Consider the following 57,671-nt stretch of genomic DNA (forward strand, 5'->3'; position numbering starts at 1 on the left):
CAGTTTTTTACCCGTCAATACGTGAATTCTTTGTCGCCAACAAATTACATTCTGACTAATCCTGAAGTTTGTGATGAGATTATGGCGACTAATGGCCAGTCTCTTGTAAAAGGCATGCAAGCTTATTTGGAAGATCTTGAACACAGTCCGTTGGAAGCATTAAAAATGCGCCAATCTGACGCATCGGCATTTACGATTGGTGGTAATTTGGCTAATACGCCAGGGAAAGTTGTATTCCGTAACGATATCATTGAACTGCTACATTACACGCCGACAACTAAAACAACTCATCAAACGCCTATATTAATTACCCCACCATTTATTAACAAATATTATGTAATGGATTTAGAACCCAAAAAATCATTGGTGAAAGGGCTATTAGATAGTGGTTATCAAGTATTTATGATTTCTTGGGTAAATCCTGAAAAAGACTCTGCCGATACCGACTTTTTTGATTACATGCGAGAAGGACCGATTACGGCCATAGAGGTAGTAAAAGAAATCACCAACAAAAAACAAGTGAATCTGACAGGTTTTTGCGTCGGCGGCACTCTGTCCGCCATCACAGCAGCTTATCTAAGGGGTAAAGGTGACAAGAGTATTAAATCATTGACCTTGTTAACTACCTTGTTAGATTTTCAGGAACCCGGTGAAGTAGGCAATTATTTCTCTGAAGAAATGCTGCCAATGATAGAGCAAAACGCCGAAATAAAGGGAGTTTTCGATGGTCGTATTATTGCAATGAGCTTTAGTTTATTGCGCGAAAATAATTTGTTTTGGTCGTTTTTCATTGAAAATTATTTAAAAGGTAAGGATCCCGCACCTTTTGATATTCTCTATTGGAACAGTGATTCTACCAATATTCCAGCGGCTTGTTTTAAACAGTATTTACGCATGACCTACTGGGAGAATGCACTTATTGAACCTGGCAAGGTAGAAGTCGATGGTATCAAGATTGATCTTTCCAATATCGACATGCCAACGTACTTTTTATCCTCAGTTGCTGATCATATTGTACTTTGGCAAGCCGCTTACGAAGGTACAAAATTAGTATCAGGTAAGCCCAGATTTGTACTTGCGGGTTCTGGACACATTGCAGGTGTCATTAATCCCATCGATGGCGGCAAATATCCCCATTGGATAAATGACGAGCTTCCTGAAACAGCGGAAGATTGGCAAAAAGGAGCTCAAGAACAAGTGGGTTCGTGGTGGAAAGACTGGCATGCATGGTTAAAACCGCATTCTGGCACTAGAGTTAAGCCTATTGTGCCAGGTGAACATGAGTTTTATCCGGCATTAGAAGATGCGCCCGGACAATATGTTAAGCGTATTTTAGATTAGAGATTATATTCGCCTGATATATCAAAACGCTTATGCTGATAGCTTTTTGCACAGAAAATACGTATTCTGTGCAAAAGCTTACAAATTTTGGATTGATTTTGGTCGTTATAAAAAAATACCCTAATAGAAGACTTTACGATACTTCAGCAAGCAAGTACGTTAACTTAGAGTATGTAAAAGCCCTGATCAACAATCATCAGGAATTCAAAATTGTTGATTCTAAAACTGAAAGCGATATTACCAAAAGCGTGTTACTGCAAATCATCAGTGAATCAGAAACCAATGATGCTGAATCTTTATTAACAGACGCTCTATTGAAACAACTGATTCGTTTCTACGACAGTGATATGCAAGTGTTTGTTCGTCAATATCTAGAACAGAGCATTCTTCAATTTATTGATCAACAAGATAAAGTACAGGGCATGATGAAAAATATGGTGGAAAAATCGCCATTCAATGTGTTCAACCAGATGATGGAACAAAGCTTTCAAGCTTGGCAAAAGAAACGTTAATCCAGTTTAATAAATTAAATATTGATTTATTTCAATAAGTTACCTTAAAACCACTGAAAAATGTTGCACTGCAACAAAATAATCCTTGATCTGATTCTCAAATTGGTTATTATTCACACAACAGCGATGTTGCAGCGCAGCAATTTGTAATTTCGCAATGAATCAATTTTTCGGAGGATACCATGTTTGGCAATTTTTCAGAACAATTCAAGAAATCTACAAAACCTGCTAGTTCATTGTTAGAAATGAACGCCAAGGCGATGACAGATATTGCTGGTCAACAAACACTCTTTTTCAAAGGGTTGATGGATGACAGTAAAAAATTAGTGGAAACCGTTACCACACAATCTGAATTGAAAGGTGTAATAGCAGCCCACTCTGTTTATGCAGAATCGATTCGCGAACGTATGTCCAGTGCATCCAAAAGCACTTACGGAACATTAAACGAAGTGCGTGAACAAATGACAGAGCTGGTAAAAGGAAGCATTGAAGAAGCTTCATCTGACGCTAAACAAGCAGTTGAAAAGGCGGTTGAGAAAGTAGCTACTGCGACTAAAAAAGCAGAGACAGTAACAAAAGAAGCAGCGAAAGCAGCGCCGGTTGCTAAACCAGCGGCGCCAAAGAAAGCGGCGCCAAAGAAGGCACCAGCAAAGTCGACAACTAAAAAAGCGACTACCAGCACTGCAGCTAAGGCTACGACAACGACTAAAGCGGCAGCAAAGCCAGCACCTAAGGCTACTGCTAGTAAAACAACTGTGAAAGCGGCACCTAAACCTGAAGCTACACCAGCGGTTAAACCAAAAGCCAAAGTTGCGGATTTAAAGGCTGACGAAGTAAAAGCCGCACCTAAAAAAGATTAATCAATTTAAAGTCCATTAGGAGAAACTATTATGTTTGAACAATTTAATGACCAACTTAAAGAATCAATGAAGCCTTATTCTGAATTAGCTACTTTGAACATGACTACCATGCAAGAAGTTGCAGAAAAGCAGAACGCTTTATTCACTAAAATGCTTAGCGAAGGTGTTGCTTTTGCTGAAAAAGCAGGCCAACAAAAAGACGTAATGAGTCTTGCTGAAGCTCAAAAAGCTTACTTCGAGTCATTACAAGAAACTATCACTGAGTCAGCTAAAGAAACTTACACTTTGGTTTCTGGTGCTCAGCAAAAAGCAGGTTCAATGCTTAAAGATTTAAGCGAAGAAATGACTGCGAAGTTTCAAGTAGCTAAATAATACTAATGGCTACCCTTTGGGTAGCCTAATTTGCTATGAAATAGTATAAACTTCAATCCTAAAGACGCTAACCGTCTTGATTGGAGTTTTTTTGTAACTGGAAGGTGTATTATGCAATATCAAGCTTATGACATTATGGCGAGAACGGGTCAGATGATGACCGAGGGATTGAGCATTGTGAACGATATGGTTTCTCATCCGCTTAACCCTATTGCACATACCTGGACGGGTAGAATGACAAAAGCGTCACTGGAAACAGTGATGAGGTTAACTCAGCGTTATGACAAGCTTGGGTTTGACATTGAAGAGGTAAAAACGGATAAAGGTGTGGTTAAGGTTCAAGAAGAAATTGCACTAGCCAAACCATTTTGTAACCTCATTCATTTTAAAAAATTAAGTAATCCCTCTAAAAACCGAGTCTTGCTTGTTGCTCCTTTATCTGGGCACCACGCAACACTGCTCAAAGGCACAGTAGATGCATTGCTGCCTGACCATGAAATTTATATCACAGATTGGGCAGACGCCAGAGAAGTGCCATTAGAAGCCGGACCTTTTAGTTTTGATTGCTATGTTTCTTATTTAATTGAATTTTTGAATCATTTGGGTGAAGGCACGCACATGATTGCGATCTGTCAACCAACTGTGCAGGCTTTAATTGCCACTGCAGTTATGGCAGAAGAAGGAAACAAAAATGTGCCAGCATCATTGACCCTAATGGCTGGTCCTTTGGACACTTCGCGCAACCCTACGCGAGTAAACGAGTTTGCTCATGATCATTCCATGGCTTGGTTTAGAAATGTAGCCATTATGCAAGTTCCGGTCGGCTATCCCGGAGAAGGTCGAAAAGTATATCCAGGCTTTATGCAACTTGGCGGTTTTATTTCCATGAACAGCCAAAATCACATGAAGAAGTATGCGCAGTTCTATCAAAACCTGTTGTTCGGTCAAGAAGAAGATGCTGATCGTTTCAGAGCTTTCTATGACGAATACATGGCAGTATTAGATATGCCAGCTGAGTTTTATTTGGAAACCATTGAGCGCATCTTTAAAAACAATGAAATTGCTAAACAAACCATTACCTATAACGGCAAAAAAGTGAACTTTGATGCCATTAAGGAAACTGCGTTATTAACTGTCGAAGGTGCAAATGATGATATTTGTGGTTTGGGGCAAACGGAAGCTGCACAAGACATCTGCAAGAATATTCCGAAAAACATGCGTAAGCACCACGTACAGGTAGGTGCAGGACACTATGGTATTTTTAGTGGCTCTATGTATCGTAAGAATATTCGACCAATAGTGACCGAATTTATTCACAAGTACGAGTAAAATTGCATTGAGACAATGAAACCTTTTGGGTAAAGTGCAAACTAACTTCTCATAAGGTTGTTTATTTCAAGGAAAGTCTTTGAAAAATATTGTTTCTTCTATCATTATGTTGGCTGGCGCGTTGAGCGCCAGCGCAGCTCAAGCCAATGAATTAGCCGCTGAGATTTCAGCTCAACAAGCGGCCTTCCCTGTTTGCCTGACCGAAAAAGCAAGTCAAGCTATCGACAACGGGGTAGATCCACAAAGGGTCAAACAAGAATTTGCCAATCTAAATTTTGTGCCTCGGGTTATAGAGCTAGATCGTAGTCAGCCAGAATTTATATCCACATTTCCCTCTTATTACTCCAAACGCGTTAATCAATGGCGTATTGATAAGGGAAAAGAAAAATATGCTGAGTACAAAGAGTTTTTAAATGAACTCACTCGCAAATATGGTATTCCCGGTCATTATTTAATTGCATTTTGGGGCCTTGAAACTAACTATGGCGGCTACAAAGGGAATATGTCTACGCTAGACTCCCTAGCGACACTTGCTTGTGACAAACGTCGAAGTGAGTTCTTCACGAAAGAACTTTTTCTAGCGTTAAAACTCATGGACCGTGAAAAACTAGTAAAAGAAGAAATGCAGGGTTCTTGGGCGGGTGCAATGGGACACACACAATTTATGCCATCATCTTATACTAGCTATGCTATTGACGGAGATGGTGATGGGGTAGCAAATCTATGGAACAGTGAAAAGGATGCCTTAGCATCGGCCGCTCACTTTTTGTGGAAACTTGGCTGGCAGCCTGGATTGCGCTGGGGCAGAGAAGTGTTACTACCTGAGGGATTTGACTATAAGTTAGCCAATTCCGATCGTAAAACAGTAAATGAATGGCGTAAATTAGGTATTACTCGAGCCAATGGGAATTCTATTGGAGACAGCGATATTATGGCTAAATTAGTCGTCCCAGCGGGCCATCAGGGTCCTGCGTTCTTAGCCTATGATAATTTTAAAACCATAATGCGTTGGAACAATTCAGAGTTTTATGCAATAGCGGTAGGAAGATTGGCCACCAGAATTAAAGGTGGTACCGCATTAGTAGCAGAATTACCCGACATTCCGGCCTTTAGCATCAGTGAAATGGCAGTCGTACAGCGTCGTTTAAACGCCTTAGGGTTCGATGTAGGCGTAGCTGATGGTGTAATGGGTCCAGCTACTCGAGAAGGAATTCGTCAATTTCAAGCCGCGAATGGCTTGGTTGCAGATGGATTTCCTTCACCTCAAACCCAAAGTTTGCTAGCAGAAAAATCCAACGGCTAATACAAAGGTGGCGGCAAAGAAATTGCTTTGCCGCACTTAATCCTTAATACATATGCTGGCCACCATTGATAGACAAGGTAGAGCCTGTAATAAAGCTAGACTCATCATCTACCAAGAAAGCAACACTATTGGCAATGTCCTCAGGTCGACCTAAACGTCCAACCGGGATAGTTTTGATAATCTTAACCAATACCTCTTCAGGCACAGCCCTTACCATATCCGTATCCACATAACCTGGAGCAATAGCATTTACCGTTATTCCTTTAGCTGCATTTTCTAGCGCTAAGGCTTTAGTAAAACCATGAATGCCCGATTTAGCGGCAGCATAATTGACTTGTCCGTACTGACCGGCCTGACCATTGACTGAGCCTACATTGATAATACGTCCAAAGCCGCGTTCACGCATACCGTCAATAACTGCTTTACATGTATTAAAACAAGACGCCAAATTAGTTTGAATAACCGCGTCCCACTGCTCGAAGGTCATCCTATGCATAGTACCGTCGCGGGTAATACCGGCATTATTTACCAGTACATCAATATGCCCATATTCATCTTCTAGCTTTTTCACCGCAGCTTGCACTTCATTAAAATTCGAAACATCAAACTTAACGGCGGGTATTCCGGTACGCTCTGTGAACTCTGCAGCAACAGAATCGTTGCCGCCGTAATTCGCAATTACGGTATAACCTTTATCTTTAAGTGTCGTACAAACAGCTTCCCCAATACCCCTGGTTCCTCCAGTCACTAAGGCTACTTTTGGCATCATGTCTTCCTTTTTTGGTTAAATATTTGTTAATAAATATTATCTTTACCTTTATATCTGTTTATTCTTTATACGTTAATGCTACTTTAGTTTAAATGTTTAATATGACACTTCTTATCTAGATATAGAACAAGTTATATCTAAGTCAATAAAAGACTTGAGCTTAGGGACATTTATTGTGTTAGATTACACCCAATTTACCCATGCTTAGACATTAGTCGAGTATCTGTTTTACAACAAAGTTTTTAGAAATTCTAAGAGGACAAGTTTTGACTTCTGCTATTCGCATCATTATTGATTGCCCTGACAAAATCGGTTTGGTTGCCGCTGTTTCCAATTTTCTATCGCAACACAGGTTAACTATTTTAGAAGCAAGTCATCATACGGATGCTAAAGTAAACCGTTTTTTTATGCGCCATGAAGTCTTGCCAGATAATGCTGATTTCGATTTCGAGCTTTTTACCCAAGAGTTTTCTCAACTTGCCCAAGCATATTCAATGAATTGGCGAATGCAGCCAGCCGATATCAAACCCAAAGTGGTGTTGTTAGCCAGTAAAGAAGCTCACTGTTTAAATGATGTTCTGCATAGATGGCACACGGGTGAATTACATTGTGATATTGCTTGTATCATCGCTAATCACGAAAAAATGCGTCAGTATGCTAACTGGTACGAATTGCCTTTCCATTTTATTGATTTTAAAGATAAACAAGCAGCATTTGCTGAAGTAGATTCTTTATTAGATAGTTATCAAACTGATTTGGCGGTACTTGCGCGCTTTATGCAAATTTTACCTGATACATTATGTGAAAAATGGGCGGGGAAAATTATTAATATTCATCATAGCTTTTTACCTTCATTTGCTGGGGCTAAACCCTATCAACAGGCTTATGATAGAGGGGTGAAACTTATTGGTGCCACCTGTCATTATGTTACCAAGGATCTGGATGAAGGCCCTATCATTGAGCAAGAAGTCATGCGCATAAATCACAGTGACACAGTCGATGACATGGTCAGAAAAGGAAAGCGTTGTGAAGTTGATGCTTTGGCTACAGGTTTAGCCTACCATTTAGAAGACAGAGTGATAATTTGTGACCACAAAACTATAGTATTCGACTAAGCTAGTCGAATACCGAATCTTGCTTGGCTACATAGTTATCTAGTTCTTGACCGTTTAAAGGTCTGGAGAAATAAAATCCTTGGGCGTATTGCACGCCCATTGATTTAATAATTTCAAATTGCACTTTGTTATCCACGCCTTCGGCAACTACTGGAATGTCCAGTTGCTGTGCAATTTCAACAATTTTTTGAACAAAGCTACTGCGAATACTTTGCATTTCAATCCCACGAATAAAACTCTTATCAATTTTAATGTAATCAAAGTTTAATTGTCGAAGTTGCAAGATATTTGCGTAACCAGTACCAAAATCGTCTATGGCAATTTCAATGCCCAAAGATTTGATCTTATTCATCACTTCTAAGGTGAGATTTGATTGAAATGGCTCATCTTCTGAAAGCTCAAAACAAATAGTAAAGCGTGATTTAAATAATTCCGCACTGTTGGCGAGTTTTTGATAAGCTTCTTCAGTGCCATCCGTTGAAAAAACGTTAAATGATAATCTAAAGCCTTCTGGTAAATTGGTCTGGTTTAACAATGCTTTATGCGCGGACTTAAGCATGGCTCTGGTGAGCTCTTTGGTTAACCTAGCTTTTTGGATCAAGGGTAAAAAGGTTTTAGGGCGCAAGGTTCCTTGACCATCTTGCATTCGAGCAAGCACCTCACAACCCACAACTCTGAAGGTATGAACATCCACTATTGGTGAAAATAATGGATAAAAACGCTTTCGTTTCAACCCAATTTTCACACGACGCTCAGTCGAGAAGAGATAATTAATCCAACGCAGCCAGAAAACAAAACTTAGCGACATTAACAAAATCAATATGAGTACGGCCGCTGTCAGTTCAAAACCAGACACTAAGCGCCAAAAGTTTTCGATAATTGCGAAACAGTAAGCAGTATGCGCTGTACACTCAATGTAAGTAACCATAGGAAAATTCACGGAAGAATTTTCGTTTGTTATGGCTCGATACAAGCCCCTCTCACCATATAAAAACACATGCTGATTGTCGTCTTGATATATCCATTCCCAGCGATAAAGCGCATTATCAAAGGCAAAGATTTCCTGAGGATCTAGTACTACGTGGTAACGTTTTTGTTTAATTGCATAGATATTCAGATTAGGTGCTATTTGTGGAAATTGTGGGTCCAGCCATACCTGATTATTGCGTATAGTGACAAAATCCGGCGTTCCCATATCAAACGGCGTTTCATATAGTCCTTTACTGGTATCACACACCAATTTCCCGGCATAGTAATGCCCTATTTCTTTTATATACCGAGAAACAAACACCTTTTTACGCATGTCTAATAGTTTATTCTCATTGCATTCAAAGCTTGCAGATGAAAGTGCGTTTTGTTCTGAGTTTGCAATGTTATTTTTATTCAGAGATGCAAGAGAATTTGTTGTCTCATAAAACATGACATCAATAATAGCCGTTAGTTGGTGAGCAAACTGCATTTGTTCATTTTTGATTTCTTGTGTTTTGACTAAAATTAGTAGCACAAATCCCAATAGTGTAATTACACTACTGCTCAAAAATGCTAAAATGATGCGTTTTCTTGATAACGCCATGTTACTCACAAACAGACTAGATAAGAGAGCAAAAAGTAACACTAACGTAAGTGATTTGGCAATAAATCGTTATCAATCGTCTTTTATTTGCGCAATTAGATGGTAAAAAATATAAAAAAGACCTGACAAGTTTCACTTCTTTTAACGATCAGTCAGATATAATCCGCTGCAGATAGTCTAGAGTTGTTTTTACAGCACCGGCGTTGGCATTGAGCATTTGCTCACCGGCCAGACCATCTTTGTAAGCCTTATCTGGATTCGCCAACCAAGTGTTAAACAGCTTATCTAACGCTTTATCATCTTGAGTTATAATTAGCGCGCCACATGTTTCTAGTTGACTGCAAATTTCCGGATTATTAAAGATACTTGGTCCCATCACCATAGGTTTGGCATACAAAGCACATTCTAACGCGTTGTGCCCTCCTTTAGGTGCAAAACTACCCCCGATAAAGGCGATATTGGCGATGCTATAACAAGCTTTTAGCCAGCCCATTGCATCTATCAAGAGTATATCCGGTGAAACCTCTGACGATTGTTCACTGAAACGGGCACAAGTAAAACCACTTGCCTTACAAAGACTATAAACATCATCGAATCTATGGGCATGACGAGGTACCACAATAAGCACAAGATCTTCAAAATCCTGTTTTAACTTTTTAAACGCATTTAACACTATAGTTTCTTCTGGTTGGTGAGTGCTCGCAGCCACCAAGATTCTCTTATCCTCTAGGCGCATTCTTTGTTTAAGAGATTCACCTTTGTCTTTATCCAGCGGGTTATCTTGAATATCAAACTTGGTATTCTTGCTTAATTTAACTTGGTGTTTGGTTAAGCCAAGAGATAAAAAGTTTTTATAAGAAATGTCGTTTTGGGCACAAATGACATCAAATTTAAGTAAGGTTGGCCGGTAAAGGCCACTAAATTTTCGATACATACCCACTGATTGTTCGCTTAATCTTGCGTTCAATAAGCACAGGGTAATTTTACGTTGCCAACAAAGATTCACTAAATTTGGCCATATTTCAACTTCTGTAATACAGACCATGGTTGGCGCAAGTTTTTTAATAAACCTCGACACTATAAATGGTAAATCAATAGGTAAAAATAAATGCTGCACCTTGTCTTTAAATAACCCTTTTGCATGCACAGCGCCTGCTATAGAGGTTGTTGTCACAGTAAAGGTTTTGGTTGGATATCGCTGCATCATTCCATCAATTATGCCCTTAGCAGCGTTTAGCTCGCCAACAGACACACAATGGAATAGAAAATCTGTGGGGAGAATACCTTGATGATAAAGCGCGAAACGTTCGGAAAAATGCCGATTCTCTAAACTGGCCTTTTGATCTCCCATACGCAGTTTTTTGCGCATTAAGAAAAGCATCAATGGAAGTAACAGAAATAGCAATACACTGTAGACATATCGCCAAATATGATGATACCAGGTAATGGGAAAAGTCGGGCCTTGACTGCTCATATGTAACTTAGAATCTTTTCTATTAATATCTCTCGATCAAAAGGTTTTTCAATTATGTCATTCATACCAGCGTCGAAACACTTGTTTCTTTCATCTTTAAACACATGAGCAGTTGCAGCGATTATAGGAACATTTCGATAATGTTGATCTTTTAATGCTCGAATAGCTTCGGAACATTCATAGCCATCCATTTCTGGCATTTGGCAATCCATAATAATACAGTCGAATTTTTTGTTTTCAGAGATTATCTCTAGGGCGTGCACGCCATTGTTTGCTACTGAAATATGGGCGCCTGTGGTCATTAAACATTCTTCAAACAATATTTGATTCACCTCGTTATCTTCTACCACTAAAATATGTTTATTTTTCAGTGGATTCACAGAATAAGCCGCTTTTTCTTTTAGTTCAGACGATTTCTCTTGAGTGCCGAGCATATTACCGCTGTTCTTTTCGACTGTTTTCAAAGGGAAATAACAATCAAAACGAGAGCCTTTGCCAAATTCACTGGTTACTTGGATCTTTCCGCCCATTTTTTCCACCAAATCCTTGGTAATAGTCAATCCTAATCCGGTTCCTTGGTAACGGCGAGAGAAACTCATATCCACTTGTCTAAACGCATCAAACAGAACATCAAAATCCTCTTCTTTTATGCCTGTTCCTGTGTCTATGACACTCATAACCAGTTGGTTTTCGCTGTTTATTTGCACTAGTAGCTTGGTTTCACCTTGCTCTGTGAATTTATTAGCGTTAGACAACAGGTTATTTAATACCTGTTCCAACTTACCTCGATCCATTATCACTATTTTAGGCACATCCTCAGCTACAGCAAAATTAAAAGCTAAGCCCTTTTTCTCGGCTGTTAATTTATGGCTAAAGGTCATTTTCTGCAAAAATGCGACTAAATTGATTTCTGATTCAATTATGCTGTCTGCTTTTGCTTCATATTTAGCAAAAAATAACACCTGATTGACTAGTGATAATAGGGTATCCGCGCTGTATTGCAGTGACTCTAACAAGTACTTTTGCTTTTCATTCAAAGGTGAATCATGTAGCAATTCTGCAATGCCTTTGATCCCAGTTAACGGGGTTCTTAACTCATGACTCATATTGGCTAAAAATTGACTTTTTGCCCTGATCCCCTCTTCAGCTTTGCGGGCAGATTCTCTAAGGTGAGTAATATCTTGAAAGCCGCCTTTTAGCATAACAGGAGTTCCTTCACTATTTACTTCAGCTACTCCTACCGCCCTGACCCAAATATCTCGTCCCTTAGCAGTTTTAAAAGGCAATTCATAATCCCAAGGCGTTCCGTCCTCCATACTACGTTCAATCGCCTTTTCAATGATTGGCCTAGACTCATCAGTGTAAAATGAAACCCCTAACTCCAAATTTATTTCGCTGCCAACGGGTAATTCATGGATGCGGTAGACTTCATCGCTCCAAAACATTTTCCCCGTTTTAATATCTACACTCCAATAACCAATTTTGGCTATTTTGGTCACACTTTCTAAAAATGATTTTTTCTCCGTAATTTCTTGTTGCATCAGAAAACGCTCAGTGACATCAGAAAAAGTAAGAAGAGTACCCTGAACATCCAAGTATGACATGATGGGAGAAATAGTAAGGGTAATATGTTTTATTTGGTCGTCTACTGTAACGGTCAACGGAAAACTGACTATTTCGTTATTCTTGATCACTTCAGAAAAAATGTCTGGCGCTACGCCTAAAGAACTCAAAATATGTTGAATTTTTAAGCCAATGAGTTGGGTTCCTTTACTGGACAACATATTTAAGTAACTCTTGTTGGCCCACACCACAGTCTTTTGTTTGTCGATGAGAAGAATACCATCCGGACTAGCTTCAACCAGTTGAATTAAACGTTTATTTTCGTAGATTCGTTGCTGATTAAGATTGGATTCATTATTGTCGACATAGGCATCTCCACCTAAGAATGCATGGCTTAGGGTAGCGACAATGAATTTCTTTCCTTCATTGTTGACTTGTTTTAGACCAATGTAAATTTCGATTTCCTTGCCACTTTTGTGAATCGCAGGAAATGTTTTACCTCCTCCCATCGCCCTTCCAGAAGCATTATCAGCAGCCAAAAAGCGTTGTAAAAACTTATCATGCTCTAACCCATATTCTGAGGGCATCAAACATGTTACTGGTTTATCGATAATTTCTGTTGGTGTATAGCCTAAGATTTCTTGGATAGTTTGATTCGCTGAGCACACTATTCCTTTATCATTCACCACTAATAACGCGGCCGTGCATCCGTTTACCAATTGATTGATAGAAATTGGCAGACGAGATTCTATATTTGGCTCATTTGAATGCATAAAGGCCCTTTTGGTTGCCTCTTAAAAGATGTCAGTAGTTTTTGTCGACTGTCGCTCTACTTTGATACTAGTAGAAGCATACAAAACTATCCATTTAGAATAAATAAATAATTGTTTTTGCCGATAAAACTGTTAAATCAAACAGAAGTTGCTTTGCACATATAGTTAATGACATTAGTATCGGCCGCTCAACATGCCTTGCTTTTAACGTTGCGATATTTAACGCAATGTGATTTTGTCCGACTGACGGTTGAAGGAAACAAGCTACAACGTATAGATTCTGGGGATTTAACCGACCAAATATATGACCTGCTATCTAGTACACAGCGAGATTTCCAACCGGCGACTTTTTATCAAATACCCCAACACCATATCGAACTAAGTATTATTAACCAACATCACGCCCACATAATTGTGAGTGACCCCGACCTTCCTGCGGAAACTGGACATGACAGTCGACGACAAAAAATTGTAGTAAAGCAAAACAACCGAGATATCAATGTCGATCTGGTAAGCATACAAAAACTACCACAGTGGCTGACCGATATGGCAACTCAGTCAAGTGAGGAAAACGCTTTGCAAAGTGCTTTCTTGCATCAACTAGGCGCTGTTGCTACTAGTTTGTCGTTGTTCAAAGCTTATGAAAAGTTCACCCAAGATAGTTTAACCAAATTACAAAGCAGAAATGCCTTACAAAGTGCCATTGATAGCAATATCGACAAAGCTGATATGATTTTATGCATGATTCACTGTCGAGACTTTCAAGTAGTGAACCGCAAGTTTGGCCAAGCCAAAGGCGATATTGTTTTGCATGAAATTGCCACCATCATCAATCAGCAAACGCGGACACAAGACATTGCTTGCCGTTTTGGCGGCGCTTTGTTCGGCATAGCGACCCATGCCAATAGCATTGATGAAGGCAAGGCCATGGCAAGTAAACTGCAGCAAGAATTACATGCCAGACCCTATTTGAAAAACGCGGTGCGTTTATCTTTTAATGTTGGCGTGGCGATCTGTAGTGCAGAAGAAATTGCCCCTGATGATTCTTCAGCTTCCAGTATTTTAATCTCTCGTGCAGAACAAGCATTAAGGGCCGCTCAAACCTCAGATAAACCTTCTGTAGTCATGTGGGAAGCGGGTAAATTTAATCATGATGAGCAAGATTTTAATTATCTTGGCGGCATATTCACCCCAGATAACGTAACTAACTATCGCAATATGCTATTGCTTTGGGATATTTCTTCCATCATTGCCGATGAACATGAATTTTCTAAGCTTCTTATTAGCGTTATTGAGCGCCTTGCTTATACATTTGAATTTAGTTTCGCCGGGATATTATCAGAGCGTCCGGACGCAGGCCTTGAATCTGTTGTGTCAGTGGAAGATATCGATAATATCCATTATTCAAATAATAACCAATTGCCCCTGCAGCAGGAATTACGAAGTCACTTGGCTACCGCAATTACTAACGGTCAGGTGGAAGAAAGCGAAGATAACGGCTTTAAGTATTTACTAATACCTCTTGGTACTGAAAATAAAGAATGCTTTTTTATCATAGGTCAGCATGACAAGTTAGACCTAACCCATGATTCGATTATGCTATTTGCCGGCTTCGCGCGACAAATTGGTAAGGCGTTAAAACGTAGCCAATTAGAAGAACAGTTAAATAAGAACCTTGAGCAACAAAATGCTCGACTTGCACAAGAGCTACAAGAATTAAAATCGGGATTACAGTCCAGTGCTTTGGTGTATCGTTCAGATGTTATGCAACATCTCATGATGCAAACTCAACGGGCGGCGCAAACAGACACAACGGTTCTGATAACAGGTGAAAGTGGCACCGGAAAAGAAAAGTTGATTCATGCGGTGCATAGTTTGAGTACTCGCGCCGACAAACCTTTGGTCATTGTGGATTGTGGATCTATTCCGGAAACTTTGATTGAATCTGAACTCTTTGGCCACATAAAAGGAGCATTTACCGGTGCTCAAAGCGAAAAAATCGGCAAAATAAAAGCCGCTGACAAAGGCATTTTAGTGTTGGATGAAATTGGCGAATTACCAATGTCTATGCAGCCAAAGCTATTACGATTTGTGCAGGAAAAACACTACACGCCCGTTGGCAGTACCAAACAAATTAGTGTAGATGTTAAAATTGTCGCAGTAACTAACCGCAACTTGTTAGCTGAGGTTGAAAAGGGCAACTTTCGCCAAGACCTTTACTATCGCCTAAACGTGGTCACTCTGCATAACCCGCCATTACGCCAACGCCTTGAAGATTTAGAAGTGTTATGCCAACACTTTTTAGCCAAGTTTGCGAAACAATACGATGTTGAACGTAAATATATTAGCGAAGCTACATTTAATAAAATGCGAGCATATGCTTGGCCAGGTAACGTGCGTGAACTTGAAAACTTACTTATGCAAGCTTTTCTACTTAGCCAAAACGATGAAATTTGTTTCGATGATTTACACATAAAAATGCCATCGGAACGACAGAGTATCACCTTAGAACATGAATCTATTGTCGATAACTCCAGATATGAGCACAAACAAGAACCTGACTACATCACTGGCTCACAAGAGAAAGACGCTCCAACATATCCGTCGACTTTATCTAACGTAAATAGAGCTTTTCAAGAGCAATTTCCGGCTAGACAACCGAGTGAAATCTTGGCACAGGGCAAAATCACTGAACAAGAATGGGTTTTCAAACTTTCTAATGCACTACAAGAATTAGTGCAAGAGGTGAACAGCTCAATCTCGTTTTATGATCTCAACATCGGTGATTTAATGGAAAACGCGCTATTTAAAGCATTACTCGCCAAGACTAAAACCAATAAAGAAATAGCGGAAAAAATGCGCATTCCCATTAGTACTGCCAGACGAAAAGCACAGCGAGCGGAAATTGTTAAGATCCCGTCAAAAACGCCCGATGCTTGGAGCGATGTGGAAGATTTACTGCAAGCCTTAGCTAACGGTCAAGTATTGGTAAAAGAACCCTTACCGGCTTTAAAGTTAGCTTTAGTTAAAATTGTACTCAATAATACCACTGGCAATATGACGCGGGCAGCCTCACAAGTTGGGGTGAGTGAGCCCACGCTATACAAATTAAAAAAACAACTTTAATTGCTGACTAATTCTACCGACATCAAGGTATCATGGGCTGTCATATAGAGTGTTTTTTCATCCGCAGACAAGGTGCAATTGGCTGTCGCTTTACCGGTACGAATTTTCGCCAAGGCTTTACCCGTTTGATCAAATACCCAAACGCCACCTGGACCTGTTGCAAAAATATAACCTTTAGAATGCATCACCATGCCATCAGGTAAACCAGGTTCGTTTGGTTGACCGACCATTTCAGCAACATCAAAAAAGACCCGTTTGTTTACCAAATTACCCTTCTCGTTTAGATCAAACTTATACCACTTAGCATCATCGCTATCAGAGGCTGCGACAATGGCAAAACTTTCATCTGCACTTAGGATAATACCGTTTGGATAGAGTATGGATTTGTCCTCTAAAATCACTTCTCCTTCGCGAGTTAATCGATAAATACCGTCGAAGTCCAACGCCTTGTGGGGGTCTTTACGTTGTAGCTTTAATCCATAAGGCGGATCGGTAAAATATAAATCACCATTGGAATGGAACACAGCATCGTTAGGACTATTATAGCGTTTACCTTGGTACTTTGATGTTAGCGGAATGTAATTAGCTTTCGGGTTATCCAAGGGCGCATCCATGATTGAAATTCGTCTATCGCCGTGTTGCATAAGCACTAACTTACCATCGGCGTTTATCAACAAGCCATTGCTACCTTCGCTGGAATCATGAGGCGAAATTCCCGTTGCGCCAGAAGGCGTTAAATACTCAGTAACCCCTGTATCTTTTTGGTATTTATAAAGTTTGTTATTCGGCACATCAGAGAAAAGTAGGAAGTCTCCAGATTCAACCCAAACTGGTCCTTCAGACCAAGCATAGCCATCGCCTAAGAGGTTAATTTTGCTATCTTTTAAGATAATGTCCGCTGCGGCTTCGTCATAAATATCAATGCTTGGGCTTGATTGCGCGTGAATAAAGCTAGAAAAAAATATAAGACTGGCGCTAATACCTGATAGTACAGCGTTACCAATAGAAAAACGCGGAAGTGTAAACATTACTCTTTGACATCCTTGATTGAAAAGATGCCATAGAGTAGCAAAACTTATTCTGCTTGCCACTGTTATATTGGTGTGACCAGCGTAAAAAAATTGTTAAACCTTAAGCTGGGAACTCTTGAAAACTTCAGGCTGGTGGCGCAAAACTCTCACGTTGCCCTCAAGTATGGCTTTTTCAACGTCTGATGTCATGGTATTCATTATCGAATAAGGCACTGAATGCTCGCTCTGCAATATACCTGTCCAAGTGTTACGGCCAGCATCTTTTGACTTGTATAAAGCGTTGTCAGCTAATAAGTGTACTTGCTCCCAAGATAAGGCATCAGGAGTGAATAAACTAAATGGGAATACTGAAAAGCCCATTGAACTCGAGACATGCATGCGCTGTGATAGGCCAATGTTGAAGCCACATTTTGCTATGCTGGATCTGACGCGTTCTGCCAAGGAACTGACTTCATACACATCATTGATTTGACCGACAATAAGAAATTCATCACCGCCCCAACGAATGACAATATCATTCACGCGACAGACTTCTTTTAATAATTCTGCTACCTGAATAATGACCTTATCACCTGCATCGTGCCCATAGGTATCGTTTATAGGTTTGAAGCCATCTAGATCGAACATTAAAAAGAATAATCGAGTGCCAGATGTAGACGTCACCAGATCTTGTTTCAGTTCTTCGTTAAATTTCTTGCTTACCGATGCAACCAATTGAGGTAATACATCCGCTAGATAACGTCTGTTGTGCAGCCCAGTGAGTTGGTCTGTGATACTTGCACTGAGCAATTTGTCGTTCACCTGTTGCAACTCACGAGTACGCTGACTCACCTCTTCTTCCAAGGTTTCACGGTATTTCCGTTCTTTATCTGTTTTTTTCATTTGATATCGGGCGATCAACGCAATGATTAACACCAAAATACTTGCATAGACCGCATAGGCCCAAGGCGATAACCAGGGCGCTGGATGCACTACGAGTTTTATAGAATCCCCGATTTCATTCCACATTCCATCACTGTTCGAAGCGATGACCTGGAATTCATATTCCCCTGCTGGTAAGTTGGTGTAAGTAGCGCGCCGAGTATCTAGGGGATCTACCCATTCTTGATCAAACCCTTTCAGGCGGTATCTATATTCATTATTGTCGGGTGCAACGAAATCCAAACCTACAAATTCGAAGCCGATAAGATAATCCTGATAGGTTATCTCGATTTTACCCTCATCATTTTTGAGAAAATCAGGGTGATAAAAATCATTCAATATTTGAAATCTCGTTATAAATGTCGGCGGTATATGAGTGTTTGCCTGAATATCGCTGGGGTGAAAGGCAGTTACTCCGGTTTGACTGCCCAGCAAAAACTTACCATTGGGCAGTTTATAATAAGAGCCTGAATTAAATTCGTTGCTAAGAAGACCTTGAGCTGTAGTGAACACCTTCATTTCAAAGGTAATGGGATTCATCTTGACCAAACCACGGTTAGTAGTGATCCATAGAAAACCTTCTGTATCTTCCAAAATGCCATAGACAACGTTGCTTGGCATTCCGTTGGCTTGACTAAAGGAGGTATATTCAAACTTAGCTCTGGCAAAATCTTTTTCTTGTAACAGATGTAGACCACCGCCTTGAGTCCCAAACCAAATATTACCACGGCTATCTTCAAAAATGGTCCACACAGATTCTGAGTTTGATTTTTCACTGGCATTATTACCAACTTGGAAGTTAAAAGAGACCTTGGTGTCTGGATTAAAGATACTAATTCCTTTATTCCAAGTCCCAAGCCAAAGTAATCCGTCTCTAGACTCCATGAGGGAAACTACTTTATCAGAATTGATACTCGTTGCATCTTCAGGATCGTTTGTATAGGTAACAAAATCATCGGTTTCGCGATTGTATTTACTAATACCACCGCCAAAAGTAGATAGCCATACATCGTTGTTGTGGTCTTTGATGATGCTGGTTACGCCGCCTTTTTGTAAAGCAGTCGGATCTTCTTTGTCTACATTATAATGCCAAATTTGACCTGTCTTGGGATTGTACCGACTTAATCCAACTGCTCTGTATCCAAACCAGACTTCTTCTTCACTGTAGGTTAACAAAGACATCACTTGATTTTGACGTAGTGAATTTTCATTTTCAGGATCATGAGTTAAATGCTCAAAAGTATTGCTTTGCATATCTAGCAAACTTACACCGTCAGTGGTGGCGATAAATGCTTGATTATCTTTGTAGTGAGAGAAATAGGTTATGTTCGGCCCAATAAGACTAATTTCTTTATTTTCGTGAACTTTGTAATGATCGAATTTTGTATGTGCGCTGTTCCATTTACTGATGCCGTTAAAAGTCCCTATCCAGAGTATTCCGGAATTATCTTGAGTGACATACCTTACTTGATCTGATGCTATGGTATGCTCTGTGCGTACGTCGTATTTTAAGAGGCTAAATTCGTTATCTTGAGTCAAGAATGCTAATCCCGAATCTGTAGCAAACCATATTACTCCGTTATTGTCTTGATACATGTGGTTGACAATGGCATTCGGAAAATCTTTTGCAGTATAAAATTCCAATTTTTCTGGCAGACCATTAAAATTCACGGTATTAAGATCTGCGTACAATACGCCCATTTTTCCAGCACCTAACCACAGGCGATTATTTGAGTCTATTAAAATGGATGTTGCTTTCAGATTACTACGCTCTTTGCCGTGGAATACAACAGGAATCTTTCTTATGCTCCCTGTAATTGGATCAAGAACGAAAATACCTCCTGGAAGACCGAACCATTTTCGACCAGAGCGATCAGTAACACTTGAATATGGAGAAAGCTGTATGGTTTTAGACTCACCATTTTCTTCATAAGTGTATTCTTTATAATGAATAAATGTACTAGTTACAGGATTATACTTATCAATGCCGCCTTCAGTTATTACCCACATGTTTCCTTCGTCATCCCTAGAAATTTCATTAACTTCAGGGTGAGAAATAAAAGTAGCTCCTTCTCCACTAGAATATCTTCTAAACTTACTCGTCTCGACATTTAGTATCGAAAGCCCACCTCGGGTACCAACCCAAATATTACCACTTAGATCTTCATTAATAGACATTACCCATACATTGGATAATGATTCATTATCATTGGGATCGTACATATATGATTTAAATTTATAGCCGTCATAGCGATTTAATCCTTCTTGAGTACCAAACCATAAAAAACCCTTAGAATCTTGAAAAATAGTGGTAATACTTTTTTGTGAGATACCTTCTTTTAAGCCTAAACGCTCAAAACGCACATTATCTGCCGCAGCAAACAATGCAGAACTGAACAACAATAAGCAGGCAACAATCAGCAGGTTTGTTCTATAACTCATAGGTTTTAAAGCTATTGGTTTAACGGATATATGCATTTTTATCGGTCACTTACCTAAATTCTTAAACTTAACTGCTATATAAAATAAAGCCGCTGTTGAAGGTCATTCCACAGCGGCTTATTGTTTTTAGCTAGATTAACGAATGATTACTGCCAACCGTCTTCTTCCACTGGAACAACTGTATTAGGGTCAATAGGTTCTAGTTCTTCCACTTCTGCACTTAACAGATTCATTGCTTCACCTTTGCCCCAATGAGCACCTAATAAATCTAACTCTCCACCTGACCAATGAGCACCTTGCAGATCTAGCTCAGTTAAGCTCCAATGTGCACCGAGTAAATCTAGTTCAGCACCGCCCCAATGCGCACCCAAAAGGTCCAATTCTTCGTTTGCCCAATGCGCACCTAATAGATTTAGTTGTTCAGTACCCCAGTGAGCGCCTTGTAAATCTAACGCTTCAGCCCCCCAATGAGCACCTAGTAAGTCCATTGATTCACGGTTACCCCAATGAGCACCATTTAGTAACATTGAACCATCTTGCATAGTAATTGCAAACTCGCCATCTGCATCTTTCACTACAGGACCTAGGTAGCGTTTCTCGCCTCTTAGGTCAGCTTTGATGTCTAGACCTTTGTTGGCACAGCCTGAAGCCGAAGAGAACACTGCTTCATAAGCGTCTACTAAACCAGCTCCTTGCTCAAAGGGTGAGAAATTAAATCTACCTTCAGTTACTGAAGCTCTAGACGCTGCCATAATGCGGCATTTAACGTCGTCAGGCGAAATGTATGGATTGCTTTGAATAATCAAGGCAGCTATACCAGACACTACAGCGGCTGCTTGTGATGTACCTGAAATTTCAAAGTAGTTGTCACCTTGGCTGCTTTCTTTCGGCTTACGATAAAAATATCTTGCGTCCATTTTCTGGGCAATTTGCGTACCAGGCGCCACTATGTCAGGTTTCACAAAACCATCAAAAGTTGGGCCTTTAGCCGAGAAACTCGCAATACGGTCATCGCTAAAATCAAACGGTGTTTCGTTATCAGCCGCCGCACCTACAGTAATAACATAAGGATTATTGCCCGGTACTGTGATGCCCATATCATCACCAGAGTTGCCTGCAGAAGCCACAACAACAATGCCTGCATCCCATAAACGCATTACAGCTTGGTTGATAGGGTCATCCCAATAACGGCTCATTGGATCAGTTCCAAGCGACATATTTACCACGCGAATAGCATAGCGATAACGGTTTTCATACACCCAATTTAACGCATCTAACACCTTTGAATAACTACTTTGACCACTTGCATTAAAAGCTTTGATAGGCAGTAAAAAAGCACCAGGTGCTATCCCGTTAAATTTGCCTGTATCACTTTGCAACGCACTACCAATAATACTGGTTACATGAGTACCGTGGCCGTTTTTGTCGTCATTATATCGGTAGCTCTTTTTACCTGATATTGCATCGTACTTAACTGCCACTTTTTGATAACCATAAGAGTTTCTAAATATATATTGACCTTCATTGCCACCTAAATTTGCACCACTGTCAATAACGGCAACGGTTACACCATAACCGCGGTAATACATATCATGTAAGCGGTCAGCGCCTACCTGCTCGGCAATATTATTGTTGATGGAATAAGGAAGGTTTTGTTGATTTGGGTTACCCATAGTCATTACAGTACGGTCGTCTTGGATACGAATACCCGCTGTAGATTTAATTTCAGATGCTTGCGCAGAAGTTAATGTCGCAGACACTGCATTAATGATTGGGAATTCGCGGCTGATATCGCCACCAACACTAGATACTACAGAAGCGATGTATTGCGTGTCCTTACCTTGTAAAATGTAAGATTTAGCAACTTCTTCACCACCGTCCTTTTCATGTCCCCACATAGCCGCGGCGATATTTTGAGTTTCATCTTGCTGCAAAAGCAAAACAGAAGCTCCGCCAACCATGGCTGCTGCAAAAATTGCGGTCTTTACTACATTTTTCATAATTTAATCCAATCAACTTCAAAAAGATTTGTTCTTGCTCTCCTCTTTGCACTTAGTGTGCCAATATTGAAATATAATTTATATCATTGTTTTTATTATATATTTTTGATCTATCTTTCACTTTATTAAATTTTGAATAATTCGAAATTAAATTTTTTGTTCATTTTTTTATTCAAAATTCATTTGTATGTTCATTTTTTAATTTCAATTTTTACCGTTCAAAATTTTAGTCAGGAAAATTTATAAAATTTAAAAATTTGCCGATATAGTTGACTGAATTTAAGGGAGAAAGCATGCGTAATCCATTTACGGTGATATTGGTCATTCTATTAATTATTTCATTTACCTACTCTATCTTCGTTTTACACATAGATAGTGAAGACAATAATGCATTGATAATAAAAAATGACAGACAAACAGTAGTCGCAAAGGACTCAAATTCTGAACGTTCCAGTAAAATTCCACCTGCTTATATTCCCAAACCACAATTAAAACCTTCGATCAATAAACAACCAAAAGCCGTGACAGAAGAGCAAGGCCTGCCAATCGCAATAAGGTTAATGGGAATAAATGCACAAGAGCAAAAAGGCTTATTTGAATCCGGCGGCCAGCTTGACGAATATATTGTGGGCGATTCGATGTTTGGCTACGACATTGAATTCAATGCCCTAGATAAAGAAACAGCTACCCTTAGCTACCAAAATAAGTCGTTCATATTAACATTGAACGGCGATAATTTGCTCATTGAGGAAGATCAGCAAAGTTACGAGGAACTCCTTGCTATGTCGCCTTCAGAAATTGGCACTCGACCTAAAATCGTTGAGCACTTTGTGACCTTAACTGAGACCCCATACATTGCCGACGGTATGATAGTCTCCCCAGGCATTAATCCTGAACTGTTTAAACAAGCGGGTTTACAGCCTGATGATGTGTTGCAAACCATAAATGGTTTAAGTGTGACTGTGGAAGAAGATTTTAAAAAGATTCAACGCATGATGCGTAATTCAAATACCTTGGTACTAGTAGTGCAACGACGAGGCCGACAACTTACATTGTATTTAGATATACCTGGCGAAGAACTTAGTATAAGTTTGTAGCATATACTACTTTGCCCCTTATTTTGGTTTTAGTGGCCACAGCATACATTTAGGTGTAGGCGATTAAAATTAAACCACTATTCTACAAGAACGAAACTGATAATCTCTTTTCCAATTCTCAGCTATTATGCTTCTGTTGCTTTCAATATTGCTCATTGTTGTTTATCGTAGATATTCTCTAAGCGATAAATTCCATTCAAATAAAGGATTGAATTAAATTTGAATGAGATATTGTACTGATTGCCATTCAGTACAACCTTGACAAGGGAAGTTATACAATGAATGAAAACATTGACGTTTATGATGCATTTATAAGCCATGCTTCTGAGGATTCCGAACGTGCACTTGAAATTGTCGCTTCATTAGAGCAACAGGGATTAAAGTGTTGGATTGATAAGCGTGATATAAGAGCTGGAAAAAAATACGCTGAAGAGATTGTTAGAGGTGTTCGACAATCACGATGCGTAGTGGTCGTAATCTCCCGCCATTCAAATGCATCTGATAATGTGGCAGCTGAGGCTGAAGAAGCGAGAAAATCTGGAAAGCCTATTTTTCCAGTTAGAGTAGAAGATGTTCAACCTTCAGAAAAACTTACCTTTTATGTCTCAATCAATCAGTGGCTCGACCTTTGGAATGCAGATAAAGTTGGAAAGCTCGAGCAATTGGCAAAGTCTATTGTCGATCCTGAAGCACTCGCAAATTCAATTATCCCAAAACCCTCCAATCTTCTTCAGTATTTAAAAAACAACCGGCTTAGCTTACTAGGTTTTGCAATCTTGAGTATTACTATTGGTGTTGGTTTTTGGATGATTAAGGCTGATATAGGCGATTATGCCAATCCGTTTGGTGTTGAGTTACCAGAAAATATAGATCCAGAGGATTTTGAAAAAGAGAATATAACCGTTATTGCTTCCCCTTCCGTTAGCGAAATAACGGCTTTCGTTACTTTCACCGTTATGCCTGATCTCCATTCCATGGCTTACGTACAATTTATAGATGCCGAATATCAATTAAAGTTTAGCAGTGGATTGGAGATTAAACAGTTTAGTCCTCCTGGATTTTCTACCGCCGTAGATACTGGTTTTGATAATATTCCAGATTGGGTTAGTGTACAAATAACTTTAAGAAATGGTGTAGTTATTGGCCCCTTTACCTATGATTTAGGTGGCCTTTCTGAGGATATTTTGGCAAAGCGAAAAGATTTAATAGACAGGGAGAGAATGCGTGAGATAGACATGGAGAAAAAGCGCCTAGATGGTTATTTAGATAATATTAAAGATCGTTTTAGCGAAGGATACGTTGTTCTGTGCTATGAATATTTTGGTTCTTTCTCTCAGTGCAAGATTACAGCAAGTATGGAACTTCCTATCAACAAGACGTTTGAGTCGATAACTTTTTTTAGCGCAGATATAAATAAACCTATTAAATTGGATTTTAATCCAATTCGTAAAAGTCCAGATGTTTTAATTTTGGGATCTGAAGCATCAAATGAGCTGCGATTAATTTTGACGATCCCTTTAAAGGATCTTGCATATTCTGCAGTATTCAGTGATGGTGAGAAATCTGTAACACACCGAGCTGATGCTGACTATCGAGATTCCAATAAAAATTTGACATTCGAATTTGAGCCTTTAAGCGAACATGCGCCTAGGTTGTTCACTACCTCAGAACCATCAGGAGGTTACTACAAAGAGCGTAGCAAATGGTCTCTACTGCCTTTTGTCGATAGTGCGCAGGAAATATATTGGACCACATACGATGGAGGAAAAAACCTACTCGAGAAAGGTGAGATAGGACAATTTCAAGCTAAACGCATATCAGCCCCTGAACTAGGAGTTACCTATGATGGGGCGGATGGATCTATCCTACAACTATCAGTGATAGATAAAACAGGCGATGCTGAAACTTTTAAGTATAAAGCTAATTGGGCGGAGTGGATTCCATCGGCGGCAAGTGCTTCAATAAAATTCAGAAATAACTTTATCCAATGTAGAGTACACAAAATACATAATACGATAATTAGATTTACCATATGTGGTATGAATGTATCAGAACCATTTATGCGCGTATTTAATCGGGTTGAATGGGGCTTAACATCAAGCGATTTATCCCTTTACAAAGGCTATGATCTAGATGTTCAATTTAAAAATATGGAAACCGAGATTACCGAGTATTTTGAAAGGAAGAAAAAATCTGGTGAACTGGATGAATCAAGCATAGAAACTCAACAAGAGTATACACGGACGCATATCGAAACATTTAAAAAGCGATTAAAACTTATTAAAGCGAGCAGAGGAACACCAGAGTACTTAATTATGTTAAAAACACCTGAAGCAATTTTCTTTAAATTCTCCTTGGTAAATGGTGAACAATCACCTGTTCTACGAGCTGTTGTTAAAAAATAATATCCAGACGATAAAGCTTTAACTCTAAGAACGAGAATATTTCTGTTGCTTTCAATATTGCTCATTGTTGTTTATCGTAGACATTCTAGAAGCGATAAATTCCATTCACATAAAGGTTTAAATTAAATTTGAATGGGATACTGAACTGATTGCCATTCAGTACAACCTTAGCAAGGGAAGTTATACAATGAATGAAAACATTGACGTTTATGATGCATTTATAAGCCATGCTTCTGAGGATTCCGAACGTGCACTTGAAATTGTCGCTTCATTAGAGCAACAGGGATTAAAGTGTTGGATTGATAAGCGTGATATAAGAGCTGGAAAAAAATACGCTGAAGAGATTGTTAGAGGTGTTCGACAATCACGATGCGTAGTGGTCGTAATCTCCCGCCATTCAAATGCATCTGATAATGTGGCAGCTGAGGCTGAAGAAGCGAGAAAATCTGGAAAGCCTATTTTTCCAGTTAGAGTAGAAGATGTTCAACCTTCAGAAAAACTTACTTTTTATGTCTCAATCAATCAGTGGCTCGACCTTTGGAATGCAGATAAAGTAGGCAAACTCGAGCAATTGGCAAAGTCCATTGTCGATCCTGAAGCACTCGCAAATTCAATTATCCCAAAACCCTCCAATCTTTTTCAGTATTTAAAAAACAACCGGCTTAGCTTACTAGGTTTTGCAATCTTGATTATTACTATTGGCGTTGGTTTTTGGATGATTAAGGCTGATATAGGCGATTATGCCAATCCATTCGGCTTTGAGTTGCCAGAAAATGTAGAACCTGAGGATTTTGAAAAAGACGATATTATTATAATGACTTATCCTTCTGATGGCGGAGTTAGAGCCACTATTTCAATCGGCTTTGAGATCAATTTGAGCGCAGCTGCTGTAAATAAACTCTTCAACGCCCAATATGATTTAAATTTCAGTAATGGAGTAGACATAACCCAAACCAGTCACGGATTGGGATTAATTACAGGTATAGATACTCATCTCGATAACATCCCAGAATGGGTAAGTATACAGATATCGCTAAAAAATGGCGCTGTTATAGGCCCTTTTACTTATGATTTAAATGACCTTTATGCGCAAATTGAAACAAAGAGAGAGGAATCAATAGAAAGAGAAAGATTGCGTAAGATAGAAAAAGAAAAACAACAGTATAATGAATATTTCGAAGACACTAAAGAACACTTTGCCAAAGGTAGAGTTGTTCGATGTTCTGATTATTTTGGGACTCTTACTCACTGTAAACTAGCCGTTCATAGAAGATTGCTAATAAATGAGGTTTTTGATTCGGTTATTTTTTTTAACGTTAAAGAAAATAAGTCGATTCCAGTTGAATTTATGACAAATCAAAATAATCCAGATGTTTTAGTTTTAGAATCTGGTGAACCCGATAAATATCAAGTAATTTTGACTACTTCTTTAGATGGTCTTGAATATTCAGCAAAATTCAGCGATGGTGAGAAAATCACAAAACTCCCAGCAGATACTAATCATCGCCCCTCTAATATGAGTTTAACATTTGAATTTGAGTCCTTAACTAATGACGCACCAAGGCTATTCGCTACCTCGTATCCATCAGGGGGTTACTACAAAGAGCGTAGTAAGTGGCATTTACTACCATTTATCGATAATGCACAGGAGATTCATTGGACCATATTCGATGGCGGAAAAAACTCTTTTCAAAAACAGAGAACTGGAGAATACTTAAGTTACGGTATACCGTCCTCAGAACTAGGAATTACATATGACGGAAGTGATGGTCCTATCCTTCAACTATCAGTGATAGATGAAACAGGCGAAGCTGAAACTTTTAAATATAAAGCTAATTGGGCGGAGTGGATTCCATCAGCGGCAAGTGCTTCGATAAGAATCACAAAGGAATCAATCAATTGTTCAGATGAAGAAGTATCCGGTACAAAGCTCAGATATACTATTTGTAAAATCGACGTACCGGAACCATTTACCCGAATATTTACTCAGGTTGAATGGGGAGTAACACCAAACCATTTGGACTCGTTTGAAAAACATGACCTAGAAGTCGAATATCAAAATTTGGAAGCGCGAATTAATGAGTATTTTGATAGCAAGGAAGTATTGGAACAGTTAAATGAGCGATACATTAAGAACTATCAAAAGTTTGCCAAGTCGCATCTAGAGAAATTAAAAAGTGACGTGAAACAAAGTACTGCAATCGACGAAACTACGGAGTACTTAATTATTCAAGACGCACCTGAAGCAGTCTTCTTTAAATTTTCTCTGGTTAATGGTGAACAATCACCTGTTTTAAGAGTATTCGTTAAATAGGAATGGTCTGCTGAAAATTGTAGCGGAGGTCTAATACAAGCCCCTCCACTACGCCTCCCTAACTTTTTCTTTAGCGACTTCTAGTAATCACTACTTTTGCGGTAGGATTATCAAACCTGTCACTATGATTCAAAACGGATGTCATTAGACCTTCACTGCTTGGGTCCATTGAATTTTCACTAGTAACCACGCCAGCGTGTATGCGTACTGCATCTATTAAATCGTCACGTTGAGCGTCGAAGCCAGCTGCTGCACCACCACCGCCAGCAGCTGTCGCTGCAGGTCCAGGCATGGTATCAGCCGTTTCGGTATTGGCTTCTGTACCAGCATCCCAAGTCACCATGGTAAAGCTTACAGAATCTCCAGGCTGCATGTCGCTGATATCAAATCCAGCGACACCAGTGAAGGCATCATTTGTATCCACTAGCATGGAGGCAACTGTGATGCGCAAATTGTCCGTATCAAGTGTCGGCACTATCAAGGTCAATACTTGACTCTGGTTTCCCGGCATTAATACACCTGCGGTTGTTGCAGCATCTAAATATTGAATGGCTTCGACAGCTTCATCAACTAACATGGATGGATCACCGCCTTCAGCCAACATTTCAACCCCCGTGCTAGCAGCTTGTCCAGGTACAAAGGCATAAAAACCAGGTTCATGAGCAATTGCTGCCACAGGTGCGAATGGTTGACCTGCGGTTAGGTTAGTAACCACCAAATTATAGGTAGCAACCCCAGTGGTTGGCCCTTGTGGTCCTTGAGGACCTTCAGGGCCGGCTGGCCCCTCGGGACCAGCGGGACCTTCTGGACCTGTTGGTCCTGCTGGTCCTATATCACCATCGTCACCAGCACAGGCGGCTAATAACGTAACAAAAGTACCTAAGATGAGCGTCTTAAAAATTGAATTTTTCATCAGGTTCTCCTTAACTTAGGACGCAGGCACTACGATTGTGACTTTAGCAACTGGGTTTAACCATCTGTGTACAGTTGAATCGAGATCACTTGCGCCTGCCGTTGCGGATGTATCACCTAAGGTATTTGGATGAATATGTATGGCACCATCGGTACCATCAACAACTTCTGTTGCAACCGCTAAGTCAGAACCATCAACGTCCTTACCTACTTTAACGGCTACGCCCTCACCGCCAGTTCCCATTGAAGGTGCGATTGGTGGTGCACCAGCACCAGCTACACCTGGCGCTCCGAAACCACCTAAAGGTGTTCCACCAACGCCAGTAATATCGGTACGGGTCATATTTAATTCATCGTTAAGTTCAGAACCAGCATCATAGGCATTTAAATAATAGTGATAAGTACCGGGTTCTGTAGGAATCATAATACTGTCTAAACCTACAAAAGCGTCATTACTCGGTATTATCATGGTTAAAAGTGAAAGATAAGGCTTGTCCATTGTGTCAAAGGAGTAAGTAAGGGTCGTGGAAGGTTCAACTAAGCCGCCAAATTTCATCCAAGTGTTGCTACCATTATCAGTAGCGGCAGAGCCTAGCATTGCTTCGAAATTTTGACCTGAAGAATCAGCATTATCTGCGTCGTCTATAACACCAGCTTCTGCTAACTAGGTAAGTGCCATAGATGCATCTTCACCTACCTCGAATAGGTCTGCATCTGCAGTATGTGCGACAACGAGTCTAGGCGTAAAAAAGACACCTTGAGTTAGATTAGTAATACCTACTTCGACTTCTACCGCTTGTGCCATAAAAGACGAACCTAAGGTAACGGCAGCAATTGCCGACAATGTTTTGAGTTTCATATAAAAGATTCCTTGAGTTGTGTGTTGATTGTCATCAAGGAAAAGTCTGCTAAATAGTTATCACGAAACTATCACGGGAAAGTCACATTTTAATGATTATTTTGTTCAATTTTTTAAACGAATGCAGGAAAACGGCTTGTAAGGAATAGCAGAAGTAGTAAAAGCTCGCCCGAATGGGACTCAGGCGAGTTTGTACAAGGGGTGTTAGAGTATGTTTATTAAACCCGTGGAATTTTTACTGAGGTAGCTACAAACTCGTATTGTTTACCTGCTAAGAAAGTTGTGCTTTGATCACGTAAATCTTGATTAAAATGCTCGGCTTTTTCTTTAGATAATTCTTTTTCAACGAGTTTTCCCATCATAGTCACTGTTTTTCCACTACTGTCTGTAGGAATGAAAAAACCATAATCTTGAAATGAAACTCGAATGACTTGATCCCCTGCTTGGGCAATAAAAAAGCAGCCTTTTTTCTGGCAAACTTTATTAATTTTAGTTTCTACTTTGATAGTTTCGCCTACTGCTACATCATTTGATGCAATAGCGGCTTCTAGTGATATTGTTTCTTTTGAAGCATCTAGTTCTGCGCCAAAAGTTTCACTGGTTTCGTCACTAGCAACTGGCTCAGATAATCTGATGGGTTCATTGGCAACCACTGAGGTTGTCAGGGTTAAGATAAATGCTAAAGCAAGTGCCTTCATAAGTTTCTTCCGTAAATTGTCCCGAAAAGCCATATTATGCTTAAATTTTTTGAATTGCTAGCTTACCTAGGTACTAGGTAACAAATGTTTCATTTGATTCCTAGGATTTTCAGTGTACACTTGTACGCTGAAAGTAACTAATTAAAGATAGACTAATCATGTTACCGATTAAACCTCCAAGCATGCAATCCGGCGAATACTCTGTACTTGAGGAAATCCTTAATGCTGTTTCTCACGCTATTGGGTTTGTGCTTGCCATTGTGGGGTCCATTGCACTTATTGTTAAAGCAGAAGGACTTTCCGATTTAGTGGTCACTTCTATTTACGGTGCAAGTCTAGCTTTTATGTTTTTGTCTTCGTCTATCTATCATGCTCTAAAACATCCCAAATACAAAAGCTATTTGAGAAAAATCGATCACACTGCCATTTACCTATTAATAGCAGGTTCATACACGCCTTTTCTTGTGTACACGGTAGACGGAACTTTAGGTACTGTAGGTTTGATTGTGATTTGGATCGTGGGCTTAACTGGCGTTGGTTTTAAGTTAATCGCAGGGCCTAAATACCCCAAAATAAGTATAACAACTTACGCCATTATGGGCTGGTTAGCTTTATTTTTGATTTACCCAATTTATCAATCGCTATCGGGTGTAGGCTTTACTCTATTGTTAACAGGTGGGATTTGCTATAGCGCAGGGATCCCACTGTATTTAATGAAAAGTCGACATTATTCACATGCCCTATGGCATTTAGCTGTACTCGCTGGTGCGTCCTGTCATTTCTTCGCGATTTATTATCACGTAATCTAAATCCTTAGTCTTTTTTCTTTTGGGTATTGTAACGATCGAACCAGCTCACAATGCTACCCACTTTTTGGATTAAGTGACTCGGTCTTGCAGCTATGCCGTGAGATGCTCCAGGCACTCTTACCATTACCGCAGGCACTTTTTGTAATCTAAGCGCATTATAATATTGTTCAGTTTCACTTATGGGGGTGCGGTAATCAGCGTCACCGGTTAATAGCATAGTTGGCGTTTTCACATTACCCACCAATGAAATAGGGCTATGTTTCCAAAGGTGTTCAGTTTGTTCCCAAGGTAGTCCAGGCATCCAATATTGTGTAAAGAAAGGATATGCATCAGCAGTTAACGCAAAGCTGAACCAATTAATAACGGGCTTGGCGACTACAGCTGCATTAAATCGATTGGTTTTACCGATACTCCATGCGGTAAGTACACCGCCACCTGAGCCGCCGGTGATGAACAAGTTGTCTTTATCAATGTTGCCGGCATTTATCGCAACATCCACCACATCCATCAGGTCGTTGTAATCTTCTGAGGGATAATTGTGGTGAATGGTATTGCCGAATTCCTCACCGTATGAAGAGCTACCTCTTGGGTTAGACCATACAACTGCGTAACCTTTGGCGGCCATTAACTGAATTTCCATAGAAAAGGTATTGCCGTAAGCCGCATGGGGACCACCGTGAATTTCTAGGATTAAAGGGTATTGTTCCGTAGAGTCCTCGGTATAGCCAGGAGGATACGCAATCCAAGCATCAATATTTCTTTCATCTACTGTACTTTTTACCGTTAGAGATTTAATAACGGCAGTTTGTTTATGTGCAAATACATCACTGTTCAAATCGGTCAAGGTTTTACGCTTGCGCCCATCAATTAATACCAAGTCTCCTGGTGCATTATTATTGTTGCTAACAAACACAATAGCGCCGTCGCCAGACAAGGCAAATTGGCCGCTAGTGTAAGGACGACCCAAGGATTGGCCTCCTAGTGAAGCATCAATTTGAGTGATCTTGCCTCGCATTGAGACTTTCGCCAATTTAGTTTCACCAGCATCGAGATAACTAAATACAATGTCATCGCCGTTGTATTGTACATCTTGAATTGAACGATCAAGATCAGGGGTGAGCGACTTAGCTTCATCTGGTGAATCCAAATCTATATACATTAACTGGCTATTTTGATAAGCAAGTTTGCGATCGTTTAACCAGTCAAATAGCAGCCCCTCACCATCTTCAGTTAAAATTGGCGCAGACTCAGGTCCTGCAAAACTTGTGACTTCCTTCACTTCACCTGTATCTACATTTACGGTGTAAATATTTGATTGATTTAAGTTCAATTCCCAATCTTCATCACGCTGAACGCTCAGATAAATCAAAGGTTTTTTCGGATGCCAAGCTAGTGCACCGTTGTGATGGAAGTTACCTTCAGTTAGTTGTCTTGGCGTGCCGCTAGTGGCAGGCACTATGTACAGTTGGTTAAAACCATCTTTAACGTAGCCCTGTCCGTCTCTACGATAAACGGTTTTATCGACGACCTGTGCGGTTCCCGCCCAAGTTGCGCCTTTTGGCGCTGCAGGCATCTCAGTAAAAATAGCTTGTGACTTAACCGGCGTAAACATGCTAAAAGCGATGGCAGAACCATCAGGAGACCAAGTGATACTGCTAGGCGATTCTGATCCTGTCGTCAGTTTAGTCACACTCCCAGTGTCTAAATAAAGGGTGTAAATTTGTGCCCCCATATTGTCATTAGCGACGAAAGCAATGCGATCACCATTTGGAGATAGTACCGGATTCCTTGGACTTGAGTAACTTGGTGAGTCATTAAGCAAAGGAACATGTCGGCCTGAATTTATGTCAATTTTCCACAGGGATGTTGAAGGCGCATCTCGCATTTTATCCATGCTATTGCGCTGATAGACAACGCTTTTGCCATCTTTTAAAAAGATAGGATTTGCAGCTGTTTCAAGGTCAAAAATATCGGCATAATCCAGTACATTCTGGGAACTTTGTTCAGCATGGACTTGAACGCTGGACATAAACAACAGGGAGCATAGAACCAAGGGACGAAACGTCATGGCATTTCCTTTTTTTATTAGTATGTAATTTGAAGATAAAAGAGAGCGACATAGCGCAATAAGCTATTTATAGCGGAAATCCTTGAAAAGATCATTATATGTGCAAAGTAATTCAAAAATGTAGGTAAGTTAATAGGTGATGATTTGTAAATATTTCCAGCTAATTACTGGAAATATCTCTCTGTTGGATTAGGCTGACTATTGTTCAAGATATATCCTACAAGACCGCCATACACATCTATTACTGTATGCAAAAGGATTATCACCCATAGGGATTCAGTGATGATAAAAATGCCCCCTAGAATAAGACCGATACATCCTGTACGAACCACGTTTTTCCAACCTTGATAAAAGTGGCAAAGTCCAAATATTGCACTGCTTAATAATAAGCTCGGGATCAATCCAATATGACTATCCAATACTCCTATCATAAAGCCTCGAAAAAGGAGTTCTTCGCAAATCCCTGCCGATGTAGAAAGACCTCCAATAAACCATTGTAATTCGGTCCTATTGCTAGGTAACATCCAGTCATGATTGTCAGAAACTACCTCGCGAAAGGCTTCACGTTCCACAGGATTTGTCGCTACTATATAAACCGAATATCCAAAGTAGATACATGTAACACAAGTAAATACTAGTCCAAGCCAATTTTTTATATCACCCTGCCAATAGAGTCCTAAATCTGAAAGTCTTAATACATCTATAAAAATCAAATAAATTAACAATGCTGTAGGTAACCACATAAAAAGCATTGCGCTTTTATAGGCCTGAATTTTTGTTTTCCTGCCAGATATTACCGCAAGTTTTTCTTTGTCAGATTCCCAAAGACTATAAATCACCATAGCAATTATGGTGATAAATAATATCCACTCACCAAGTTGAATCTCCATATAGGTTCCCTTAAACAAATTATTCGGGTAATCCTATCGACTAGCTGTTATTAAATATATATATTAGTTTTTTATAATTACTAAACTATTTGTTTATACGATGTTTAACCCTAACGACTTAAGAATCTTTTGCAAGGTTGCTGAAATAGGCAATATGTCAAGAGTTGCCGAATCTGAAGCTAAAACAGTTATGGCAATTAGTAAGCAAATTGGACGCTTAGAATCTAGCTTAAACAGGGCACTTTTTATTCGTACTAGACGACATTTAGAGCTCACCGATTTTGGACAGGCATTTAAATATAAAGTAGAGCTTTTACTAGAACAGTATCAAGACTTGATGGGCTGGACTCAAAACCAAGAAGATCGAGTTACCGGTGAGCTGCGTGTGGTTTGTCAATCGAATGAAGTTATCAAAGATACATTAGTCCCATGGTTGGCAGACTTTACCTCTATGTATCCTGATTTGAACATCGTTATGGATGTGCGCGAAGGCATAATTGATATTTTGCAAGATGACTTCGATATATTTTGGGCTGTGGGAGACTATTTAGGTCAGCGTTTTCCTGGGTTAAAACGCAAGTCGTTATGGGCGTTTGAAAACGGTTTATTTGCATCGCATGACTACTTAACAAAAATGGGAATGCCCTTATCACCAGACGATTTGGAGAAGCATACAGTTATTGGCTATCTACACAACCAACCCAGTAACGTTTTGATCACCCGAGGAGAAGATGGCAATCCACATTATGTAATGCCTAATTGCCAAATCAAGACAGTTGCCGGTTTACTAGAACTTGCAGAATCAGGTTTGGGGGTAATTAACGCGCCAGCTAACACATCAACTATGCAAGATCTCATACGACAAAATAGGCTGGAGCCCATTTTGGAAAACTACTGGTGGAAAGAAGCCGAGGTATACGTTTATTATCATCCTTCGCGACCAACCCAAGCTAAAATACGGGCATTTCTTGATTTTTTCGTTGATAAACGTGAACAATGGAAACTGTAAAGATTCAACTCACTGCAAACAACAAAAAAGCCTGCATTAGCAGGCTTTTTTAGTAAAGATATGTGTGAAAAATTAGCTTAGATGATAGCCGCTTTTTCTACAACACTCACTAATTTCCAAGTTTTGTTCTTAGAAATTGGACGACATTCAGTAATAGTTACTGTATCGCCAATGTTGCATACATTTTCTTCGTCGTGTGCGTGTACTTTAGTAGAACGCTTAATGAACTTACCGTAGATTGGGTGTTTAACGAAACGTTCAACAACTACAGTAATAGTTTTGTCCATTTTGTTACTAGATACACGGCCTTGAACGGTACGAATTTTTTGTTCGCTCATTATTTATCGCCTCCAGCAGCTGCTTTAGACTTTTCAGTTAAAAGCGTTTTAACACGTGCGATGCTACGACGTACTGTTTTAAGCTGGTCAGTTTTTTCAAGCTGACCTGTAGAATGTTGCATGCGAAGATTGAATTGCTCACGAAGCAAGTTCAAAAGTTCTGCGTTTAACTCTTCTACACTTTTTTCTCTTAGATCTGTCGCATTCATTACATCACCGTCCGAGTTACAAAAGTGGTTTTAAACGGCAATTTAGCCGCAGCCAATTCAAATGCTTCTCGTGCTAAAGACTCAGGTACACCTTCCATTTCGTATAAAACACGACCTGGCTGAATTTGGCATACCCAGTATTCAACGTTACCCTTACCTTTACCTTGACGAACCTCAAGAGGCTTCTCAGTAATTGGCTTATCAGGGAATACACGAATCCAGATTTTACCTTGACGTTTAACGTGACGCGTCATTGCTCGACGTGCCGCTTCGATTTGGCGCGCTGTCATACGACCACGGCCAACTGCTTTAAGACCGAAAGTACCGAAACTTACTTTGCCACCGGCAATAGCAAGACCACGGTTACGACCTTTATGCATTTTACGAAATTTCATGCGTTTTGGTTGTAACATGATTTAGCCCTCTCGCTTAGCGCCGCGGCCTTTCTTCTTAGGCTGTGGAGCTGGTTGCTCCTGAGTAAGTGGTAAACCACCTAATACTTCGCCTTTGAAAATCCAGACTTTAACGCCAATGATACCGTAAGTAGTCAGTGCTTCTGAGGTAGCGTAATCAATATCAGCACGGAAAGTGTGTAGTGGTACACGACCTTCACGATACCATTCGCCACGAGCAATCTCGGCACCGCCAAGACGACCGCTTACTTCTACTTTGATACCCAATGCACCAAGACGCATTGCATTTTGTACCGCGCGCTTCATTGCACGACGGAACATAACACGACGCTCTAACTGACTCGAAATGCTGTCAGCTACTAGTTGTGCATCCAGTTCAGGCTTACGAACTTCAGCAATGTTCACTTGTGCAGGAACGCCTGCAAGCTTAGTGATGTGGTTGCGAAGTTTCTCTACGTCTTCACCTTTCTTACCGATAACAACACCAGGGCGAGCAGTGTGAATAGTCACACGAATGCTTTTCGCTGGGCGCTCGATAACGATTTTAGATAGAGACGCGTTTTTAAGCTCTTTAGTCAAATACTTACGTACTTGATGATCGCTATATAAATTGTCGGCATATTCTGCTGTATTAGCGTACCAGGTTGAATTCCATGGCTTACTGATACCCAGGCGTATACCGGTAGGATGAACCTTCTGTCCCATTATCTACTCCTAGTTATCCGCTACAACCACAGTAATGTGACTGCTACGCTTAAAAATACGGTCAGCACGGCCTTTGGCACGTGGCTTGATACGCTTCATAGTCGGGCCTTCGTCAACGAAGATTTTTGCAACAGTCAACTCATCGATGTCTGCGCCTTCGTTGTTTTCCGCATTAGCGATCGCTGATTCAAGAACTTTCTTGATTAGTGATGCGCTTTTCTTCGGGCTGTAGGTCAAAAGCTCAAGAGCTTTTTCTACATGCAATCCACGAATTTGATCTGCAACTAAGCGTGCTTTTTGAGCCGACGTACGAGCAAAACGGTGTTTAGCTAAAGCTTCCATTTATATCTCCTTAACGTTTGGCTTTCTTATCCGCGACATGGCCACGGTAAGTACGCGTAGGCGCAAATTCGCCCAATTTATGGCCTACCATCTCGTCACTGACAAATACAGGAACGTGTTGACGACCGTTATGGACCGCAATGGTTAACCCAATCATATCTGGGATAATCATCGAACGACGAGACCAAGTTTTAATTGGCTTCTTGTCGTTCGCTTCCACTGCAGCCTCTACCTTCTTCAGCAAGTGTAGGTCAATAAAAGGACCCTTCTTGAGAGAACGTGGCATGGTGAATCCTCGCTTTTACTTGTTACGACGACGTACGATAAGTTTATCAGTACGCTTGTTGCTTCGGGTTTTCTTACCTTTAGTAGGAACACCCCAAGGAGTTACTGGGTGACGGCCACCAGATGTACGACCTTCACCACCACCGTGTGGGTGATCTACCGGGTTCATGGCAACACCACGAACTGTCGGACGGATACCTCTCCAACGGGTTGCACCCGCTTTACCGAGTGAACGAAGCATGTGCTCAGCATTACCAACTTCACCGATAGTTGCTCGGCAGTCAGCTAATACTTTACGTACTTCACCTGAACGTAAACGAAGAGTAACGTAAGTACCTTCACGTGCAAGGATCTGAGCGTATGCACCAGCAGAACGTGCAATTTGTGCACCTTTGCCAGGCTTCATTTCGATAGCGTGTACAGTTGTACCAACAGGCATGTTACGCATAGGCATAGCATTACCCGCTTTAATTGGTGCATTTGATCCAGATTGTACTGCATCGCCAGCTTGAGCACCTTTAGGCGCTAAGATGTAACGACGCTCACCATCTGCATAAAGCACTAATGCAATGTTTGCAGAACGGTTTGGATCATATTCTAAACGCTCAATTTTAGCCGGAATACCGTCTTTATTACGTTTAAAATCGATAACACGATAGTGATGCTTATGACCACCACCAATATGGCGAACAGTAATTCGACCATTGTTGTTACGACCACCGTTTTTGCTGTTTTTATCTAGCAAAGGTGCATAAGGAGCGCCTTTGTGTAAGTCAGGATTAACAACCTGAATTACATGACGACGTCCAGCAGAGGTGGGTTTAGCTTTCATTAATGGCATGTCTAATCCCCTTACTCAGCAGCCGCACCGACGAAGTCGATGTCTTGACCTTCTTTCAACATAACATAAGCTTTTTTAAAGTCGTTACGTTTACCAGTTCTTAGGCCATGGCGTTTTACTTTACCTTTGCAGTTAACAGTACGAACAGCTTCAACTTCAACTTCAAACAATTTCTCAACTGCTGCTTTGATTTCCGCTTTGTTCGCGTCTTTAACTACTTTAAATACAAATGTATTTGCACTTTCAGCAGCCAAAGTTGATTTCTCTGACACGTGAGGTGCTAATAGCACTTTTAATAAACGTTGTTCGTTCATGCTAATGACTCCTCAAGTTGCTTAACTGCATCAGCTGTCATAAGCACTTTCTCGAAAGCGATAAGGCTTACTGGGTCGATGCCTTGAACATCACGAACGTCAACTTTGTACAAGTTACGCGCTGATAAGAACAAGTTCTCATCTACTTCACTTGTTACGATTAACACGTCGTTCAATTCTAATTCGTTAAGTTTTGTTAGAAGCTCTTTAGTTTTTGGTGCTTCAACACCGAACTTCTCAACAACGATTAAACGTTCTTGACGTACCAATTCAGACAAGATGCTTTTGATCGCACCACGGTACATCTTTTTATTTACTTTTTGCTCGAAGCTACGAGGCTTAGCAGCGAATGCACGGCCACCGCCAACCCAAATTGGGCTACGGATAGTACCAGCACGAGCACGGCCAGTACCTTTTTGACGCCATGGCTTCTTACCACCACCACGAACTTCTGAACGCGTTTTCTGCGCTTTAGTACCTTGACGAGCACCTGCACCGTAAGCAACAACTACTTGGTGAACCAATGCTTCGTTAAACTCACGTCCAAAAGTGGCGTCTGATACTTCAAGAGCGCTGTTAGCGTCTTTTAATGTTAATTCCATCAGTACACTCCCAAACGTTATGCTTTAACCGCTGGCTTGACGATAACGTCACTGCCAGTTGCGCCAGGTACAGCACCTTTAATTAATAAAAGGTTGTTTTCTGCATCAACACGTACTAGTTCTAAAGACTGAGTAGTCACGCGCTTGTTACCAAGCTGACCAGCCATTTTCTTGCCTTTAAATACTTTACCTGGAGATTGGTTTTGACCAATTGAACCAGGAGCACGGTGAGACAAAGAGTTACCGTGAGTCATACGCTGAGAACTGAAGTTCCAACGCTTGATAGCACCGGCAAAACCTTTACCTTTAGAGGTACCTGCTACGTCTACTTTTTTGGTGTCATTGAAGATTTCAACAGTGATTTCACTGCCCACTTCGATGTCGGCACCTTCGCCGTCAACTAAGCGGAACTCCCAAAGACCACGGCCAGCTTCAACGCCAGCTTTTGCAAAGTGACCTGCTGCCGCTTTATTAACGCGGTTGGCTTTTTTATCGCCAGTAGTCACTTGAAGTGCACGGTAACCGTCAACTTCATCAGTACGTAACTGAGTAACGCGGTTTGGGGTTGCTTCGATAACAGTCACAGGGATAGAAACACCATCTTCAGTGAAGATACGTGTCATGCCCACTTTACGACCGATAAGACCAATCGACATTGTTATTACCCTCTTCTTCTTAGCCTAGGCTGATTTGAACATCAACGCCGGCAGCCAAGTCCAATCTCATCAAAGCGTCAACTGTCTTATCAGTTGGTTCAATGATATCTACTAAACGCTTGTGCGTACGTATTTCGTATTGATCACGTGCGTCTTTGTTTACGTGTGGAGAAACCAACACAGTGTAACGCTCTTTGCGTGTAGGAAGTGGAATTGGACCACTAACTTGTGCACCAGTGCGCTTAGCTGTATCTACGATCTCCGCCGTAGACTGATCGATCAACTTGTGATCAAACGCTTTAAGACGAATACGAATTCTTTGATTAGCCATCGATTAAGCTCCAATCGAAAGAACAAAAAAATTCATCTCTTCGCTCCCTTCTTTCGTAGGAGGAAAAGATGTGCGTAAACCGATAACTCCCTATTGGAGTTCTGTTCTAAGTGTTAATGCTGTTAATTTAATAACTGCTAGTTAATTAAAGAAGTGATAACACTCGTAGACCTAATTAACTAACCACTAACTAATGCCTTGCTGACGTTTCTTATTGAGTTGCCCCTCAGACAGTGGGCGCGAATTATACAGGCATTGGTCACTGTGTCAACACAATAACCAGATTATTTTGCTTGGATAGCCTTTATTCTTTGTTGGGTGCGCTTAAAATAGTAACTGGACATAAAAATTGATTGTTGTTTTTAGATATTGCTGTCGATATATTGCTTAGTCTGCACCCCACATAGACTTAGCCTAAACTGAAATGGACTTGTGGTAATAATGAGAATAGTAAAATTCAACTCGCATTACATAAATGAACAACCTATCACTCTGACGATGCGAGGACGGAGTGATTATTTCATTGCTTATCCTGATGAAATAGCCGACCGGTTGGAGCAAACCAAGTCAAAAGCGAGATTTGTTTCCTATGGGATTGCCGGATTACCCAAGGCAACAACGGGTTATTTATTGTGTAATCAGGCCGCTAACGAAAATCAGTTTGTAAAAGAAGCTAACAAGGTGATAGTTGAAAATCTATATGCAGGTGAAACCGAACGCCTATATAAAAAGTATTTTAGTTCTGAATTGGCATCTGAAATTACGACATTCTATAAGTCGATTGTTGGCAAAGAAGATATCTCTGTGAATCAATAAAAACTGCATTTCTAAACCTCTAACATACTAGCGCGTGTTTATCTCAGATAAAATTTGATTAGCAAGTCTCATCAAGAACAATTCTTTGTTCAAATTTTTAGTCAGTCTGCCGATAGTTGATTATGAAGAGAATTCTCAGTTTTGTAACGGCAATAAACTAGTCCAAAGTGCAGATAAACAAACATATGAAAAACTGCATAATTAATCCTGTTGAACTCGTTATTTTTTGTAGGGGATAAAGCAACCAATGCTCGAACAGGCAGACAGACAACGGATACTCACAGAATTAGCTAGCAGATTGGAGGCCCATCCGACCTTAACTGCTGCTTATCGTGAGGTAGAACCTTTAATTTTAAAGGCCTTTGGTGCTGCCCGTATGTCCTTATTTCAACGTCGTCGTCAACATCAAGACTTAGTCGCAAGATTTAAAACGGGTAAAGAGACTCGTGAGATAAAAGTTCCTATCAGCCCACTATCGATTGCCGGATATGTGGCTATGGCCCAACAATCTGTCATCATTAATGACCCCTACGATGATGAACAATTAAAACAAATCCATTTTAGATTACGCTTTGATAAAAAATTCGATACCGCCAGTCAATTTAAAACTGAAAATGTCATTTGTGTCCCAGTAATCAATGCAGGTGTATTGATGGGGGTAATGCAAGTTATTAATAAAGCAGAAGGTGAGTTTGATAGTGACGATCTCGAACTTGCCACCCGCATTGCTGAAATGCTGGGCAATAAGTTCAGGTATGAATTAGGGGGCACCAAAAATCCGTTCGATTATCTAGTCCATCGCGGTTTAATTCAGCAAAAAGCCCTAGATGAATATTGCCAATCGGATAACACCAGACAAATCGTACAACGTTTAATTTCCGAAGCTAGAATTAATGAAGATGACATTGGTGAAGCTTTGTCTGTTCACTATCAGGTGCCTTTTATTAAATTCTTACCTGATAACTACAATCTTCACCAAGGCAATAGCAAGCTCAATCTATCCTATTTAAAGCGTAATTTTGTTGCAGTCGTCTCTGACGTACGAGAAAACCCCGTGGTTCTCATGTTGGAACCCAACAACGCTGCTTTGTTAATGGAAATCGAAAGTGCATTGGGTATCGATAGCTACGAAATTGCGGTTAGTCTACCCAATCATATTCTGCAATATCTCGGTGAAACAAACGCTGGGGCTGGTCCAGGTGAAATGGATGAAATTCTCGATGAAATCGGGACATCTATGGAAGAAGACGACGACCACAGTGATGAAATGGCTGAAGATGCGCCTGCCGTGGTGCGTTTAGTGAGTCGCGTTTTACAAGATGCAAAACGTTTAAATGCATCAGATATTCACATAGATCCAGAAAAAGGCGCACCAACACGGGTGCGTATGCGGGTGGACGGTGTTATACGAGATATAACTCAGGTTCCAGCGAGTCACCATAGCGCGGTTATTGCGCGTATCAAAATTATGTCCGGCTTGAACATCGCTGAAAAACGGGTTCCACAAGACGGTAAACTTGCATTTAAAATGTCAGGACAACCGGTAGAAGTACGGGTAGCCACTATTCCGACTGTGGCGGGTGAAGGTGTGGTCATGCGTATATTGGCAACCGGCGGTGCCATGCCAATTGAAAAAATGAACCTGATGCCTGAAACCATGACTCGCTTGAAAGAGATGATAAAAAAACCTCATGGTATTTTACTGGTAGTAGGACCAACAGGTTCGGGTAAAACCACCACATTACATGCTGTACTTGGTTATCTAAACACGCCTGAACGCAAAATATGGACAGCTGAAGATCCTGTGGAAATTACGCAGCCCGGCCTTCAACAGGTGCAAGTCAGCGCCAAAATTGGATTTAACTTTGCCGCAGCATTAAGAGCATTCTTGCGTGCTGACCCTGATATTATATTAATTGGTGAGATGCGGGATAAAGAAACCGCTCATGCGGGTATTGAAGCTTCTCTTACAGGTCACTTGGTACTATCAACCCTGCACACAAACTCTGCCCCTGAAACTATTACCCGTTTATTAGATTTAGGTTTGGATCCAGTCAACTTTTCTGATGCCTGTGTGGGTATACTTGCGCAACGACTAATTCGAACACTGTGTCCAAATTGTAAGGAAAAATACACTGCAACCGCAGACGATTTTGTATTTTTGCGACGTCAATACGGGGAAGAGTGGTTCGATGAACTGGATATTGATGAGAATGTGCAGTTACATAAAGCAAAAGGTTGTGAAGCCTGCGGCGAAACCGGCTATAAAGGACGTACTGGTGTTCATGAGCTTTTGGGAATGACCAATGAACTACGCGCATTAGTTTACAAAGAAGCCTCAGTGACTGAAATGAAAGACCAAGCAATGAAAGATGGTATGCGCACCCTTACTCAAGATGCAGTACGCAAGGTTATTAAAGGCGATACCGACATCTTGCAACTACAGACGCTAAGTGGCCATTAGTTTTTCTAGCACCCAATAGACTATTGAAGAACTATTTTGAGCGGTTTGCGTCTGCATGAAAAATAGTCAAAAAAACTTGGAATCTTCAAAAACTCATCATTGTACTGAAAATGACAACCTAATTGGAATTTGTAAAAACACAAACATGAAGTATAATTTAGCTAAGTTTAGCTAAGTCATAGGTGACATATGCAATCGAATATGCATGAAGCAAAAAGTAAATTATCACAACTGGTCGATTTAGCTGTATCTGGGAAAGAAGTTGTGATTGCTAAGGCAGGAAAAGCCGCGGTTAAGTTGGTGCCGTATACGGGAAAAAGTGAAAGGGTATTTGGACAATTCAAAGGCCAATTCATTATGTCGGACGATTTTGATTCCCACGAAATCAATGATGAAATAGAGAAAACATTTGGAATCTAATGGAACGGATACTACTAGATACTCATGCATTTATATGGTGGATGAACGGCGACAGTAGAATGGGTGAAATAGCCAAAAAGTGTATTGCTAGCGCTAGCAACGAGATTTACGTGAGTGCAGCGACTGTTTGGGAAATGTCAATTAAACAACAGATGGGAAAGCTAATTACACCGGATGATATAGAGTCATCGATACTAGAGGCAGGATTTAGCCCATTATCTATTACTGCTTTTCATGGGCAGCAAGCGGGAAGACTCCCACTACATCATAAAGACTCCTTTGATCGAATGTTGATTGCACAAGCCCAAGCTGAAGGGCTAAAACTAATGACCAAAGATGAGTGCTTTCTTGCTTATGGTATTAGAACAATAGACCCCATCAAGTAGCTAGGCGCTCTACCCCACCCGCTTACTTAAAATAGAAGGAGAGAATCCAAACTCTTCGCGAAAACACTTACTAAAGTAAGAGGGATTATAAATGCCTACTTCCAAACTTGCTTTTGTGACCGACATGCCCTGTAAAATCATGGATTTTGACTTTTCTAACCGATATTTACGCAAATATAATCGAAAACTCGTCTGATAGTATTTGCTGATATATCTCTGTAGCGTTTTCTCATGCATGTTTAGCTGATCTGCACAATCTTGCATAGTAAAAGAGGGATTATCGAAATGCACCGATAAACACTGAGAAAAACGCTGCTGAAAGTCCTGCTCATTGGTGGTGTCAACATCTTCATTCTCTAAGGTATAGGTGACTAAAGCCTCTTCGACTTTTTGCTCTGATAATTTGTTTTCATAAATCAAATTGGTCAATAAAGACAGCACCTCTTGACTCGAAACGGGCTGTTCCAAAATATAGTGAATACCACTGTTCAATATATTAAGCCTTTCTTCCATAGAAATAGGTGACACCAAGAAAATAATAGGAATTTGGCGCAACTGCTTTTGATACTGAAAGATTTTTTTTAATTGAATACCTTCGCCGTACTGAGCAGCTAGGTCACACACAATAAATTGTGGAGCTCTTTGTAAAACCAAGCTTATAACAATATCTAGGTTATTAACCGAATGGGTACGCAGCCTTTCATTCAGTTTTCGTTGTAGCTCATGTGAAGCGTTTTTTTGCGGATTAAAAAGAATGATGTCGTAATTTTCAACGTCATTCAATGCGTCATGTTCAATGGGTAAGTTTTCTGCTTGCTGAGATGCCGCAAGAGGAAAGCTTGCTCTAATACAAGTGCCATAGTCCAAGGCACATGCAATCTCTAAATCACCTCCCAATGATTTAAGTGCCGTAATTATACTCGGTAAGTCAATAAAACAATTGGCATCTGTATAGCGCCGGAAATGAGGTTGACGGAACATTGATTGGGCATAAATTTGTGACAGTGATTTTTCCGACAAACCCCTACCATTGTCCCTAACATTTAATACAAAACTACCAGCAACGACAATACCCGATACAGTAATCTGTGTACCAGACGGGTTATGGACAATAGCGTTAAGTATGAGTTCTCTTATAATTTTCTGTAGAAAGGCTTGAGGCATGTCGATATAAGCGTGGTCAATTTGCGTTACAACCAACTTGCATCGATGAGCTTGTGCATAGTTGCTTAGGCTTTGCATAGTCTCAAAAAAATGCTGTCTGAACGAAATCGAAGAGTCCGCTTGTTTGGTCTTATTTTGTGATGGCTTTTTGGGCGCGGATCGCGCTAGCTTATCGGAGATCGAACGTAATTGGGCTATCTCATTTCTTAAATCTGTTTGATAAAGCGGTAACCCTTGCTCATCAAATTGATGTGCACTGCGGGATTTGATCATGTTAGTGACAACCGCTTTTAATTGCGCTGAAATTTGCTGGGCATCAATGTGCCTCGAAACTCTAGCTTGAGGTTCAATGCTACCTGTAAGTGAAGACTTATAACGTGATAATTGCTTTCGCTGTACTAAAAGTACAAGAGAGAGAACAACTACGACAATAACCAGTCCAATTTTGATTCCAAATTCCATTTTAGCTTATCCGTTTACCGCTCCTACTTCCGCTGGTGGACAAACCAGCTTGTTTGATAATACATCAATCTTTGTATAAATAAAGTACCATGCCCCCACAAAAATGAACCTGCTTGTTAGTACAGTTTTTGAATTACCTAGCTTTTCAGAACTAAAACAATAACTTCGCCTCAATCGTAGGCAATAAACAAAACCCCTCTCAATTTAACTGTTTTTTTATACAGTAATCATGCTATAGTAATTTTAGAAATTCATTTCAGACAAGAGAAGATGGGAGACACTGTATGCCAGTCATTACCCAATATGTGGTCCAGCATAAGGGAGTAGATAAATTGATTACTACGGATAAAAAAGAAGCTGATCAATACGATAAAATGCTCGAGATAGCGGATAACATGATAAATTACATCAGTTCCAAAGGAATTGAGTTAGATGAAGAGACATCTGAAGAACTTGGTATCTTATTGGCGAAAAATAAAGAATCCATCGCTAAGTTGCTTAAGGGTACCAGTGCGGATGATATCTTAGAAAAAGAAAAAGCTGATGTTGTAGAGATGAAGAAAGCCTGAGTATTGAGCCAAGTTGATGCTTCATGTTAGGATAAAGCCGACTTGTTAAGTGGTCGGACATCTATGCAGATTCATCAAATTTCGGGCTTTATCCAAAATATATTTCTTGTGGAGTATGACCACGGGTGTATGTTATTAGATGGGGCTAGTAGAGCAGATCTAAGGCACATAATTCGTTTCTTCAAAGACGTTTTGCAACGGCCGATTACTGACCTTAAAGTTGTCATGGTGACCCATATGCACCCTGATCATGCTGGTTGTGCCCATAAATTACGTGAAGTATCAGGCTGTAAAATTGTTACTGGAGATGTGAGCAAACCTTGGTATTCTGGCATTTCCGGTCGTTTTTCTCATTTGGTCGATATTAGTCTAGCCTACTGGGTAGCTAATCGTTTGAATAAGCCTTTTGGTAACCTTTGGTTTTCAACAAAGTTAAAGCCTGATGTGATGTTATCAGACGGTGACCGAATACCCGAATTTCAAGATTGGCAAGTTATCACTACGCCTGGTCATACGGACCGAGATATCAGTATTTACAACCTCGAACATAATAAAATTTATGTTGCCGATTTGATTGTCAGAGTAAAAAAGCAACTGACGAGCCCTTTCCCTGTGCACTTCCCCAATAGCTATCGTAATTCTCTACGCAAATTACAAGACTTCATTGGATTCGAACTCATGATGGCACATGTGGACAACACTGAGCTGTCGGAAGAAGTGCTCAGCCAATTAATCAGTAATGCACCTGAAACCCCAAGAACCAATCTAAACGCAGTTAAAAATAAAATTCAGCGGATTAACTTACTTAGAAGCAAAACTTAATTGTAGCTTATTGGGTGCCGCCGACAGTAAGTTCGTCAATTTTCAGTGTTGGTTGCCCGACACCTACAGGTACTGACTGACCATCTTTACCGCAAACCCCTACCCCGCGATCCAAGGATAAATCATTACCGATCATAGAGATTTTTTGCATGGCTTCTGGCCCATTTCCGATAAGGGTAGCCCCTTTGATCGGTGTGGTCACTTTACCTTTTTCAATCATGTAAGCTTCAGAGGTTGAAAACACAAATTTTCCAGAGGTAATATCAACCTGTCCACCACCAAAGTTGGGGGCATAAATGCCTCGCTCTACGGAACTTATGATGTCTTCAGGCGCATAGTTCCCAGCCAACATATAGGTGTTGGTCATACGAGGCATAGGCAAATGGGCATAAGATTCTCGACGACCATTCCCGGTCGCCGCTACGCCCATTAACTTAGCATTCATTTTGTCCTGCATATAACCTTTCAATATGCCATCTTCAATCAGTACGTTATAGCCGCTTGCTGTGCCTTCATCATCAACTGAAAGTGAACCACGACGACCTTCAATAGTACCATCATCGACTACTGTGACACCTTTGGCAGCGACTTGCTCTCCAATTCTACCACTGAAGGTTGATGCGCCTTTACGGTTAAAGTCACCTTCTAGCCCATGACCAACTGCTTCATGTAACAATACTCCAGGCCAACCACTGCCCAGAACCACCGGCATTAAACCTGCTGGAGCAGGCACGGCTTGCAGATTGATTCGCGCCATCTTAATAGCTTCGTCTGCTAAGCTCTGATAAAAGGGTTTGCCATCATCTTCTATTAGGAAATAGTCATAGGTGTGTCTGCCACCAGCACCAGCAGAACCTCTTTCTCTACGCCCGTCTTTTTCTAACAACACAGCACAGTTAAGTCTGATCAAAGGGCGGATATCTGTAGCAAAGGTACCATCGCTAGCAGCAATCAAAATTTCTTCGTATACACCAGACAAGCTCACGACAATTTGACTGGCATCAGGTGCTTGTTGGCGAATATAAGCGTCCACAGCGCGCAATAGTTGAATTTTCTCAGCGTCGGGCAAACTCAACAATGGGTTGTTTTCACCATACAAGGCTTTGGACGCTGTAGAAGAAAAAGCTCTAACCTTTAAGGAGCCACCGGAAACCGCGATATTTTTTGCGGCGTTCGAGGCTTTGAGTAAAGCTTCTGTGGTAATTTCATCTGAATAGGCAAAACCGGTCTTTTCACCTGAAACCGCTCTAACTCCAACACCTTTTTCGATATTATAACTGCCGTCTTTAATGATGCCGTCTTCAAGAATCCAATTTTCATGCTGACTGCTTTGAAAGTACAGATCAGCAAAATCATTTTGATGGCTTAACATGATACCTAGAGATGATTCTAGGATTGATAGTTCGACACCTGATTCAGTTAACAAACTGGCTACGACTTGTTGTTCACTCATAATTATCCAAAGAATGTTGTGAGACCGGCATACTCCGCCTGATCTTATCTATAACTTGTTGGTCAAATTTGGCACTGGCGAAACCTTCGCCACTTTCTTTTACACTAAGAAGCTCACCCCAAGGCGAATATATGCAACTGTGTCCAAAGGTCTCTCTATCATCATCATGTTTCCCCCACTGATTGGCAGCCACTACATAGCTTTGATTTTCAATGGCTCGCGCTCTTAATAGCGCATGCCAGTGTGCCTCTCCAGTCACTTTAGTGAAAGCACTGGGAACAACTATGATTTGAGGGAAATTCATCGCGGCATAGAGTCGCGTAAAGCGCACATCATAACATATACTCTGACCTAACTTACACCAACCAAGGTCAAGCACTTCTACTTTAGAGCCTGCTTGAGTATATTTAGATTCACGGTAGCTTTTGGTTCTATCTTCCACATCTACATCGAAAAGATGAATTTTATTGTATTGACTGAGCCGCTTACCTTGAGGAGAAAACACCAAGGAAGCAGCATAGTATTTACCTGTTTCTGCTTTAATCGGCATGCTACCAGCGACCAGATATACACCTTTGTCTTTAGCTAATTCAGCAAATGCAGTTTGCACCTCACCATTATCCAAAGTTTCCGCTGCCGCTAACATAGCTTTACCACCCGTACCGAAGATAGATGCACATTCCGGTAACACCACAAGACTATGATCATCTTGGTAATCCAAAGAAGACATAATACGGGTTATTTTTTCAAGATTTGTGGTTACAGATGAAGAACCATTTATCTGTAATGCGATGAGTCTAGCCATCTTGCTGCACTTCTATCAGTTCATCGGTAGTAGGTGGTACAAAAGGTGTTTGAGTTTCTTCTGCTTCCGGTAATCTTCGCGTTGGTAATTCAACTTCTGTAGATTCTCGACCAGTTTCTATCAATATTGGCTCTTCGATAGTGCCTGTCACTGAATAATTCACGTTTGAAATCACCTTAGTCGATGTTAGCATTTGATCTATCGCCAAAGCAGCTAACACTGAGGGTGGACTCACGGTAAAAAAGTACACCAATACTGGTAAGTTCCCCGTAACATTGGGGGCAAAACTAACATTATAGTTGAGTTCTTTGGTGACTAAATCTGTGTACCCATAAATTTCTATTTCACCGGCAGCGCCGTCGATCACAGTATCTCGGGTATCCGCCTTGCCATCTGTCAGTAGTATGCTACCTTGCATACTATCGTAAAAAAATCCCTTAGCGAACACATCTCTAAAATCTAAGGATAGTTTTCTAACCAATGAGTTTAAACTTAACAAAGTAAAAATTCGCGAACCCTGATCGCTGACTTCATTTAGGTAGCCGTCGGTCAATTGCCAGTTTATTTCACCACCGAGACTATCGAAATTAAACTCAAAGGGCGATTTCTGCCATGTGAGTGCAAACTCAATATTGGCTTCTGAATCACGTATACCTGTATTGGCACCAAAATTTTGCAGTGAGCGTCCAAAGTCATTACTGCGGAAATCGCCGGCAAAGAATGTGTAGTGATCCAGATGACGCTTGTACCATTGTCCTTCTGCATTGACTCTGCCGTTTTCACCTTCAATTAATAGCTGCTCAACACGTAAGCCATCATTGTTAGGCGATGCTTCCAACTCAACCTTTCCTAATTTATATTGGCCAAATGCGCATTCTTTACAGTTAATATTTAAGGTTGGGAAATCCGTTGGCTCGTAGTCAAAATTGGCTAATTGAGACTCTGGCTCCTGCTCGTAGGATTCCAATTTAATGTAATCCATGTTGGCCTCAATGCCTTTAACTGTCCACTCATCATGAATAACTATGTTACCTCTAACTTGATCGGCTTCTACGTCAATTGACCAGTCTTGTAAATTTCGTCTTGCGATTAAACCAACATCTGTGACCTGGTTATTGCCAATGATAAGTTGTTCAGTTTCAACAAAAATACGTTGTGGGACACCAATGAATGCACTTTCAGTGCTTTCTACACCTTGAAATAATCGTTTTACATTGCTCACCCACAGTTGTGCATCCATTTCAGGCAGATTAGCGCTAATACTAAATCCAACTCCCATGCCGAAAAAGTCAGTTTGACCAAATGCCAAATGTGCTCGGTTAAACTTCTTTTCTTTATGCGGTAAGGTACCCTCAAATCTAACATCATTGCCCAAGGTCATTTGCACGGAAGACGCAATGTTATCCCCGCTAGCCAATATAGCCAAAGGCATAGTCTGTCCCGACGTTTTATCTAACGGGAAGGGTAATGATGAATTAACATCAACAAGTTGCGATCTTAATTGCGCATCATATTGATAATCTTCTTTATTCAAAATGATGTTTAATGCAAGCGTGAAATCCGCAGCACCTGTTAACTGCTCAGTTAATCCTGGAACATAGGCTTTTGTAAGCTCTTCTAGTTGCCAATTACCACCAATTTCAATATCAAGTGCATAATTATCCAGTTGCTTTGATGCCAAATCCAAGGTGATAGGCTGACCAAATAATTCAGCGTTTACACCATCAACTTTCAGATCTTGATTATCAAATGCTAGTGTCCCTTCTGCATTTTTCAAACTCAGGCCTAAGGCTTCAATGTTTACCTGATTGCCGAGTAAATCAACTTCTCCAATCGCTTGAACTCTTCCGCTAAAGTCCAGCGGAATATTTAACTGTAAATCGGTTGTAAGATTACCACTGACAATTACTTGTTCCGTTAGAATTCGTCCTAAACTATCAGCTAACGAGCTGTCCGACATTAAAGACGCCAATTGTTCTCCTGAACCAATGCCGTTAGCATCAATCTTAAGTGTCGCGCCCTTAGTAAGCTGAGGAATTATGGCTTCTATGTTACTAATTTTAACCTCACCCAACATGGCTTCTGGGCTATTCATTACCAAGGCTTTATTTAAAAAGTCCAACCGAATATTGAGCTGTTTCAGTTCAGGCCAATCAGGTGCAAACCTAAAATCCGCATTTTCGATATCAACACCCGCATGAAAAATGCCATTGTTATTGGTAAATGGAAATTGACTGGTATTTCCATGCCAAATTAAGTTTGCTTGGGCGATTTCCCCAGGACCATTTAACGCACGAGTCAAATAATTGATCGTACCCTGTCCCATTAATTCGTTAGGCAAAAATGCCTTCACACGATTAGCAGGCAAGTCACCGGTGTGTATTTTTAATGACAAAAAGTTATTCTGACTGGCGTATGCCATATCTGCGTCTATGGCTAATCCATCAAAAATTACAGAGAGATTTTCAGCGTTTAAAAAAACACCTTCAGGTAGTTTTTCAATATACAAATCGAGGTTAAGATCTTCGAGTAGTTTGTCATGATTGAAAAGCCGTTCGCTGTATAACTGAAGACTGGACTGCTGAATTTGGATCTTCCCTTGCTTATTCCACCAAGCAATCCCCAATTGCAAGTTTTCTATGCCTGGCATTAAATTATATTCAGCGGTGCTCAATGTGACCTCAGGCATCTGAATAAAATTGCCTTGTTTTGTCAAGGCTACTTGCACCTTTCCAAGACTAAGCTGTGGCGATAAGGCTGTTAGTTTCTCAAAGGTTTCAACACTGACGACTTTCATCGCTGGTAAGAGTTTTTGAATATCATCCAGTGCACTTGTCTGTACAAAAAGTTCGTGCTCTTTAGTGAATAACCCAGACACTTCTAATGGCAGTGTTTCTTGTTCTACACTGACATCGAAATCATTTAGAGTAAAGTGCCAGCCATCAGGCTGGTTTATGGCTACTAATTGTCCGCTAAATCCATTGGTAACTGATTTTTCAGACGTTTTCCCCCATTGCAGAACTGAAGGCTCAATCTCAGAATGAATTCGGGTAATTTGCCCATCTTGAATATTCGCCCAAAAGGAAAAATTGGTATTGCTAGCAACCAAGGTTGAATCCACTTCAATAAATTCATTTAACCATGGCGAAATATCCAGCGCTTCTCCTTGGGAATAAAAGGTTCCGGAATAATCATCTACATCGCCGTTTAAGTCGATAACAAAGGTAATACTTTTAGTGGCAAAGGTATCTAAAGACAAGAGCCCCCAACCTTGGTGACGCTGTTCTTTGTTCAACCACGAGAGTTGATCGATTTTTATGGTTTGCTGATTATTCTTTGACTTTACAGTCAATTGGCTTTGTTCAACTGAAAACTTAGCTAACTGCTCCAGAAAAACCGATTCCAAAACTTGGACAATAGGGATATCACCATTTCCGTTGGACATACGGTCCAGATTAAGTTGTAAATCCAATTCACTTAATTGAACGTTTTTGGATTGAAGTTTGCGTTGGAATAAACTAGGCCAAAAGTCGATAAGTAATTTGAGTTCGCCCACATTTAATGTCACAGGGGAATTCTCGCCTTGGCGCATGACCACATTATTTAACACCAAACTGGGACCAGCCGGTTGCCAATCAGCGGCAATGCTACCAATAGCGAGGTCTAATCCGTATTCTGTTTGCACATAGTTTTCGATTAGCTCTTTGCGATCGTCTAATAATGGCAAAGAATAACGTAACGCACTGATTAATAATGCAAACACAACTAAGGCCACTGCTATCAGTGTCCAAAGTTTGCGAAGTGCAAAAGTTGTCAGCGTCGTTAATTTATTGCTCACATCATTACCACGTCAAATTTGTCTTGATGATAAAGGGGTTCAGTTTGAACTTTAATTTGTTTGCTAACAAATAGTTCTAATTCAGCCAGCAAATGCGACTCCTCTCCCAATAAAGCTTCAGCTACAGGCGCAGATGCATAAATTACAAACTTATCCGCTTTGTATGCTCGATTAACCCTAACCACTTCACGGGTGATTTCGAAGCAAATGGTTTCAATGGTTTTTATTGACCCCCTGCCCTTACATGCTGGACATTCGCCACAAAGCTGATGCTCCAAAGACTCTCGGGTTCTCTTCCGCGTCATTTCAATCAAACCTAAGGCAGTAAACCCATAGATGCTAGATTTTGCTCTGTCTTTACTCATTGCCTGCTCTAGCGAATTTAAGACACGTTTTTTATGGTCTGGTTCCATCATGTCAATAAAATCAATCAGTATCATACCGCCAAGGTTTCTCAGACGTAATTGTCGAGCAATAGCCAAAGTGGCTTCTATGTTGGTATTAAAGATGGTTTCTTCTAGATTTCGATGCCCGACAAAAGCGCCTGTATTGATATCAATGGTTGTCATGGCTTCGGTTTGGTCAATAATGATGTAGCCACCAGATTTTAAATCTACCCGTCGCCCCAATGCACGCTGCAACTCATTTTCTACATCATAGAGATCAAAAATGGGCAATTCACCTTGGTAATATTCCAGTTTATTGGAAAGTTCAGGCACATATTCCTTGGTAAAAGCTTTTAATTCCTTATAAGTAAGGTTTGAATCTATTCTTATACGCTCAAGCTCTGTGCCAACAAAATCTCTTAGCACTCGTCGAGCTACAGGGAGATCTTCATACAAAACATTGGACTTGCCAGATTTTCTCCGTGATTCGATTTTCGCCCACAACCGACGTAAGAACTCTGCATCTTGGCGCAACTCGCTTTCCGTCACACCTTCTGCTGCTGTACGCAATATAAAGCCGCCATTTTCATCACAAAACTCAGCCACAATGCCTTTTAACCGATCACGTTCAGCTTCTTCTTCAATTTTTTGAGAGATTCCCACATAGGTAACACTGGGCATAAACACTAAATAACGGGAAGGAAGTGTAATATCTGTGGTGAGCCGAGCACCTTTGGTACCAAGGGGGTCCTTCACCACTTGTACAATGATTTGTTGGCCTTCACGCACCAATTCCCTGATGTCTTTTCTTTCTAACTGAGAAGGGCTAACTTCATCAGCCACTTCATCATTTATTGCGATATCTGATGCGTGTAAAAACGCCGCTTTATCTAGGCCAATATCTACAAAAGCAGCTTGCATTCCAGGTAAAACGCGACTGACTTTGCCTTTATATATGTTACCTACGATCCCTTTTTTAGTATGTCGCTCAATGTGGATCTCTTGCATGATGCCGTTCTCAATAAGCGCGACACGTGATTCTGAGGGTGTTACGTTAATCAATAGTTCAGCAGTCACTCAACACTCCGGCTTGTTTTAGTAGTTCTTTTGTCTCTACGAGGGGTAAACCAATAACAGCCGACACACTGCCTTCAATACTTTTTACAAATTGCCCGCCATATCCTTGTATGGCATAGCCACCGGCTTTATCAGCAGGTTCTCCAGTGGCCCAATATTGATTTATGTCGGCATCGCTTAATTCGGCAAATTTTACTTGGGTAATCACAACCTTAGTAAAGCATCCAAGGTTAGAAACCACACTAATCCCAGTATACACTTGATGCACATTGTTAGATAGCGCTTGCATCATACCTATGAAGTGATTCTTATCCGTTGGTTTACCCAATATTTGTTGCTGAAATCCGATAATAGTATCCGAACCTAGCACAACAGAAGTTGGACGTGTTTGATAAATATGCTGTGCTTTTCCTTGAGCAAGGCGCGCCACTAATGATTCTGGCGTCTCATTTGCCAGCGGTGTTTCATCGATATCACTCGGTTGAATTGAATACTCAGCTAACAAATAGTTTAGCAGCTCAGCCCGTCTAGGCGAGGCTGAGGCCAAAATCACCTTTTTCATGAAAATTACTCGTCAAATTTTAATAATTGAAAGAGGGCTATGACACTCTAAAGCGGCGGCGAATTCTTCGCAAAAACCAAAATAACCAAGGCCAAAGAATTATAGTGGTGATAGTGGGATAAAAGAATGCCCATCTAAACTCAGTGTTGACCAACAAGTATTGCAACCAATAAATGGTTAAATGGTAGACGGTAGACAATACAAACATAACAAACGCCTGTTGCATCATCGACTGGTTTCGAATCCGTTGATAGTTTGCGCCAACAATAAACACAGGGATAGCTAAAGCAAAACTATGAACACCTAAGGCTGTGCCAAATAACACGTCCAATATAAAACCACAAATAGCCGCAATACCCACACTGACTCGGTTTGGCAATGCCATCGACCAATAACAAAGTATCATCAACAACCAATCTGGACGATAAAAGTCTATCTGCCTCGGCATTGGAATGATTTGCAATATCAAACCAACCAAAATGGTGATGTATATGAGTGAACTATTACGTTGCATCCGCGGCTTCCAACTCTTCTAAGATATCCAATGCCGAAGTTGCTTCTTCAGGCGCCTCTTCTGCTGGCCACAATAACAACAAGAATTTCAATCGATTCAGATAGGCGGTCGGCTTGACGATGACTTCCGCAAACGGTTGGCTTTCGTCACTGACAATAGTTTCAATAACGCCTACCGGGTAACCTTCTGGAAATATTTGACCTAGTCCAGAAGACACTAAAAGATCACCCACTTCTAAATCTGTACTATGGGGAACATGTTGTAATCGTAAGCTGATTAAATCACCGGTGCCAACGGCAATGAGGCGTACATTATTGCGGCTTACACGCACTGGAATTGCATGACTTGTATCAGAAATTAACAACACGCGACTGTTAGTGGTACCTACTTCAATTATTTGCCCGACTATCCCCGTATTATCTAGCACCGCTTGGCCTACGAAAACGCCATCTAATGTACCTTTGTTGATAACAATTTGATGTGAATAAGGATTGTTATCAATAGACATTAATTCTGCAATCATTTTTCGGGTTTCAATGCGTACCGGCGCGCCTAATAAACGTCTTAACTCATCATTCTCTTGTTGTAATGTTGTCAACATTTGCACTTCGCCGTTAAGCAGTGCGATTTGACGAGTTAGCTTTTGGTTCTCTTCTAATAGTTGCTCGCGAGAAGAAAAGCGATTTGCACTCCAGTTTAATAACTCACCGGGTAAGTCCGCAATATATTGAATTGGACTCACTAACGACGTCATATAGGTACGTAAGGTTTTAACGCTATCAACCTTGGTATCAATAATCATGGTGACAAGAGATATCACCAACACCAAGATGAGTCGGGTTAGTAAGGTTGGCCCTCGTTGGAAAACTTCATTCATTTGGCAATTGCTTCATATGAAGAAAAGGTGACTACTGTCACCTTTTACTCATAACTGAACAAATCACCACCGTGCATGTCAATCATGTCGAAGGCTTTACCACCGCCTCTTGCCACGCAAGTCAATGGATCATCGGCAATCACCACAGGGATACCCGTTTCTTCCATAAGTAATCGGTCTAGATCTTTTAGTAAAGCTCCACCGCCCGTTAGCACCATGCCTCTTTCAGAGATATCTGAAGCCAATTCTGGCGGGCTCTGTTCTAGGGCAACCATTACCGCGCTTACTATGCCGGATAATGGTTCTTGTAAGGCTTCTAGTATTTCATTGCTGTTTAGGGTGAATCCGCGTGGAACACCCTCAGCCAAATTACGTCCGCGGACTTCAATTTCTTTGACTTCTTCGCCTGGGTAAGCAGCGCCGATTTCATGCTTGATTCGCTCAGCTGTGGCTTC

The 57,671-nt window shown here is 40.6% G+C and carries 51 protein-coding genes and 1 pseudogene (2 of these 52 running past the window's edge); 19 read left to right on the forward strand and 33 right to left on the reverse strand.

Features of this window, described 5'->3' with window-relative positions:
* The 6 genes from ACNKW3_RS12165 to ACNKW3_RS12190 form a co-directional block, all read left to right on the forward strand.
* On the forward strand, positions 1–1,341 hold the 3' portion of the coding sequence (locus ACNKW3_RS12165; RefSeq protein WP_427399567.1) for a PHA/PHB synthase family protein. It extends 441 nt beyond the left edge of the window; the window shows 1,341 of its 1,782 coding nt (coding positions 442–1,782); its start codon lies beyond the left edge, outside the window; the stop codon is at positions 1,339–1,341.
* A gap of 68 nt (positions 1,342–1,409) precedes the next feature.
* Positions 1,410–1,853: a polyhydroxyalkanoate synthesis repressor PhaR gene (phaR, locus tag ACNKW3_RS12170; RefSeq protein WP_427399568.1), complete on the forward strand. Its 444-nt coding sequence runs from the start codon at positions 1,410–1,412 to the stop codon at positions 1,851–1,853.
* Positions 1,854–2,035: 182 nt separating this feature from the next.
* Entirely contained in the window at positions 2,036–2,713 is a 678-nt protein-coding gene (phaP, locus tag ACNKW3_RS12175) for a TIGR01841 family phasin (RefSeq protein WP_427399569.1), read from the forward strand.
* A gap of 30 nt (positions 2,714–2,743) precedes the next feature.
* Positions 2,744–3,085 carry a phasin family protein gene (locus tag ACNKW3_RS12180; protein WP_427399570.1) on the forward strand — a complete coding sequence of 114 codons (342 nt, stop codon included), beginning with the start codon at positions 2,744–2,746 and terminating at the stop codon, positions 3,083–3,085.
* Positions 3,086–3,196: 111 nt separating this feature from the next.
* Complete coding sequence (locus ACNKW3_RS12185; RefSeq protein WP_427399571.1) at positions 3,197–4,414, forward strand: polyhydroxyalkanoate depolymerase; 1,218 nt, start codon at positions 3,197–3,199, stop codon at positions 4,412–4,414.
* Between the two features lie 79 nt (positions 4,415–4,493).
* Positions 4,494–5,717, forward strand: a complete 1,224-nt coding sequence (locus ACNKW3_RS12190; protein WP_427399572.1) for a lytic murein transglycosylase — start codon at positions 4,494–4,496, stop codon at positions 5,715–5,717.
* Between the two features lie 43 nt (positions 5,718–5,760).
* Here the strand turns inward: ACNKW3_RS12190 and phbB are convergent, their stop codons facing one another.
* Positions 5,761–6,483 (reverse strand): acetoacetyl-CoA reductase, encoded by a 723-nt coding sequence (gene phbB, locus ACNKW3_RS12195; protein ID WP_427399640.1) that lies wholly within the window; start codon positions 6,481–6,483, stop codon positions 5,761–5,763.
* A gap of 269 nt (positions 6,484–6,752) precedes the next feature.
* Between phbB and purU the strand changes: the two genes are divergently transcribed.
* Positions 6,753–7,601: a formyltetrahydrofolate deformylase gene (gene purU, locus ACNKW3_RS12200; protein WP_427399573.1), complete on the forward strand. Its 849-nt coding sequence runs from the start codon at positions 6,753–6,755 to the stop codon at positions 7,599–7,601.
* 1 nt (position 7,602) lies between these two features.
* Here the strand turns inward: purU and ACNKW3_RS12205 are convergent, their stop codons facing one another.
* The 3 genes from ACNKW3_RS12205 to ACNKW3_RS12215 all read right to left on the reverse strand — a co-directional run bounded on the left by ACNKW3_RS12205 (position 7,603) and on the right by ACNKW3_RS12215 (position 12,984).
* Positions 7,603–9,174 (reverse strand): EAL domain-containing protein, encoded by a 1,572-nt coding sequence (locus tag ACNKW3_RS12205; protein WP_427399574.1) that lies wholly within the window; start codon positions 9,172–9,174, stop codon positions 7,603–7,605.
* 148 nt (positions 9,175–9,322) lie between these two features.
* Positions 9,323–10,648 (reverse strand): 3-deoxy-D-manno-octulosonic acid transferase, encoded by a 1,326-nt coding sequence (locus tag ACNKW3_RS12210; RefSeq protein WP_427399575.1) that lies wholly within the window; start codon positions 10,646–10,648, stop codon positions 9,323–9,325.
* Complete coding sequence (locus tag ACNKW3_RS12215; RefSeq protein WP_427399576.1) at positions 10,645–12,984, reverse strand: response regulator; 2,340 nt, start codon at positions 12,982–12,984, stop codon at positions 10,645–10,647. Before ACNKW3_RS12215 ends, ACNKW3_RS12210 begins: the two co-directional genes overlap by 4 nt.
* A 168-nt stretch (positions 12,985–13,152) precedes the next feature.
* Between ACNKW3_RS12215 and ACNKW3_RS12220 the strand changes: the two genes are divergently transcribed.
* A complete protein-coding gene (locus ACNKW3_RS12220; RefSeq protein ID WP_427399577.1) occupies positions 13,153–16,110 on the forward strand; it encodes a sigma 54-interacting transcriptional regulator in 2,958 nt (985 codons plus the stop codon).
* On the opposite strand, the gene ACNKW3_RS12225 is transcribed toward ACNKW3_RS12220, so the two are convergent.
* The 3 genes from ACNKW3_RS12225 to ACNKW3_RS12235 form a co-directional block, all read right to left on the reverse strand.
* Positions 16,107–17,138: an SMP-30/gluconolactonase/LRE family protein gene (locus ACNKW3_RS12225; RefSeq protein ID WP_427399578.1), complete on the reverse strand. Its 1,032-nt coding sequence runs from the start codon at positions 17,136–17,138 to the stop codon at positions 16,107–16,109. The genes ACNKW3_RS12220 and ACNKW3_RS12225 overlap by 4 nt on opposite strands.
* 96 nt (positions 17,139–17,234) lie before the next feature.
* Positions 17,235–20,504 carry a ligand-binding sensor domain-containing protein gene (locus ACNKW3_RS12230; protein ID WP_427399579.1) on the reverse strand — a complete coding sequence of 1,090 codons (3,270 nt, stop codon included), beginning with the start codon at positions 20,502–20,504 and terminating at the stop codon, positions 17,235–17,237.
* 146 nt (positions 20,505–20,650) lie between these two features.
* On the reverse strand, positions 20,651–22,504 hold the full coding sequence (locus ACNKW3_RS12235; RefSeq protein WP_427399580.1) for a S8 family peptidase: 1,854 nt from the start codon (positions 22,502–22,504) through the stop codon (positions 20,651–20,653).
* Between the two features lie 293 nt (positions 22,505–22,797).
* Between ACNKW3_RS12235 and ACNKW3_RS12240 the strand changes: the two genes are divergently transcribed.
* The 3 genes from ACNKW3_RS12240 to ACNKW3_RS12250 all read left to right on the forward strand — a co-directional run bounded on the left by ACNKW3_RS12240 (position 22,798) and on the right by ACNKW3_RS12250 (position 28,320).
* The gene (locus tag ACNKW3_RS12240) at positions 22,798–23,601 is read left to right on the forward strand and encodes a hypothetical protein (protein WP_427399581.1); all 804 of its coding nucleotides are present in this window, start codon (positions 22,798–22,800) and stop codon (positions 23,599–23,601) included.
* Positions 23,602–23,879: 278 nt separating this feature from the next.
* Positions 23,880–26,006: a toll/interleukin-1 receptor domain-containing protein gene (locus tag ACNKW3_RS12245; RefSeq protein ID WP_427399582.1), complete on the forward strand. Its 2,127-nt coding sequence runs from the start codon at positions 23,880–23,882 to the stop codon at positions 26,004–26,006.
* A gap of 187 nt (positions 26,007–26,193) precedes the next feature.
* Complete coding sequence (locus tag ACNKW3_RS12250) at positions 26,194–28,320, forward strand: toll/interleukin-1 receptor domain-containing protein (RefSeq protein WP_427399583.1); 2,127 nt, start codon at positions 26,194–26,196, stop codon at positions 28,318–28,320.
* Positions 28,321–28,390: 70 nt separating this feature from the next.
* On the opposite strand, the gene ACNKW3_RS12255 is transcribed toward ACNKW3_RS12250, so the two are convergent.
* From ACNKW3_RS12255 to ACNKW3_RS12270, 4 genes and pseudogenes are all read right to left on the reverse strand, one after another.
* A complete protein-coding gene (locus tag ACNKW3_RS12255) occupies positions 28,391–29,233 on the reverse strand; it encodes a spondin domain-containing protein (protein WP_427399584.1) in 843 nt (280 codons plus the stop codon).
* A 15-nt stretch (positions 29,234–29,248) separates the two neighbouring features.
* Positions 29,249–29,884 (reverse strand): annotated as a pseudogene (locus tag ACNKW3_RS12260) (spondin domain-containing protein); the annotation flags it as partial.
* Positions 29,885–29,896: 12 nt separating this feature from the next.
* Positions 29,897–30,091 (reverse strand): hypothetical protein, encoded by a 195-nt coding sequence (locus tag ACNKW3_RS12265; RefSeq protein ID WP_427399585.1) that lies wholly within the window; start codon positions 30,089–30,091, stop codon positions 29,897–29,899.
* Positions 30,092–30,309: 218 nt separating this feature from the next.
* Complete coding sequence (locus tag ACNKW3_RS12270; RefSeq protein WP_427399586.1) at positions 30,310–30,789, reverse strand: DUF4920 domain-containing protein; 480 nt, start codon at positions 30,787–30,789, stop codon at positions 30,310–30,312.
* Positions 30,790–30,947: 158 nt separating this feature from the next.
* Here ACNKW3_RS12270 and trhA point away from each other — a divergent pair, with 158 nt between their 5' ends.
* Positions 30,948–31,598: a PAQR family membrane homeostasis protein TrhA gene (gene trhA, locus ACNKW3_RS12275; RefSeq protein WP_427399587.1), complete on the forward strand. Its 651-nt coding sequence runs from the start codon at positions 30,948–30,950 to the stop codon at positions 31,596–31,598.
* Positions 31,599–31,602: 4 nt separating this feature from the next.
* Here trhA and ACNKW3_RS12280 read toward each other — a convergent pair whose 3' ends face one another.
* Positions 31,603–33,666, reverse strand: coding sequence for a prolyl oligopeptidase family serine peptidase (locus tag ACNKW3_RS12280; protein ID WP_427399588.1), 2,064 nt, complete (start codon positions 33,664–33,666; stop codon positions 31,603–31,605).
* A gap of 164 nt (positions 33,667–33,830) precedes the next feature.
* On the reverse strand, positions 33,831–34,556 hold the full coding sequence (locus tag ACNKW3_RS12285) for a CPBP family intramembrane glutamic endopeptidase (RefSeq protein WP_427399589.1): 726 nt from the start codon (positions 34,554–34,556) through the stop codon (positions 33,831–33,833).
* Positions 34,557–34,656: 100 nt separating this feature from the next.
* On the opposite strand from ACNKW3_RS12285, the gene ACNKW3_RS12290 reads away from it, so the two are divergent.
* The gene (locus tag ACNKW3_RS12290) at positions 34,657–35,565 is read left to right on the forward strand and encodes a LysR family transcriptional regulator (protein ID WP_427399590.1); all 909 of its coding nucleotides are present in this window, start codon (positions 34,657–34,659) and stop codon (positions 35,563–35,565) included.
* A gap of 77 nt (positions 35,566–35,642) precedes the next feature.
* Here the strand turns inward: ACNKW3_RS12290 and rpsQ are convergent, their stop codons facing one another.
* From rpsQ to rpsJ, 11 genes are read right to left on the reverse strand one after another with little or no spacing between them, the layout of a single operon-like run.
* The gene (gene rpsQ / locus ACNKW3_RS12295) at positions 35,643–35,903 is read right to left on the reverse strand and encodes a 30S ribosomal protein S17 (protein ID WP_427399591.1); all 261 of its coding nucleotides are present in this window, start codon (positions 35,901–35,903) and stop codon (positions 35,643–35,645) included.
* Positions 35,903–36,112 (reverse strand): 50S ribosomal protein L29, encoded by a 210-nt coding sequence (gene rpmC, locus ACNKW3_RS12300; RefSeq protein ID WP_427399592.1) that lies wholly within the window; start codon positions 36,110–36,112, stop codon positions 35,903–35,905. The genes rpsQ and rpmC overlap by 1 nt, the downstream gene beginning before the upstream one ends.
* Positions 36,112–36,525, reverse strand: a complete 414-nt coding sequence (rplP, locus tag ACNKW3_RS12305) for a 50S ribosomal protein L16 (protein ID WP_427399593.1) — start codon at positions 36,523–36,525, stop codon at positions 36,112–36,114. The genes rpmC and rplP overlap by 1 nt, the downstream gene beginning before the upstream one ends.
* 3 nt (positions 36,526–36,528) lie before the next feature.
* Entirely contained in the window at positions 36,529–37,230 is a 702-nt protein-coding gene (rpsC, locus tag ACNKW3_RS12310; RefSeq protein WP_427399594.1) for a 30S ribosomal protein S3, read from the reverse strand.
* Positions 37,231–37,239: 9 nt separating this feature from the next.
* Entirely contained in the window at positions 37,240–37,572 is a 333-nt protein-coding gene (gene rplV / locus ACNKW3_RS12315; RefSeq protein ID WP_427399595.1) for a 50S ribosomal protein L22, read from the reverse strand.
* A 10-nt stretch (positions 37,573–37,582) separates the two neighbouring features.
* Positions 37,583–37,858, reverse strand: a complete 276-nt coding sequence (rpsS, locus tag ACNKW3_RS12320) for a 30S ribosomal protein S19 (RefSeq protein WP_427399596.1) — start codon at positions 37,856–37,858, stop codon at positions 37,583–37,585.
* A gap of 15 nt (positions 37,859–37,873) precedes the next feature.
* Complete coding sequence (gene rplB / locus ACNKW3_RS12325) at positions 37,874–38,698, reverse strand: 50S ribosomal protein L2 (protein WP_427399597.1); 825 nt, start codon at positions 38,696–38,698, stop codon at positions 37,874–37,876.
* 11 nt (positions 38,699–38,709) lie between these two features.
* Positions 38,710–39,012 (reverse strand): 50S ribosomal protein L23, encoded by a 303-nt coding sequence (gene rplW / locus ACNKW3_RS12330; protein WP_427399598.1) that lies wholly within the window; start codon positions 39,010–39,012, stop codon positions 38,710–38,712.
* Entirely contained in the window at positions 39,009–39,614 is a 606-nt protein-coding gene (rplD, locus tag ACNKW3_RS12335; RefSeq protein ID WP_427399599.1) for a 50S ribosomal protein L4, read from the reverse strand. Before rplD ends, rplW begins: the two co-directional genes overlap by 4 nt.
* 17 nt (positions 39,615–39,631) lie before the next feature.
* A complete protein-coding gene (gene rplC, locus ACNKW3_RS12340) occupies positions 39,632–40,270 on the reverse strand; it encodes a 50S ribosomal protein L3 (RefSeq protein WP_427399600.1) in 639 nt (212 codons plus the stop codon).
* A 19-nt stretch (positions 40,271–40,289) separates the two neighbouring features.
* On the reverse strand, positions 40,290–40,601 hold the full coding sequence (gene rpsJ, locus ACNKW3_RS12345; RefSeq protein ID WP_427399601.1) for a 30S ribosomal protein S10: 312 nt from the start codon (positions 40,599–40,601) through the stop codon (positions 40,290–40,292).
* A 441-nt stretch (positions 40,602–41,042) separates the two neighbouring features.
* On the opposite strand from rpsJ, the gene ACNKW3_RS12350 reads away from it, so the two are divergent.
* The 4 genes from ACNKW3_RS12350 to ACNKW3_RS12365 all read left to right on the forward strand — a co-directional run bounded on the left by ACNKW3_RS12350 (position 41,043) and on the right by ACNKW3_RS12365 (position 44,687).
* Positions 41,043–41,417: a hypothetical protein gene (locus tag ACNKW3_RS12350; RefSeq protein ID WP_427399602.1), complete on the forward strand. Its 375-nt coding sequence runs from the start codon at positions 41,043–41,045 to the stop codon at positions 41,415–41,417.
* 247 nt (positions 41,418–41,664) lie between these two features.
* Positions 41,665–43,881 (forward strand): GspE/PulE family protein, encoded by a 2,217-nt coding sequence (locus ACNKW3_RS12355; protein WP_427399603.1) that lies wholly within the window; start codon positions 41,665–41,667, stop codon positions 43,879–43,881.
* A 189-nt stretch (positions 43,882–44,070) separates the two neighbouring features.
* Complete coding sequence (locus tag ACNKW3_RS12360) at positions 44,071–44,301, forward strand: type II toxin-antitoxin system Phd/YefM family antitoxin (RefSeq protein ID WP_427399604.1); 231 nt, start codon at positions 44,071–44,073, stop codon at positions 44,299–44,301.
* Complete coding sequence (locus ACNKW3_RS12365) at positions 44,301–44,687, forward strand: type II toxin-antitoxin system VapC family toxin (RefSeq protein ID WP_427399605.1); 387 nt, start codon at positions 44,301–44,303, stop codon at positions 44,685–44,687. Before ACNKW3_RS12360 ends, ACNKW3_RS12365 begins: the two co-directional genes overlap by 1 nt.
* A 9-nt stretch (positions 44,688–44,696) precedes the next feature.
* Here the strand turns inward: ACNKW3_RS12365 and ACNKW3_RS12370 are convergent, their stop codons facing one another.
* Positions 44,697–46,313: a helix-turn-helix domain-containing protein gene (locus tag ACNKW3_RS12370; protein WP_427399606.1), complete on the reverse strand. Its 1,617-nt coding sequence runs from the start codon at positions 46,311–46,313 to the stop codon at positions 44,697–44,699.
* Between the two features lie 284 nt (positions 46,314–46,597).
* Between ACNKW3_RS12370 and ACNKW3_RS12375 the strand changes: the two genes are divergently transcribed.
* Entirely contained in the window at positions 46,598–46,882 is a 285-nt protein-coding gene (locus ACNKW3_RS12375; RefSeq protein WP_427399607.1) for a YebG family protein, read from the forward strand.
* A gap of 63 nt (positions 46,883–46,945) precedes the next feature.
* The gene (locus tag ACNKW3_RS12380; RefSeq protein WP_427399608.1) at positions 46,946–47,704 is read left to right on the forward strand and encodes an MBL fold metallo-hydrolase; all 759 of its coding nucleotides are present in this window, start codon (positions 46,946–46,948) and stop codon (positions 47,702–47,704) included.
* Between the two features lie 7 nt (positions 47,705–47,711).
* Here the strand turns inward: ACNKW3_RS12380 and tldD are convergent, their stop codons facing one another.
* The 8 genes in view from tldD to ACNKW3_RS12420 are tightly spaced (at most 44 nt apart) and all read right to left on the reverse strand, a layout consistent with a single transcriptional unit that may run on beyond the window.
* Entirely contained in the window at positions 47,712–49,157 is a 1,446-nt protein-coding gene (gene tldD / locus ACNKW3_RS12385; protein ID WP_427399609.1) for a metalloprotease TldD, read from the reverse strand.
* Positions 49,150–49,962 (reverse strand): carbon-nitrogen hydrolase family protein, encoded by an 813-nt coding sequence (locus tag ACNKW3_RS12390; RefSeq protein ID WP_427399610.1) that lies wholly within the window; start codon positions 49,960–49,962, stop codon positions 49,150–49,152. Before ACNKW3_RS12390 ends, tldD begins: the two co-directional genes overlap by 8 nt.
* Positions 49,955–53,800 (reverse strand): YhdP family protein, encoded by a 3,846-nt coding sequence (locus tag ACNKW3_RS12395; RefSeq protein ID WP_427399611.1) that lies wholly within the window; start codon positions 53,798–53,800, stop codon positions 49,955–49,957. Before ACNKW3_RS12395 ends, ACNKW3_RS12390 begins: the two co-directional genes overlap by 8 nt.
* Positions 53,797–55,263 (reverse strand): ribonuclease G, encoded by a 1,467-nt coding sequence (rng, locus tag ACNKW3_RS12400; RefSeq protein WP_427399612.1) that lies wholly within the window; start codon positions 55,261–55,263, stop codon positions 53,797–53,799. The genes ACNKW3_RS12395 and rng overlap by 4 nt, the downstream gene beginning before the upstream one ends.
* A complete protein-coding gene (locus ACNKW3_RS12405; protein ID WP_427399613.1) occupies positions 55,253–55,825 on the reverse strand; it encodes a Maf family protein in 573 nt (190 codons plus the stop codon). Before ACNKW3_RS12405 ends, rng begins: the two co-directional genes overlap by 11 nt.
* Before the next feature lie 37 nt (positions 55,826–55,862).
* Entirely contained in the window at positions 55,863–56,339 is a 477-nt protein-coding gene (gene mreD / locus ACNKW3_RS12410) for a rod shape-determining protein MreD (protein ID WP_427399614.1), read from the reverse strand.
* Positions 56,329–57,216 (reverse strand): rod shape-determining protein MreC, encoded by an 888-nt coding sequence (gene mreC / locus ACNKW3_RS12415; protein WP_427399615.1) that lies wholly within the window; start codon positions 57,214–57,216, stop codon positions 56,329–56,331. Before mreC ends, mreD begins: the two co-directional genes overlap by 11 nt.
* Positions 57,217–57,260: 44 nt before the next feature.
* Positions 57,261–57,671, reverse strand: partial view of a rod shape-determining protein gene (locus ACNKW3_RS12420; protein WP_427399616.1) — the 3' portion only. The gene runs 633 nt beyond the window's last position; 411 of the gene's 1,044 nt are visible here — the last part of the coding sequence; its start codon lies beyond the right edge, outside the window; it ends in the stop codon at positions 57,261–57,263.

Source organism: Glaciecola sp. 1036 (assembly GCF_050306235.1).
Lineage (GTDB): Bacteria > Pseudomonadota > Gammaproteobacteria > Enterobacterales > Alteromonadaceae > Glaciecola.

Coding starts and splice junctions, on each gene's coding strand:
- phaP (WP_427399569.1), top strand. CDS start 2,036: ATGTTTGGCAATTTTTCAGAACAATTCAAGAAATCTACAAAACCTGCT.
- ACNKW3_RS12355 (WP_427399603.1), top strand. CDS start 41,665: ATGCTCGAACAGGCAGACAGACAACGGATACTCACAGAATTAGCTAGC.
- ACNKW3_RS12255 (WP_427399584.1), bottom strand. CDS start 29,233: ATGAAAAATTCAATTTTTAAGACGCTCATCTTAGGTACTTTTGTTACG.
- ACNKW3_RS12405 (WP_427399613.1), bottom strand. CDS start 55,825: ATGAAAAAGGTGATTTTGGCCTCAGCCTCGCCTAGACGGGCTGAGCTG.
- rpsC (WP_427399594.1), bottom strand. CDS start 37,230: ATGGGACAGAAGGTTCATCCTACCGGTATACGCCTGGGTATCAGTAAG.
- ACNKW3_RS12225 (WP_427399578.1), bottom strand. CDS start 17,138: ATGTTTACACTTCCGCGTTTTTCTATTGGTAACGCTGTACTATCAGGT.
- rpsS (WP_427399596.1), bottom strand. CDS start 37,858: ATGCCACGTTCTCTCAAGAAGGGTCCTTTTATTGACCTACACTTGCTG.
- ACNKW3_RS12245 (WP_427399582.1), top strand. CDS start 23,880: ATGAATGAAAACATTGACGTTTATGATGCATTTATAAGCCATGCTTCT.
- ACNKW3_RS12180 (WP_427399570.1), top strand. CDS start 2,744: ATGTTTGAACAATTTAATGACCAACTTAAAGAATCAATGAAGCCTTAT.
- mreD (WP_427399614.1), bottom strand. CDS start 56,339: ATGCAACGTAATAGTTCACTCATATACATCACCATTTTGGTTGGTTTG.
- trhA (WP_427399587.1), top strand. CDS start 30,948: ATGTTACCGATTAAACCTCCAAGCATGCAATCCGGCGAATACTCTGTA.
- ACNKW3_RS12280 (WP_427399588.1), bottom strand. CDS start 33,666: ATGACGTTTCGTCCCTTGGTTCTATGCTCCCTGTTGTTTATGTCCAGC.
- rplC (WP_427399600.1), bottom strand. CDS start 40,270: ATGTCGATTGGTCTTATCGGTCGTAAAGTGGGCATGACACGTATCTTC.
- mreC (WP_427399615.1), bottom strand. CDS start 57,216: ATGAATGAAGTTTTCCAACGAGGGCCAACCTTACTAACCCGACTCATC.
- ACNKW3_RS12215 (WP_427399576.1), bottom strand. CDS start 12,984: ATGCATTCAAATGAGCCAAATATAGAATCTCGTCTGCCAATTTCTATC.
- phbB (WP_427399640.1), bottom strand. CDS start 6,483: ATGCCAAAAGTAGCCTTAGTGACTGGAGGAACCAGGGGTATTGGGGAA.
- ACNKW3_RS12250 (WP_427399583.1), top strand. CDS start 26,194: ATGAATGAAAACATTGACGTTTATGATGCATTTATAAGCCATGCTTCT.
- ACNKW3_RS12380 (WP_427399608.1), top strand. CDS start 46,946: ATGCAGATTCATCAAATTTCGGGCTTTATCCAAAATATATTTCTTGTG.
- rplD (WP_427399599.1), bottom strand. CDS start 39,614: ATGGAATTAACATTAAAAGACGCTAACAGCGCTCTTGAAGTATCAGAC.
- ACNKW3_RS12360 (WP_427399604.1), top strand. CDS start 44,071: ATGCAATCGAATATGCATGAAGCAAAAAGTAAATTATCACAACTGGTC.
- rpsJ (WP_427399601.1), bottom strand. CDS start 40,601: ATGGCTAATCAAAGAATTCGTATTCGTCTTAAAGCGTTTGATCACAAG.
- ACNKW3_RS12270 (WP_427399586.1), bottom strand. CDS start 30,789: ATGAAGGCACTTGCTTTAGCATTTATCTTAACCCTGACAACCTCAGTG.
- rplV (WP_427399595.1), bottom strand. CDS start 37,572: ATGGAAGCTTTAGCTAAACACCGTTTTGCTCGTACGTCGGCTCAAAAA.
- rpmC (WP_427399592.1), bottom strand. CDS start 36,112: ATGAATGCGACAGATCTAAGAGAAAAAAGTGTAGAAGAGTTAAACGCA.
- rplB (WP_427399597.1), bottom strand. CDS start 38,698: ATGCCATTAATGAAAGCTAAACCCACCTCTGCTGGACGTCGTCATGTA.
- ACNKW3_RS12205 (WP_427399574.1), bottom strand. CDS start 9,174: ATGGCGTTATCAAGAAAACGCATCATTTTAGCATTTTTGAGCAGTAGT.
- ACNKW3_RS12265 (WP_427399585.1), bottom strand. CDS start 30,091: ATGAAACTCAAAACATTGTCGGCAATTGCTGCCGTTACCTTAGGTTCG.
- ACNKW3_RS12365 (WP_427399605.1), top strand. CDS start 44,301: ATGGAACGGATACTACTAGATACTCATGCATTTATATGGTGGATGAAC.
- ACNKW3_RS12350 (WP_427399602.1), top strand. CDS start 41,043: ATGAGAATAGTAAAATTCAACTCGCATTACATAAATGAACAACCTATC.
- ACNKW3_RS12290 (WP_427399590.1), top strand. CDS start 34,657: ATGTTTAACCCTAACGACTTAAGAATCTTTTGCAAGGTTGCTGAAATA.
- ACNKW3_RS12210 (WP_427399575.1), bottom strand. CDS start 10,648: ATGAGCAGTCAAGGCCCGACTTTTCCCATTACCTGGTATCATCATATT.
- ACNKW3_RS12240 (WP_427399581.1), top strand. CDS start 22,798: ATGCGTAATCCATTTACGGTGATATTGGTCATTCTATTAATTATTTCA.
- rplW (WP_427399598.1), bottom strand. CDS start 39,012: ATGAACGAACAACGTTTATTAAAAGTGCTATTAGCACCTCACGTGTCA.
- ACNKW3_RS12285 (WP_427399589.1), bottom strand. CDS start 34,556: ATGGAGATTCAACTTGGTGAGTGGATATTATTTATCACCATAATTGCT.
- tldD (WP_427399609.1), bottom strand. CDS start 49,157: ATGAGTGAACAACAAGTCGTAGCCAGTTTGTTAACTGAATCAGGTGTC.
- ACNKW3_RS12375 (WP_427399607.1), top strand. CDS start 46,598: ATGCCAGTCATTACCCAATATGTGGTCCAGCATAAGGGAGTAGATAAA.
- ACNKW3_RS12185 (WP_427399571.1), top strand. CDS start 3,197: ATGCAATATCAAGCTTATGACATTATGGCGAGAACGGGTCAGATGATG.
- rplP (WP_427399593.1), bottom strand. CDS start 36,525: ATGTTACAACCAAAACGCATGAAATTTCGTAAAATGCATAAAGGTCGT.
- rpsQ (WP_427399591.1), bottom strand. CDS start 35,903: ATGAGCGAACAAAAAATTCGTACCGTTCAAGGCCGTGTATCTAGTAAC.
- ACNKW3_RS12235 (WP_427399580.1), bottom strand. CDS start 22,504: ATGAAAAATGTAGTAAAGACCGCAATTTTTGCAGCAGCCATGGTTGGC.
- ACNKW3_RS12230 (WP_427399579.1), bottom strand. CDS start 20,504: ATGAGTTATAGAACAAACCTGCTGATTGTTGCCTGCTTATTGTTGTTC.
- ACNKW3_RS12220 (WP_427399577.1), top strand. CDS start 13,153: ATGACATTAGTATCGGCCGCTCAACATGCCTTGCTTTTAACGTTGCGA.
- ACNKW3_RS12370 (WP_427399606.1), bottom strand. CDS start 46,313: ATGGAATTTGGAATCAAAATTGGACTGGTTATTGTCGTAGTTGTTCTC.
- ACNKW3_RS12390 (WP_427399610.1), bottom strand. CDS start 49,962: ATGGCTAGACTCATCGCATTACAGATAAATGGTTCTTCATCTGTAACC.